Here is a 54,299-nt window from a genome sequence, read left to right as displayed (position 1 = left end):
TCGGCAAGGCCCACCATCTCCAGCAACTCGCGCGCCCGCGCCTCGGCTGCGGGGCGTTTCTCGCCCGTGGTCAGGATCGGCGCCAGCGTAATGTTGTCCAGCACCGACTTGTGCGGGAACAGATTGAAATGCTGAAAGACCATGCCGATGTGGCGGCGCATCTTGTGCAGATGCGCCTCGTCCGCGGCCACTTCGGCGCCGTTCTTTTGCATGTGGAACAGCGGCTCGCCGCAGACTTCGATGCGACCGCCCGACAAAGCCTCCAGCGTCATCAGCATCCGCAGGATGGTGGTCTTGCCCGATCCGGATGGGCCGATCAGCGCCAGCTTCTCGCCCTTGCGGACATCGAAGGACAGGCCGTCGATGACACGCAGGGTGCCGAATGATTTTTGTGCATCGCGGACGCGAATGATCGGTTGATCCAAGGCCGTGCTCACCGTGCTGTTGAGCGCAGGATTGGCCTGCCAGATTGTCATGTCAATCATTATGATCGTATCATGACAATTTAGACGATTACTCAGATCAAAGGCAGCATTGGCTCGGCTGTCTGGTTCAACATTCCTCGCACGAGCAGCAGGCCGCGACGCAGGTCGTCGATGCCCGCCGCCCCCAGCGCGATCCGCACCGCGCCGCCGCCGGGGCGGTCGCATGGCCGGAACGAGCGGCCGGACGCGATGGCGACCCCGCGCTTATGCGCCTGGGTCACGAACTCGTCCTCGGCAAGGTTGGGCGGCAGCTCGACCCACAGATGCAGGGCCTGCGGATGTGTTCGGACCGAGAGGCCGGACATCAGCTCCGCCGCCAGCCGGTGCCGGACCGCCAGCGCCTTGCACTGCCAGTCGATCAGCCCCGAGATCGTGCCATCCAGGATCCAGTGGCTGAGCAACTCGACCATCACCGGAGTCGCGATCCAGTTGGTGACCAGATGCCGGTTCGAGGCGGCGGTCGCCAGCCGCTCGGGCACTACCAGATAGGCCACGCGCAGGCCGGGCAGTGTAGTCTTGGTAAAGCCGTTGATATGCAAAACTCGCTCGGGCGCCAGCGCCGCATAGGGCGGCGGCCGGTCGACGATGATCGAGTTGAGCATGTCATTCTCGATAATCGTCAGATCGTGGCGGCGACAGATCGCGACGATTTCGGCCCGATGATCGGCCCCGGCAACAATCGCGCGCGGGTTGATCCCTGCCGGCTGCAGATAGACGGCGTGAAGGTTTCCACGCCGCGCCAGCTTGTCCAGCCCGGCGGGCGAGATGCCCTCGTCGTCCAGCGGCAGCGATTCGAGGTGCAGGCCCAGGTAGCGGACCAGCGGGAACAGCAGGTGGTGGGTCAGGCTTGGAGCGGCGAGCGTGCCGCCTGGCGGGACCGCTGTCATGATCGCAGTGGTGATCGCCGGTGTCGCGCCGTCGGTGATGACGATCCGTTCGGGCGGCACGTCGATCCCGCCGCGCGCCAGCCAGTTGGCGGCGACCTGGTGGTGCGCCGGCAGGACCGAGTTCACGCGGAACGACAGGGCAGCGGGCGGCGGCAGGTTATCGGCCAGCCAGCCGAGCCCCTCGCGCATCTTGTCCAGGTGCATCTGGTCGGTGACGGGCTTGAGGATCGACAAGTCCACCGCCTCGCGGCTACGCTGCGCCAGATAAGGCGCCCGCGGCTCGGCCCCGGCCGGCAGGACAAAGCTTCCGCGTCCCACCTGCCCCGCGACAAGCCCGCGCCGCCCAAGCTCTTCATAGGCGCGCGATACGGTCTGCAGCGACAGCCCGAGCAGATCGGCAAGCTGGCGCTGCGGCAACAACCGTTCCCCGGTCGCTAAGGCGCCTCGCTGGATTGCCTGGGCAAACTGCTCGGCAAGCGAGAGATAGGCGGGCCGGCTCAGCGCGGCGGCATCGGGCAACCAGGGGTTCATGCACCGGTGCTACCCACTCTGTCGGCAGATGCAAGACAATCCGGTGGATTGTTATGGGTTTTGGCTCAAGCGTCGGACTGCTCCGGTGGACAAACGGGACAGGGACGCTGCGCAGTGACAGGGACGATCCTGCCCAGAAACGAAGGTCCCCCGGACAGCAGCTTCAGGGGCAAACCTCCTCAGCAAGGCGTGATGCGAACGGGATGGGGCCAAAAGCACCGCCTGCGCGTTGGGGACGGTTAGCCTCGGATGACAGGGGTTCTCGCGTGGCGACCAACTTCCTGCAGATGGAAAGAGGCTAATGGGTGTTTTCCTTAATCGCGTGTCCACGGTCGTGCCGCCGAACGATGTGCACAAGACCTTCATCGACTTTGCCATGGGCCAGCTGGACGAAAGGACCGTTCCGGTGTTTCAGCGGCTGGTCCAGCGCAGCCAGATCGAGCATCGCTGGTCAGTCCTGACCCCCGCTGGCAGCGATCAGCCCGATGCGGTCGATTCCGAGGGAATCTACCGGCGCGGCGCGTTTCCTTCCACCGCCACCCGCATGCGCCTGTTCGAGCGGTTCGCCCCTGACCTGGCTGAAAAGGCCGTTGCCGGACTGGAACTGGGCGCAGGTGCGCGCGATGTGACCCATGTCATCGCGGTCTCCTGCACCGGCCTGTCGGCCCCCGGCCTCGATCTGGAACTGGTCGAGCGCTGCGGCCTTAATCCGTCCGTCGAACGCACCGTAGTGGGCTTCATGGGCTGCTATGCCGCAATCAACGCCCTCAAGCTGGCGCGGCATATCGTCCGTTCGGAGCCCGCCTCGCGGGTTCTGGTGGTCTGTGTCGAACTTTGCACCTTGCACCTGCAGCAGACGAACAACCTCGAGCAGGTACTGAGCTTTCTGGTGTTCGGCGACGGCTGCGCGGCGGCCCTGATCTCGGCCGATCCGTCCGGCCTCAATCTTGACAGCTTTCACGCGGCCCTGCTGCCGGAGGCGGGCGAGCAGATCACCTGGACGGTTGGCGATCAGGGCTTTGACATGTTCCTGTCCGGGCAGGTGCCCGCCTCGGTCGGCACGGCCCTGCGGCTGGACCGCGGCCGGATCCTCGACAATGCGGCCATTGATGAGATCGATCTTTGGGCAGTCCATCCCGGCGGCCGCTCGGTGCTGGATGCGGTCCAGACCGCGCTTGCACTGGACGCTTCAGCCCTTGCAGACTCGCGCGAGGTGCTGCGCCGGTTCGGCAACATGTCCTCCGCAACCATCCTTTTCGTGCTGGACCGCATAATGAAGCGCGCTAGGCCCGGTGAGCGTGGCTGCGCCATGGCCTTTGGACCGGGCCTCACAGCCGAGACGATGCTCTTCACTGCAGCCTGAGGACTGTCATGGCACGTGATCTGTCCCGCCGGTCGAACGAACCTGAGTTGATGGATGGGGAGGACGTCGATTACGAAACCCTGCGCGGCTGCCTGCAGGACTTGGCCCGGGTGAATGTGTTGTCGCTCGGGCACCGGCCGACGCTGGCCTTGCTCGATACGCTGAGGCACGGGGGGCGCCTCCCAGCGGACCGGCCGCTCGCAGTGCTGGACGTGGGCAGCGGCTACGGCGATCTGCTGCGCGCGGTGGACCGCTGGGCGGCGCGGCGCGGCGTTCCGGTCCGCCTGACGGGGCTGGACCTCAGTCCGTGGTCCGCCCGCGCGGCCTGCGAGGTGCCGGGCAGCGACACGATCCGCTGGGAAACGGGGGACGTGTTCGACTACGCGGGCCGGGCAGATGTCGTGGTGAGCTCGCTTTTCACCCACCATCTGGACGATGCTCTAGTAACACGCTTCCTTCGCTGGATGGAGGATCGGGCCTCCGTTGGTTGGTTTATCAACGACCTGCACCGCCACCGCCTGTCCCATGCCGCATTCGGGCCGCTGGCGGCCGCCCTGCGCATGCATCCCTTCGTTCGGCACGACGGACCGGTGTCGATTGCCCGCGCCTTTGTACCCGAAGACTGGCGGCGGCTGATCCACGCGGCGGGGATTCCGTCCGGCGAGGTCCGCATCCAGCGGTGGTTTCCGTTCCGCCTCTGCCTCAGCCGCATCAAGGCGGGTTGATGCCTTCGGTGCTGGTCATCGGCGGCGGCCTTGCCGGCGCTGCCGCCGCGACCCACCTGGCCCGCGCCGGATGCGAGGTGCTGCTTCTGGAGCGTGAGCGTGGGCCGCACGACAAGGTCTGCGGCGAGTTCCTCAGCTTCGAGGCGCAGGACGAGTTGCGTGATTTAGGCGTCGATCTGCAGGCGCTGGGCGCGGTGCCGATCAATCGGGTCGCGCTAGCCTACAAGCAGGCCGAGACTGCAACGCCGCTCGATTTCACCGGCCTCAGCCTGTCGCGCCGCGTTCTTGACGAGGCGGTGCTGGCCCGGGCCATCGCAGCAGGTGCGCAGGTCCGGCGGGGCGTTCGCGCGACCACGCTGGAGCGGTCGGGGGGCGGCTGGTCGGTCACAACCGATACAGGCGAAACAATCAAGGCGCAGGCGGTTTTCCTCGCAACCGGCAAGCATGACCTTCGCGGCTGGCGGCGGCCGTCCGGGCCGCAACCGGACCTGTTGGGCTTCAAGATTTACTGGCGCCTGGCCGGGCCCTGCTCGCTGGGCAGTACGGTGGAACTGCACCTCTTTCCCTCCGGCTACGCCGGCCTGCAAATGGTCGAGGGGGGCCGCGCCAACCTGTGCCTCGTGGTGCACAAGGCGGCCTTCGCTGCGCTGGGTGGCAAATGGGAGGCGCTTGTCACCCATCTGCGCGAGACCTGCCCCAGCCTCGCCGCCCGGCTGAGCGGGGCGGCACCCTGCCTGCCCCGGCCCCTGGCAATCGCCGCCATTCCCTACGGCCTTGTCCAGCGGCACAGCGAGGGCGTGTGGCGGCTTGGCGATCAGGCGGCGGTAATTCCGTCCTTTACCGGCGAAGGAATGTCCCTCGCCCTGCACAGCGCCCGACACGCCGTAGAATGGTTTGAGGCCGGGCGCAGCGCAGAGGATTACCAGCGAAAGCTGGCGCGCGATCTGGCCGGACAGGTCCGCCGCAGCACGCTCGCCTCTCGCGCATTGGTGGCGCCGATCCCGCAGGGACTCATCGGGCGCCTGCTGACCCCAATGCTGATGCGCCGGACGCTGCGAACGACGCGCATCCGGCCGTCGGTCAGGGCAGGCTTGGCCGATCTGTCCAGCTAGGCGGCCGTTTCCGGCCGAGCCAGCCGGGCGTCTGCCTTTACCCGTCTGCCAAACCGGAAGGCACTGCGATCCGTCTCGCGGCTGAACACGACGATGTAGGTGGTGGGCACGACGATCCCCATCATCAGCGCGGCAAAGATGACATCGCTGAGGAAGTGGCCGCCAAAGACGACCCGCAGGATCGAGCCGCAGCCCGCATAAAGGAGGGCGGCCACCACCGCCCAGATCCGCTGGTCTCGTCCAAGCCGCGGCCAGGCCAGCAACAGGGCGACCAGCGCGAGTGCGGTCACCGCGCTGCCCTCGCCCGAAACAAAGCTGCAATTCACGCTGCACTGGTCGGACGGCAGCAGCGGCGAGGAATAGAGGTGCTGTCCGCCAAACTCCAGGATGTTGCGCGGGCGCGCCCGGCCCCAGAACGACTTGAAGATGCCATTGGCGACCAACCCAGGCCCGAGGGCGTAGGACAGCAAGGCAAAGCTGATCGCGCGATTTTCCAGCCGCGCCCGGGCGGGGCGCACCAAGTTATGAACCAGTATCAGGAGCAGCGCGATCATCGTGCCGTCGGTCGTCAGGATGAAGCCGTTGCGCATCGCGACCCATAATGGCTGATGCGCGACCGGAAAGCCCTTGACGGTGCCGAAGAGGTTGCTGACCGCCAGATCGGCCTGCGGCATTGCCGCGAAAAAGGCCACGGCAATCAGCAGTCCGATGATCGAGCCGGCGATGAGCCGGCGGGCGAGAATGTCCGGGCCCATGCGCTCAGGCCCGGCGGGATTGTTCAAGGTCGATGCGGCTGATCGCCAGATAGGCGACCAGCCCGAGGATGGCGACCAAGAACGTCTCGCTGGTCAGCACCGTGCCAAGGCCGAGGCCGCCATTCGCGACCGGCTGGGCCAGGAAGTCGCCGAAGCTCGCGCCCAGGGGCCGGGTCAGCACATAAGCGATCCAGAAGGCCAGCACCGGACCGATCGCACCGATGCGCCATGCCGCGAAGACTGCCGCGATGCCTGCGCCAAAGATCCGCGCCGAGGGCAGGTAGCCGAGGCCCAGACGCTCGGCCATCAGATCGCCCGCCGCCGTGCCCAGCGCGAAGGTGAACAGGATCGCCAGCCAGTAGAACCCTTCGCGGGCGGGGGTGTCGATGGCATGTATCGACAGGGTGCGCTCGCGCAGATACCAGATCGCGAAGGTGGCGATCAGCGCCGCCGCAAAGGCGGCGGTCGTGACCGTCAGCGGCACGCCATAGGTGTCGACAAGGCTGTCGGTAATCAGCGTACCGACGATCGAGATCATCGTGACCGCCGGCCAGTAGACCCAGGGGCGGTAGCGGTCGGTCCTGAACTGCAGGGCAAGAACGAGGGCCAGCACGCCCAACATCAGCGCCGAGGTCACCGGCAGGCCGAGCTTCATCTTGAAGATCAGGTAATCGGCCCCGGTCTCGCCGAGGGTCGTCGCCATGATCTTGATGGCCCAGAAGATGGCCGTCACCTCGGGCACCTTGTTGAAAAGGGTGCGCGCGAAGGGCCTGGTTGCCCGCATATTCGACATGATGAACCTCATCCGCAGCAGGATGCCGCCAAGCCGCAGAATGGATGTCCGATGTGACGGGCAGTTCGGGCGAAGATTGTATTTCTGTAATGAAAGGTGAAATTTTTGTGGCCGATCCATCGGTTACGGCGGCCTTCAGGGCGCAGGATGGTCGAAGTTGACTGGGCTACGGAGTTCACGGACGGCCGGCGCCCGGTCCACCGAACGCACCGGCGACCGCCCATCGCGCACTTTTAGAGCCGGGCCCGCCGGCGATATCTGAGGTTACGCACAGATAATGCTCCCGCGATTTGCGCGTCAGTCACGCATCTCATCTTTCCCTCAGCGGCAGGCAGAACGCCGGCCGCCCACTGAGGAGACACAGGAATGAAACGCAGCATCATCACGCTTCTCACCGGAACCATGGTGTCGGCCGCCGCCCTCGGAGTCGGCGCGGCCTGGGCTGGCGGCAAGAATGATCCGGCCGAGGTCGCGCTGTTCCAGAAGGCCACGCAAGACGTCCACGCCGCAATCGCATCTGCCGAAGGTGCAACCGGCGGCAAGGCAGTCGAGGCAGAGTTCGACGACCACGACGGCACCGGATCGTGGGACGTCATGACTCTCACCGCTGCTGGTAGCGCGGAGGTCAAAGTCGACGCCGCGACCGGGCAAGTCGTCAAGGACCAGGATACGGGCGACAAGGACAAGACCGAGGCAGTCACGCCCGAACTCCTGGGGGCGCCCCTGTCCGATCTGGCAACCGCGGCAGAGACCGCTGGCGACGGCAAGGTCATGTCGATCGACTATGAGCGTGAGGACGGCAAGAACCTCGGCATCGCGGTCGAGATTGTCAAAGCCGACGGAACCATCCACGACTTCCTCATGAACCCCGCTGACCACAAGCTGACGCCGGTGGTGGAAGGTCAGGGCGACGACGAGGGTGGCGAAAACGACGCTGAAGGCTGAACGTGACGCGCAAATGACTGCCGGCCCGTTCAGGGCCGGCCCAACTGGAAGGACAGCGATGCGCATTCTGGTTATCGAGGATGATCGCACCACCGCCGATTACCTCGTGCAGGGACTGCGCCAGGAAGGGCATGCAGTTGATCTAAGCCAAAACGGTCGCGAGGGGTTGATCACCGCGCAGACCAATGATTTCGACGTTCTGGTAGTGGACCGGATGTTGCCCGACCTGGACGGGCTGTCGCTGGTGCGGACCTTGAGAGCGGCAAAGAATCTGACGCCCGCGATCTTTCTGACCGCGCTCGGCGGCGTCGATGACCGGATCGAGGGGCTGAACGCCGGTGGCGACGATTACCTGGTCAAGCCCTTCGCCTTTGGCGAGCTTTCGGCCCGGATCAATGCGCTCGCCCGCCGCCCGCAGATGCAGGAGACCGAGGCCATCCTGACCGCAGGCGATCTGCGCATGGACCTGATCCGCCGCAGGGTGACGCGGGCAGGCGAGGGGATCGACCTGCTACCGCGCGAGTTTGCGCTGCTCGAATGCCTGATGCGCCGCAAGGGCCGGGTGCAGACCCGTACCATGCTGCTTGAGGCGGTCTGGGACCTCAACTTCGACCCGCAGACCAATGTCGTGGAAAGCCACATCTCGCGATTGCGGGCCAAGGTGGACAAGCCATTCGCGACCGAGATCATCCAGACGGTGCGCGGTGCCGGCTATCGGATCGACCCGTGAGCCATTGGGGCGCAGTCTGGCGCACCACGCCAATGCGCCTGACGATGCGGCTGGTCGCGCTGTTCGTGCTGGTCAGCCTGCTGGCCTTTGCCGCGGCCTGGTGGCTGACCAACAAGACCCTGCTCGCTGCGATCGAAACCACGCTGGAGCAGGAGATTGGCGAGTTGACTGCCTCGGGTCAGCCCGAGGGCATTGCAGCCGCGGTCCGGGGCGTAGCGGCAACCGCCGATCCCGACCACCTGATCGTTCGGTATGACGGAGCGCAGGGTGCGGTCGGTAATTACCAGGGCCCCCTGCCCGACGGCCGGATCCGCCAGGCAGTGCTGGAGGATGAGGTGCGCGACGTCGACGGCGCCTATGTCCTGCTGAGCGAGCCGGTGCCCGGCGGGACGCTAACTGTGGGCCAGGGAGCCGATGCCTTTGACGAGTTGCGCGAGATCTTCTCGCGGGTGCTGGCCTTTGCCATGCTGCCGACCGCGCTGATCGTGCTGGCCGGCGGCCTGCTGATCGCGCGAAGGGCGGCCAACCGCTCGACCGCCATCGAGGCCACCCTGGCGCGGCTGACGGCGGGCGATCTGGCTGCGCGCCTGCCGCCGATGCCCGGCCCGGCCGACGATCTCAGCCGGGTCGGCGCCGGCATCGACAGACTGGCGGCCGCGCAAGAGGCGTCGAGCGCCGCCCTGCGCCAGGTTTCGGCCGACATCGCCCACGATCTGAAAACACCGATCCAGCGGCTATCGGTATTGTTGGACCGCGCACGGGCCGAGGCTCCGGACCTCGAGTCGCTGGACCGCGCGGCGGACGAGATGCAGGGCATCGTCGCCACCTTCGAGGCGCTGCTCCGTATCGCCCAGATCGAGGGCGGCAGCCCCCGCGCCCGCTTCGCCCCGGTCGCGCTCGGCCCGCTGGTCGCGACGATGGCCGAGCTTTTCGAGCCGGCGGCCGAGGAAAGCGGCCATAGCCTGACACTGTCGCTGGATCGCCCCGCGACAATCCGCGGCGACCGCACCCTTCTGGGGCAACTCGTGACCAACCTGCTCGAAAACGCATTGCGACACAGTGCACCCTGCCCCGTCGCGCTGAGCGTTGAAGGAGCGACGGTTACCGTTGCCGACCGCGGCCCCGGCATCCCGGAGACCGAGCGCCAGGCTGTGCTGCGCCGCCTTTACCGCCTCGACCGCAGCCGCTCGACCCCCGGCAGCGGGCTTGGCCTGTCGCTGGTCGATGCCATCGCCAAGCTGCACGGCGGCCAGCTGGAGTTGGCTGACAATAAACCGGGGCTACGCGTGAGCGTGCAGTTCGACGAAAGCGGAAACCCCTAGGTTCCGGCGTCTGCGGCGAGACAAATGATCGCTTTCGGTGGTGCTGCGGGTAAGGTGTCCCGCTCTAACGACGCGAGGCAAACCGACATGGACCTGTTCGATGCCCTGCGCTTGAGGCGCACCGTTCGCGAGTATTCGGACGCGCCGCTCACCGCCGAAGTAGTGCGCCAAGTCATCTGGGCCGCGCAAGGCGCGACCGGGCAGGAAGGGGGACGCACGGCGCCGTCGGCCCATGCGCTTTACCCCCTCCGCCTGCGCCTCGCTGTGCGCGCCGTCGCGGGGGTCGAGACCGGGATTTACGATCCTTGCGCCGATCCGTGGCAAAAGCTTGCGACCGGCGATCATGGCCCCGCACTCGAGGCGGCGGCGATCGGCCCACAGCCGTGGCTGGCGAACGCCGCCGCCATCCTGACGGTCTGCGTCGACATGATGGCCGCCGCGACCCATTTCGCAGACCAGCCACCCTATGGCGAGCGGGGCCTGCGCTATGGATGGATCGAGGCGGGCGCCGCCGCGCAAAATGCCCTGCTGGCGGCGACGGCGACGGGCCTCGGCGCCGCGCTGATCGCCGGCTTTCATGACGAGGCAACGGTTGCCGCGATCCAGCTGCCGCCGCCCTTGGTGCCCGCCTGTCATATCTGTCTGGGGCACCTTCCCGCCTGACGTCGGGTTTCTGGCGAGAAGAGGGACCCTGTTCAGCCGATTCCGGTCGGTGGGACGCTTATGGCCCCGCGGGGCCAACGACAGAACTGCTCGCTCGCGTCGGATTTGAAAGCAAGCTCCGGAGTGACCGGGTCCAAGCTTCGCCTATATCCAGGCAAGACACCCGACATACGGAGGGACAGCCATGGAACCTACCCAGACCGAGCAAGACCCCCGCTGGCAACGCGTCGTCGACCGCGACGCGACCGCAGACGGCAGCTTCGTTTTTGCCGTGCGAACGACCGGTGTCTACTGCCGCCCCTCCTGCCCGTCGCGTCGGGCCAAACCGGCCAATGTCAACTTCTACGACGGGCCGGCTGCGGCCGAGGGGGCGGGCTATCGCCCCTGCCTGCGTTGCAACCCAAAGGGACAATCTGCAACCGAGGCCAACGCCGCGATCATCGCCGAGGCCTGCCGGATCATCGAGGCGTCGGACGAGATGCCAAAGCTGGACAGGCTCGCCGCAAGGGTCGGTTTCAGCAGCCATTATTTCCACCGCCAGTTCAAGGCCCTCACCGGCCTGACGCCGCGCGCCTGGGCTGCGGCGCATCGCGCCCGCAAGCTGCGCGCCGGACTGCAAGACATGGAGAATACCGTGACCGAAGCGATCTATGAGGCCGGCTACAACGCGAACAGCCGGTTCTATGAGGCCTCCCGCGACGTCCTGGGGATGACACCCACGGCCTTTCGCCAAGGCGGCAAGGACAGCCATATCCGCTTTGCCGTGGGCGAGAGCGTGCTCGGCCCGATCCTCGTCGCCGAAACTGACAAGGGGATCTGCGCGATTGCGCTTGGGGACGACCCCGAGGCATTGGTTCGCGGCCTCCAGGACCGCTTTCCCCACGCCGATCTGATCGGCGGCGATGCCGCGTTCGAATCGCGCGTCGCCCAGATCGTGGGCTTTGTCGAGGCGCCGGGAACTGGACTGGACCTTCCGCTGGACATCCGGGGGACCGCCTTCCAGCAACGGGTGTGGCAGGCGCTGCGGGACATTCCAGCCGGCCAGACGGCCAGTTATGCAGACATCGCCCGAGGGATCGGCGCGCCGAAATCGGTCCGCGCCGTGGCGCAGGCCTGCGCCGCCAACCAGATCGCGGTCGCGATTCCCTGCCACCGCGTGGTGCGCAGCGACGGCGCGCTTTCCGGCTATCGCTGGGGGGTCGAACGCAAACGTGCCCTGCTGGACAAAGAGGCCGCGGCATGAACGCGCCCAGCGATTTCACCCCCGCAGGACCAGCGGTAAAGTCCGCCGAGGAGCGCTTGTCCCGATATGATTGGGACGCCTTTGCCGAGGACCTGGACCGCTTCGGCTGCGCCACCCTCAAGGGTGTCTTGACCCCGCAGGAATGCCGGGATCTGGCGGCCCTCTACCCCGAGGAGGCGCATTTCCGCAGCCATATCCACATGGCGCGGCATGGCTTTGGCAAGGGCGAGTACCGCTATTTCAAGTACCCGCTGCCCGACTTGCTGGGCGGGCTGCGCACGGCGCTGTGGCCGCGGCTGGCGGTCGTCGCCAACAACTGGAATGCGCGCATGGGCATCGATGAGCGCTATCCCGACGCCCATGCGGATTTCCTGCGCCAGTGCCACGAGGCCGGCCAGACGCGTCCGACACCGCTGCTGCTGCAATACGTCGAGGGCGACTTCAACTGCCTGCATCAGGATCTCTACGGCGATCTGGCCTTTCCGCTGCAGGTGGCTTTCCTGCTGTCAGAGCCGGGTCGCGACTTTACAGGCGGCGAATTCGTCCTGACCGAACAGCGCCCGCGCATGCAGAGCCGCGCCGAGGTCGTGCCGCTGATGCAGGGCGACGCCGTAGCGTTCGCCGTCCACAACCGGCCAGTGCAGGGGACCCGCGGCACCTACCGCGTGAACCTGCGCCACGGAGTCAGCCGCCTGCGCAGCGGAAAGCGGCACACGGTCGGGATCATCTTTCACGATGCGAAGTGAAGGTCAGATAGACGGCTGCATTTGAATGCGGGCGGGGCTGACAAGAGCAATATCCGAGCTTTGCCCGGCAGAACTGGAGCGGACGGCGAAGACCCGATCGCCGGGGCAGCGGTCCCCGCTAAGGCCCTGTTCAAGACGTAGAGCCCCGGCGTTACCCGGCAGGCTGGCGCGCTGCGAGAACATCGGTTGACGGGCCGCCCCGGACCTCAGGCTCCAGAACGTCCCTCGTAAAAGGGCCTTCATTGCGCCAATCCGCCGGCAGTTGAAAAGCCGTCGCAAGACCGCTTTCGCCCGCCCGCGACAGCTTGAGGGCGCGGCTCTCAGCTGACCGAGTAACCCATCCTCGGGCCAACACACTGCTTAGGAGCGCCGCACCAAGCTGCCCGGCGATATGGGGCCGGCGCTCGCTCCAGTCGAGGCAGGTCTGGCACAAGGGCCGGCGAGCGCGAAGCGACTTGGTGTCTATCCCGAGGTCCGCGAAAAAGCGGCGCCCCTCGTCGGTGACCATCCCTGCCCCATCCGACAGGACGACATGGCCTTCGCGCACGAGGCTGTCGGCAATCGTCAACGCCAGCCGCCCAGCCATATGGTCGTAGCAGGTCCGGGCCAGCCGTAGTGCTTGATCCCTGGGACCGATCGGGTGATAGCGCGTCGGTCCACTCGCTGCGACCGCCATCAAAGCATGAATGGCCTGAGCCACCTGCGGCGTTGCAAGCCGATAGTAGCGATGCCGCCCCTGCTTTTCGACCGCGATAAGCTTAGCCTCGGTGAGCTTCCCAAGGTGGCCGCTGGTGGTCTGCGCGGTGACACCGGCGTGGCGCGCCAACTCGCCCGCCGTCAACGCCTGCCCGCTCATCAGGGCGGACAGGATGTTGGCGCGCGCCGCATCGCCTATCAGGCTCGCGACCTCGGCAATCGTGTTTCCCGAAGCGAAATTGGACATGCGGCAAGCCTAGCAAACAAATGCCGCGCCGTCAGCCTTCGACAGTTCGGCCGCGACCGAAACATCCGTGTTCCATTTGCGGCTAGTCACAAAGCGAGAGCCACGTCACGAAATGGGACCAACATGCATTCCAAGGCAAATCTCCCAACCGAGCTGGCGTTGCTCCTGCTGCTGTCGACGCTCTGGGGCGCGTCCTATACCTTCATCAAGATCGGCGTCGGAACCATTCCGCCGGTGACATTTATCGCCGCCAGAACCCTGATCGCCGGCGGCATCCTCGTCGTCATTCTTCGCTTGCGCGGGCTGAGGCTGCCCACCGGTCGACGGGTCTGGGGGCGATTTCTGGTCCAGGCCTGCCTCAACAGCGTCATGCCATTCACCCTGATCGCATGGGCCGAGCAGACGACCGGTGCAGGCCTTGCGACGATCCTCAGTTCAACCTCGCCGATCTTCACGTTTCTGCTGACGCTGCTGATCACGCGGCATGAGACGGTCACAAATCGCAAGCTGTTCGGCATCGCTGCCGGGCTGCTGGGGACATGCCTGATCGTCGGGACCGAGGCGCTGGGCGGCCTTGGACGAGAGATGTGGGCGCAACTGGCCATTGTCGCGGCCACGATCTGCTATGCGGGCGCCGCGATCTTTGGCAAAAACTTCAAGGGTCTCGATCCCATGATACCCGCCGCCGGCTCACTGGTCTGCGGGGCGGCCATCCTCATCCCGATCAGCCTGGCTTTCGATCGACCCTGGACCCTCGCGCCCAGCGCTGCCTCGGTGCGCGCCTTGCTTGCACTTTCCGTCTTTTCCACGGCGCTGGCCTTTGTGATCTATTTCCGGCTGCTTCAGACGCTCGGCTCGGTCGGAACGATGGCGCAGGCCTATCTGCGCGTGCCGATCGGCGTCGGCATCGGCGTCATGTTTCTTGGCGAGGCGCTATCGCCAACGGCATGGATCGGCCTCGCATGCGTGGTAGCCGGGGTCATCGTCATGACGTTGCCCGCCCGAGGTATCGGGAGGCAAGCTTTGTCTGTTGACGCTCCCGGTCGGAGTTAGGCGCGACCGCGACGGCTGGGCACAGCGGCACGTGCGGTAGCCCCTCCGCATGCCTGAAGTCTACGCCGCCCCGGTATCATCACAAATCTTTCAACCAGCCTTCGCTCCGTCGTCACGCGGCGTCTTCATGAAACGTCCGAACGATTGCCGGACGACCATGAACAAGCACAACTGGACCAATATCCGCGACCGGGTCGCCGAACGGATCGCCGCGGGCGACTACGCCGATGGGACGCAGCTGCCGACCGAATCGCAGCTTTGCGCCGAATTCGGAAGCGGCCGGCATTCCGTGCGGCGGGCGATGACGGCGCTTGCGGTGGACGGGCTGCTGAGCATCGAGCAGGGGCGCGGCACCTTCGTCCGCTCGGCGCCGCTGATCCGCTATCGCATCAGCAAGCGCACCCGCTTTCGCGAAAACCTGCTGGCGGCAGGCCGCACGCCTTCGGGCGAGCATATCATCGCCGAAACCCTGCCCGCCGCCGCCCGCATCGCCGAGGCACTGGGGCTGGCCGAGGGCGCGCCCGTCCATCACACCCTGCGCCGCGGACTTGCCGATGGCGTTCCGATCAACCTCAACCAAAGCTGGCATGACGCCGCACGCTTTCCCGACCTGGCGGCCGAGCGCGAGGCCGGACGCTCGGTCACTGATGTCTACCGCGCCCACGGCGTCGCCGATTACCTGCGCCGCAACACCACGATCTATGCCCGCCGGCCCGACGAGGCGGAGGCGCGGCTGCTGGACCAGCATCCCGACCAGCCGGTGATGGTGCTGCAAAAGACCGACACCGACCACGCCGGCAAGCCCATCGGCTATTCCGAATCGATCTGGTCCGCGCACCGCATCCAGTTCTCGATCGACATGCTGGACGACAACGAAGGGGCTGCCGGATGACAGGGCACGCCGCTTTGCTTGAGACGCTGGCCCGCGCTGCACCCGGCCCCCTCAAGGCGCTGGCCTCGGAATTGCTGCCTGCACTGGGCGCGGTCGAGGTCATTGCATCGCGCAGCGGGCTGGTCATGGCGCCAATGCGGGACACGGCGCAGGGCACTAACTTTCATCTGGGCGAGGTGCTGGTGGCCGAGGCGCATATCCGCCTGCCCGGAACGGCCACCGAGGGTTATGGCCTGATCATCGGCATGGACCTGGAGCAGGCAATGGCGATGGCAGTGCTGGACGCCGCCTATCAGGCGGGCCGTGGCGCGGATGCCGTCGCCCGCTTTGCGGCGACCGAGGCCCGCGCGCAGGCCGATGCGGACACAGAAACCCTGCGCCGGATCGAGGCGACGCGCGTCGAGATGGAGACGTTCTGATGCAGGCAAGCGCCCTGTCCGAGACCCTTTTGCCCGATGCGGAGGAAGCCCGCGACAACGCCGCTTTCGACGCGATCCTGAGGGCGCTGTCGCTGCCGGGCGATATCTTTGAGCTGCCCGAAGGCGGCGTGATGACCGCGGCCCAGGCGCTGATCGACCGCGAATGTCGGGTCTACGCGCCGGAACATGCCGCGGCGGTACAGGCCACGGGCGCGCGGCTCTCGCCCGTGGGCACGGCTGACCATGCCATCATGCAACTGACGCCTGTCGCACTGGTGGATGTCGCCCAACTATCGGTCGGCAGCGAGCTTCACCCCGAGGGTGGCGCTACCATCATCGCACCCGCGCGCCTCGGCGCAGGCGAGCGGCTGCGCCTGACCGGCCCCGGCATCCGCCAGGCGCAACAGATCGCGCTGGACGGTATCGCGCCCGCCTTCTGGTCACTGCGCGAACTCGCCTGCACCTATCCTCTGGGGTTCGAACTGATCCTCGTCGACGGCGCGCGGGTGCTGGCACTGCCGCGATCGACGCGGGTGGAGGTGCCCTGATGGCCTATGTCGCGACCCGGGGCGGCGAGCGCGCCATCGAGCAGGCCGAGCGGCTGTATCGCGCCGCGCTCGGCCCGATCACGCCCGAGCGGGTGGCGGGAATCCGCGACGGGATGCCCCTGCTGATCGACCGCGTCATGGGTGAGGCCTCGCTCTACGCGCCCGACCTTGCAGCGCTGGCGCTGGCCCAGACCGGCGGCGATCTCTACGAGGCCGTGATGTTGCTGCGGGCCTGGCGCACCACCCAGCCGCGGCTGGCGATCGCGCAGCCGATCCAGACCGGCGAGGGGCTGACCCATCGCCGAGTCTCGGCCGCGTTCAAGGATATCCCCGGCGGCCAGATCCTCGGCCCGACGCTGGATTACAGCCACCGCATGCTCGCGACCGCCGTGCTGTCGGGCGCGACTGTGACGCCTCGGCCGGTGGAACCCGCTGCCCGTCCTGCGCCGGCCAGCCCGCCGCCGCTTGCCGACTGGCAGCGGGCGCAAGGGCTGCTCGCGCCCTTGAACGCCCCCGAAATCGCGCCCGACGCCATCCCCGATGTCACGCGCGAGCCGCTGCTGTTCCCCGCCAGCCGCGCGCACACGCTGCAAAGCCTCGCCCGCGCCGACACCGGCGGGATGCTGGCACTGGGATATTCGGCAATGCGGGGCTACGGGCAGGCGCATCCGACTGTCAACGAGTTACGCCTGACTGAGGCTCCGTTGCGCGTCACCCACCCCTGCGGCACGATCTTCAGCGCGGGCAGAATCCGCGTCGGCCAGGCCGAGGTCGTCAACGCCAAGGGCGCCCAGCTGAAGCTGGGATTCTGCGCCAGCTTCGGCTGGAACGAGGTCAAGACCATCGCCGGGGCGACGCTGGACCTCAACAGCCCGAACGCGGCGCCAAAAAGCCCGACGAACCCGGAATTCTTCCTCTATCACACCGAGCCGGTCGAGGCCTCGGGCTTTTGCATCCACTTCAAGCTGCCCCATTACGTCACCTTCCAATCGGCGCTGGACAACCTGCGCGGCGCAGCCCGCCAGAAGGCAGAGCCCGGCGTCGCACCTGAACTGGAGCCCGCGGAATGACCCTCGCCGCACTGACCCGGAAGCGTGCCGACCACAGCTATGGTTTCCTCGACGCCTCGGCCAAGCGCGAGTTGCGGCGGGCCATGGTCAAGGCCGTCGCCGTGCCCGGCTGCCAGATCCCCTATGCCAGCCGCGAGGTGCCGATGGCGCGGGGCTGGGGCACCGGCGGCCTTCAGGTCACGCTGACGCTGGTGAACCCGCGCTCGTGCGTCAAGGTCATCGATCAGGGCGCGGATGACAGCGTCAACGCCGCCTCGATCCGGCGCTTTGTCACCCGCGTCTCGGGCGCGGCGGGCACGTGCGATACCACTGCTGCCACTCTGATCCAGTCGCGCCACCGCATCCCCGAGGAAGTCTTGCGGGCGGACCAGATGCTGGTCCTGCAGGTGCCCAACCCCGAGCCGTTGCGGCCGGTCGAGCCCGACATGTCCCGCGCCCGCCAGATGCATGCCGACGCCGATTATGCGCGGCTGTGGCTGATCCTGTACGAGCAGGTCGTCCGCGCGGGCCGGATCATGCAGGGGGCGGGCTATCCGGCGCTGGTCAATGGCCGCCATGTCATGACCCCCTCGCCCATTCCGCGCTGGGACCTGCCCAAGCTGCACATGGCCGAGCATCTGACGATCCTGTCGGCGGGACGCGAGAAGCGCCTTTACGCCGTACCGCCCCATACCACGGTCGAGCCACTGGTGTTCGACGACATTCCCTTCCGGGTCGAGGATCACGCCGTCCTTACATGCGGGCGCAGCGGGCTGCGGGGCTATTTCATGAACGAACTGCCTCAGGCGGATGGCGGGGTCATGCACGAGGTCTCGGACAGCGAACTGGGCATCAAGGCGATCCGCGCCGCGGAGGGTTCGGGCCCCGCTCCCGCCCCGACGTGGTACCGCGCAGGGGAGTTTCGTCGTGCTTGATGGCCGCCCCGCTCTAGGACTGGACCCGCCGCGGCTGGTGACCGACCAGCCCCTGATCCGGCTCGACGGGGTGTCGCATCGCTATGGCGAGGTCGTGGCGCTGCAGGATGTCGGACTGACCGTCTGGCCGGGCGAGGTGCTGGGCATCGTTGGCGAAAGCGGTTCCGGCAAGTCGACGCTGCTGCGGATGCTGAATCTGCAGGAGGTGCCGGAAGCGGGCGACTACCGCCTGTCGCTGCCGGGCGTGCCGGGGGCGGACGGCAACCTGTTCAACCTTGGCCGCTTTGCCCGCGCCCAACTCTGTGCCCGGCACATCGGCATCGTCTACCAGCACCCGCATCAGGGCCTGCTGATGCACAACTCCTCCTCGGGCAACGTGGCCGAGCGGCTGCTGATCGCCGGCGAGCGCCGCTTCGCCGCCCTGCGCGAACGGGGCCAGGTTGCGCTCGAGGCGTCCGAGTTCCCGCTGGCCCGCATGGATGCGCCGCCGGTCGAGCTTTCCGGCGGGATGCAGCAGCGTGTACAACTCGCCAAGGCGATTGCGCTGGAGCCGGCCGTCCTGTTGCTGGACGAGCCGACGACCGGGCTTGACGTATCCGTGCAGGCACTGGTGCTGGACACGCTGAAACACCTGCAGCGCGACCGGCGCATCACGATGATCTTGGTCAGCCACGATCTGGGGGTGATCCGCACCATGGCCGACCGGGTGGTTGTCATGCGCCGCGGCCAGGTGGTCGAACAGGGGCTGGCGGACCAGGTATTTCAGGACCCGCAGCACCCCTATTCGCAGCAACTGGTGCAGGCAAAGCTATGACGCGCCGGGTGCTCGAGGTCTCGGACCTTTCCAAATCCTTCACCATGCATCACCTGGGCCGGACCCTGCCGGCCTTTGAGGACCTGGGCTTCACGCTGGACGAGGGAGAGTTCCTGCTGCTGTCCGGGGCAAACGGGGCCGGAAAATCCACCCTGTTGCGGACCATCTGGCGCAGCTACCTGCCGGAGGCCGGGCGCGTGGTGTTTACCCGGGCGGATGGCGGCCGCATCGACCTTGCTCGCGCGGCGGACGTCGACATCGCGCTGTTGCGGCGGCACGAGATCGGCTTTGTCACCCAGTTCCTGACCGCCCGTCCCCGCGTTCCGGCCGAGGACATCGTGGCCGAGCCGCTGCTGTCCGCCGGCCAGCCGCTGGTCAAGGCACGGGCAGCCGCCCGCGCGGCGCTGGCATCCTATGGCATCAAGCCTGACCTCTGGCCCGCCTATCCCGCAACCTTTTCGGGCGGCGAGCAGCAAAAGGTGAACCTTGCCCGGGCTCTGATCCTGCCACCGCGGCTGCTGCTGCTGGACGAGCCCACCGCCTCGCTGGATGCTGGCGCAAGGGCGGCCCTGATCGCGCGCCTATCGGCACTGAAGGCGCAGGGCACGGCGATGATCGGGGTATTCCACCACCCGGGCGATGTGCTTGCGCTGATCGACCGCGAATTTTCCCTGACCGCACGCGAGGATGCCGATGTGGCTGTCTGATTTTCGACTGGTGCTGCCCGACCGGGTGATCGACCTCGGCGCACTGCGCGTCGAGGACGGCCACATCGCCGAGGTCCGCGAAATCCCGGTGCCCGGCGCCGCGGTCGAGGGCCATGGGCTGATCCTCATGCCCGGCTTCATCGACATGCATGGCGACATGATCGAGCGCGAGGTGGAACCCCGCCCCGGGGTGCGGATGCCGCTGGCACTGGGGCTGCGCGATCTGGACCAGCGGCTCAAGGTGGCCGGGGTCACGACCGCCTATGCCGCGGTCAGCTTCAACCCCCATTCGGCCTATGGTCATATCCGCCATTTCGACAACACCAAGGACATGCTGCGCGGCCTCAAGGCCATGCGCCCGCACCTCGGGGTCGATCACCGCGTCCATGCCCGGTTCGAGATCACCTTTCCCGACGCGTTGTCCGTGGTTGAGGAGCTGATCGCCGAGGGCACGGTGGACCTCGTCTCGCTGACGGACCACACCCCGGGCCAAGGCCAGTATCGCGACCTCGAGCGCCACATCCGCAACGTGGCCAAGAACGCCAATCTTTCCGAAGCGGATGCACGCGTCGCGGTTGCCGAGCGGATCGAGCGCAAGTCCGTCGCCCCCGACCAGCTGGAGGCGGTGCTGCGGGCGATGACCACGGCCTGCCGCGCACATGGCCTGCCGCTGGCCAGCCATGACGATGACAGCCCGGAAAAGGTTGCGCTGATGCGCGATCTGGGCGCGACAATCAGCGAATTCCCGGTAACGCTCGATGCCGCGCGCGCCGCACGCGCGGCGGGGATGGCGAATGCTATGGGCGCGCCGAATGCGCTGCGTGGGCTTTCCTATTCAGGCAACTTGTCTGCGCGCGAGGCGCATGCCGCCGGGCTGCTCGATATCCTCGCCGCGGATTACCATCCTTCGGCGATCCTGCCCGCGGTGCTTGCCCTGGCGGCCACCGACCCGGAGGGTCTGGCGGGCGCCGCGCGACTCGCGACAGCCAATCCCGCAGATGCGCTCGGGCTCGTCGACCGCGGCCGGATCGCCCCGGGGCTCGCCGCCGATCTGGTGATCGCCGACGACAACGGCATCGGCCATGTCCGCGCGACGCTGCGCGGCGGACGGCTGATCTTTTCGGACGGAATGATGGGCGGCCGCGCGGCCGCCTGATTACGCGCTTTACCACGAAGCCCTTCCCCGGCCCGCACAGCGTGGCGCGGGAGTTTTACCCTTGAATTACATGTATTTACCTCGCATCTGGATTGTCGTTCAACATTCATCCGAATGAAGTTGCCCTGTCACAGCTTCGGTCGAATGTGCCGCCATGACACAGGAACAACTCTCCCTTTCCGGCCTTACCCGTCAGTTCGGCGTCACCCGTGCCGTCGACGACGTCTCGCTGGACATCCCCGCCGGACAGTTCGTGGGCGTGATCGGTCGCTCCGGCGCCGGGAAATCCACCCTCCTGCGCCTGATCAACCGGATGACCGAGCCGACCTCGGGAAAGATCCATTTCGGCGGGACCGAGGTCAGCGCCCTGCGCGGCCGAGCGCTGCGGCAATGGCGGCGCGACTGCGCGATGATCTTCCAACAGTTCAACCTGTCTGACCGGCTGGACGTGCTGACCAACGTGTTGGTCGGGCGGCTGGCCGAGCATGGCTTTGTCTCGTCGATGCTGATGCATTTTACCGATGCCGAGCGGACGATGGCGATCGAGGCACTGGACCGGCTGTCGCTGGTGCCGCAGGCACTGCAGCGCGCCGGCACCTTGTCGGGCGGCCAGCAGCAGCGCGTCGCCATCGCCCGCGCCTTGGTTCAGCGACCGCGCATCATGCTCGCGGACGAACCGATCGCCTCGCTCGACCCGGCCAACGCGACGCTTGTGATGGACAGCCTTCGCCGCATCAACCGCGAGGACGGCATCACGGTGCTGGTAAACCTGCACACGCTGGACACTGCCCGGGCTTATTCAGACCGCATCATCGCCATGCGCGATGGGCGGGTGTTCTTTGACGGCAAGCCGCGCCAACTGACCGACGACGTGGTCCGAGACATCTATGGCTCGGACGCCTTCGGGGCTTTCGATCACGACGTCACTTCGACCGCCCCGCGCCATGTCGGCGTGGCGGCCTACGCCTGATCCCCCCACAACGGAGATTTCCGATGATTCCCACCCGCAGCCTTGCGATGCTCGCGCTTGCCGCGCTCACGACCACCCCGGCCCTGGGCCAGGACTGGAAGGCCGACTATCAGGTCGTCCGGTTCGGCGTCCTTTCGGGCGAGAACGAAAAGGACCGCGTGCAGCGGTACGACGGCCTGAAGAGCTATCTGGAAAAGACGCTGGGCGTGAAGGTCGAGCTGTTCACGGCAGGCAATTATGACGGGGTCGTGCAGGCGCTCGCGGCCAACCAGATCGAATTCTCGTTCCTCGGCTCGTCCGCCTATGCCGCCGCCTGGTCCGAGACCAAGGGCGGGGTGATCCCCCTGCTGGCGGCGGAGGATGCCGATGGCACGTCGGGCTATTACTCGACGATCGTCACGCGCTGCGCCGACGACTACAAAAATGTCGAGGATCTCAAGGGCAAGGTGCTGGCCTTTGCCGATCCCGACAGCACGTCGGGCTATGCGGTGCCGTTCTACAACCTGGTCCAGCAGGGCTTCGGCGACGGCTTCTTCTCGGCAACGCCGTTCTCGGGCAGCCACGAGGCGGGCGTCCAGGGCGTTGCCAACGGCACCTTCGATGCCGCCGCGACATACGAGAACAGCGACACCCGCGGCATCCCGCAGCGCATGGTTCTGAAGGGCATGCTGAAGGACGGCGTCATCTGCAAGATCTGGGAATCGCCCGAGATCACCAACGGCCCCTTCACCGCGCGCGCCAACCTGCCCGAGGCGCTGATCGACGACATGCGCGACGCGCTCGAGACCTTTCCGACCGCCGACAAGGCGGCGTTCGACGCGATGGTCAGCAACGAGATCGGCGGTGACAATCCGGTCGCGGGCTACACCCGTGTCGATCACGACCACTACCAGTGGATCATCGACATGCGCGACTGGCTGAAAGAGCAGCGTCGCCGCAGCTGACCCTCATCCTCCACGGGCAGGCGACCCCTCGCCTGCCCTTTCGCGCCGGACACGCAATGACCCTCGCCGACATCAATCCACCGCTGCACGGCGCGCCAGCAATGGCGCGATTTCGCACCGACTTCGCCCAGGCGAGGACGCGGGCGCGGCTGCGTTGGTGGACCGGGCTCGGCGTCTTTGCCGCCCTGTGCCTGCTGACCGCGTGGCTGGGCGAATTCTTCAAGGTCACGCAGGTCACGATGCCCGACGGCAGCCGCGACTGGCGCTGGATCATTCCAGCGGGACTGCCGCGTCTTGGCGAATACCTGTCCAAGACCATCCCCGAACTGCGCTGGTCCAGCCTTGGTGCCGATCTGGCGGCGTGGTTCTGGCGCTGGCGGATCTGGCTGGAACTTCTGTGGGAAACCATCCTGATCGCCTGGATGGCGACGGTGGTTGGCGTCACCGGGGGCTTCCTGCTGTCCTTTCCCGCGGCACGCAACCTCTCGCCACATCCGGCCGTCACCTGGTTCATCCGTCGCTGGCTGGAAATCGCCCGTACCGTGCCCGAACTGGTCTGGGCCCTGATCTTTGTCTTTGCCTTTTCGGTCGGGCCGATGGCCGGGGTGCTGGCAATCGGCATCCATAGCTGCGGCTCGCTCGGCAAGCTCTATTCCGAGGTTAACGAGAACATCGACATGCGCCCGCTGGAGGGCGTGAGGGCGGCCGGCGGGACCTGGTTCGACCAGATCCGCTATGGCGCCGTCCCGCAGGTGCTGCCGAACATTATCAGCTACACGCTGCTGCGATTCGAGATCAACGTCCGCTCGTCCTCGATCGTCGGCTATGTTGGCGCCGGCGGCCTCGGGCAGGAAATCCGCACCGCCATGAGCCTGCAGGAATACACCGACCTGTCGGCGCTGTTCGTGATCGTCCTCGTAACGGTCATCGTAATCGACCATCTGTCCGGCAAGCTGCGCCACCGCGTGATCGAGGCCGAAACATGACCGTTGCCCCCTCTGCCCCCGACGCCGCCCGCATCGACGCAGCGAGGGCGCGTGCACCGCTCGCCTTCCGCAAGCCGCTGTGCCACCGCCTTATCCGCGCGCTGTTCTGGGCGGGGTCCGCGGCACTGTTCCTGTGGTGCCTCATCGCCTTCGACATCACCCCGCAGAGGATTGCGACGGGGCTCTCGCGGCTGGGAAACATCTTCAGCTTCATGTTCCCGCCCCATGTCTGGACCACGTGGCGTGAGTTCTCGGAGGTGCTGAAGGGCCTGGGCGAGACGCTTTCGATGGCCTTCCTCGGCACCGTGCTAGGCGCGCTCGCCGCCTTTCCGCTGTCCTTCCTCGGCGCCCGCAACATCAATCGCCTGCCCCTGCTGCGCTTTTCGACCCGCCGCCTTTACGACCTGATCCGCGCGGTCGAGACGCTGATCCTCGCGCTGATCTTCATCCGCGCCTTCGGACTAGGCCCGCTGGCCGGGATCCTGGCGATCGCCGTCAGTGAGGTCGGCACCTTTGCCAAGTTGTTTTCCGAGGCGATCGAGAACACCTCGCGCCGCCCGGTCGAGGGGGTGACAGCTGCGGGCGGCTCCGGGCTGCAGGCAGTGCGCTTTGGCGTAATGCCGCAGGTCATGCCCGTGATCCTTTCGATCCTGCTTTACAATTTCGAATCCAATGTCCGCTCGGGCACCATCCTGGGCATCGTCGGCGCGGGAGGCATCGGCTTCCTGCTGTCGGACCGTATCGCCGCCTATCGCTGGGACGAGGTCTGGTCGATCATCATCCTGATCATTCTCATGGTCTATCTGATCGACTGGTTTTCTGGCCTGATCCGCAGCCGCCTTGTGGGAGCTACCGCATGAAGACCCTGAACGAAGCGCCGAACGTCCATCCCACCGCCAGCGTCGTGGACTGCCAGCTTGGCCGCTGGACCGAGATCTATGCCCATGTGTCGATGCGCGAGGTCGAGTTCGGGGATTATTCCTACATCGTCCAGCATGGCGATGTCATCTGGTCCACCATCGGCAAGTTCTGCTCGATCGCGGAAGGAGCGCGGATCAACCCGGGCAATCACGCGACCTGGCGGGCAAGCCAGCATCATTTCACCTACCGCGCCGCGCAATACGGGCTGGGCGATGACGACGCCGAGTTCTTCGCCTGGCGCAAGCGCCACTGGGTGACGATCGGCAATGATGTCTGGATCGGCCACGGCGTCACCGTGCTGGCGGGCGTCACCATTGGCGACGGGGCGGTGATCGGCGCGGGGGCGGTGGTGTCGAAGGACGTCGCCCCCTACACCATCGTCGGCGGCGTGCCCGCACGCGAAATCAAGCGCCGCTTCACCGAGGCGCAGGGCGCCGCATTGCAGCAGATCGCATGGTGGGACTGGAGCCACGATAGTCTGCGCGCGGCGCTGCCCGACATTCGCGAACTGCCCATCGATGCCTTCATCGAGAAATACAGCGCCTGAGTTTCGCGCTATGGACAGGGCGGATCGTTCGCGGATGTAGCCTCGGCTCAGACCTCGAAAGTGACGGCGAGGGGCTGGTGATCCGAGGCGTCGATCCCGGTCAGCACCTCAGCCGCCGTGACCCGCTTGGCGAGGCCGGGCGTCGCAAGAACATAGTCGATGCGCTCGCCCGTCCTGGCCTGCCAGCCCTCGTCGCCGTGATAGAAAGTCGGTCCGGACGCCTCGTCATGCCCGGCGGCAGTCCAGGTATCGACAAAGCCATCGGGCCGGTGCAGCCGGCCATACATTTCGCTGACCGGTCCGGTGAGCACCGCATAGATGGGACTGTCCGGGGTCAAGTTCAGATCGCCGAGCAGGATCGCCTCGGCGGGCACAGGCGGCGGGCTATCCTCCAGCCAGCTCGGGTCCGCGTGCCCGCCGCTCGCCACTGGACCGTCTGCATGGGCACGCCGGTGAAGCTCCAGCGCGATGCGGGCATGATCCAGCCGCTCCTCCTCGCACAGATGCGAGAAATGGGTGCTGTAGACGCGGACGGGTCCGAGCGGTGTCGCGATGGTCGCCTCGGTGATGCCGCGCTGGATGGCATGCGCGTTGGCGGGGCTGAGCTTGGGAAAGAGGAACGTGCGGCTGGTAAGGATCGGCCAGCGCGACAGCACGGCATTGCCGAACTGGCGGCGCACGTCGCGGGTCCTGCCGTCCGGCAGGGCCAGGCCTTTGTGGATGTCGACGGTCACGCCATAGACGGAATGGAGGCCCAGAAGTTCGGCGATCCGCTCGCACTGGTGAATGTTGCCCGAGCGGTCCCAAAAGGCCTCGACCTCCTGAAGGCCGATGATGTCAGCGCCGTCCAAGGCGGCGGCGGTGCGCTCGATGTCATAGCGCTCGTCGCGGCCCTTGCCGTACTGGATGTTGTAGGTGACGACGCGCATCGGTTTTTCTCCGGGTTCGGGTTGGGTTGGGGGGGCGACCCGCGAAACGGGCAGGGCGGCAGGCTGACCGGCGCTGCGGCCTGCGGCGCGCAGAGCTGCAACGAGGCCCGGCCACATGGCGCCCGAGGGGCAGCTCGGGTGCGAGAGTCCTCCGGGCAGGAGATGCTCAATGCGCCTTGAGCTTCCAGAGGTCCCGCCCGCCGGCCCTTCGCGACGGTAAACGGAGCCTCGCCATCGCAGTGACTGCCCACCGCCCAAGGCTCCATATCTGTTTCCAGCGACTTGGACATTAGTGCCGTTCTATCGCGCTTCCGTGACAGCGAGGGCACGTCCTACCCGGCAACCGGACCTCTCGGCGTCGAGAGGGAACGATACCCGGCCGGTCCCACTGCGGATTTGACTCCTGTACGCCTGCGAGCAGCAACAGGCGCTGCTGAGGCCGATGCTCGCCGATTCACCGAGGGCCGCCGGTTCCATCAAACTGTTACCCTCCGACGCGACAAGCTCGAGCTTTAAGACAAAAAGGTTTGTGGCGATGAGCAAATTCAAGGCGGTCGTGTTCGACTGGGCGGGCACGATGATCGATTTCGGGTCCTTCGCGCCCGTTGACGCGGTGATCACGGCATTCGGCCGCTTCGGGATCGAGGTCTCTGCCGCCGATGCACGCAAGCCAATGGGTGCGCGGAAATGGGATCACATCCGGGAAATGCTGGACGAGCCGCATATCGCGGCGCAATGGCATGCCGGCGGCCGCACTGATGCGGCTGACGCGGATGTCGATTCCATCCATGCCGAGTTCGTGCCGCTTATGGAAACGATGGCCGCTGACCACGCGACGCTGGTTCCGGGCGCGCTGGAAACGGTGAACTGGCTTCGTGCTCGCGGCATCCGGATTGGGTCGACCACGGGCTATCCCCGTTCGATCATGGAGCGGATCCTGCCCGTCGCGGCAGCGCAGGGCTATGCGCCCGACAACCTGGTCTGCTCGGGCGATCTGGCCGAGGGTCGTCCCGGCCCGCTGATGATGTATCGCTGCTTTATCGACCTTGTCGCCCATCCGCCGCAGTCGGTCATCAAGGTGGACGACACGGCCCCCGGTATCGCCGAGGGAATTGCGGCGGGCTGCGTGACCGTCGGACTCTCCCTGTCGGGCAACGAGGCGGCGCTGTCTGCCTCTGAACTCGCCGCCCTTCCGGCCGCCGAGCGGGATGCATTACGGGCGAAAGCGACGGCGGTTTTGCGCGATGCCGGCGCCGATCACGTGATCGACACGGTCGCCGATCTACCCGCGCTGATCGAGCGGATTGAGGCCGGGCGCGCCTGACCGAGCCGCGAGCCGGGTCAGAGACGCGCAATCAGCGTTTCGATCCGGCTCAGCACTTCGTCGATATCCGTATCGCTGACGGTCAAGGGCAGACTCAGCCCGACCGACTGGGGACCCTTGCCGGTAGTGGACAGACCGGCATCCCTGCAGCGCGCGACCAACTCGGCCGTTGCGAGCCCGCATCCCGGCAACTCGAGCGCAAGAAGCGCGGCGGGGCCGCGTAGACCAGCGGGGCGGCCAGTTCGCGCAGCAATCTCGGCGATACCTTCGGCGAGGCGATGTCCAATCTCGACTGCGCGGGTGGGGAGATCGTCGCGCAGGACCATCTGCACGGTCGTCAGCCCCGCGCGCGCCTGCATCGGGTTCTTTTCATGCGTGTAGTGCCCGATGTCGAGGTCCGGGGCGACGTCCAGCCGGCGGTCGGCGATCACGGCGGCCAGCGGCAGAACCCCACCACCGAGCGACTTGCCCAGCACCGCTATGTCTGGCTGGACATCGAACAGTTCGAAGGCGAAAAACCTGCCCGCCCGGCCGAGGCCCGAGGGAATCTCGTCAAAAATCAGCAGCGCGCCATGATCGTCGCAGACGCGCCGGACCTCGGGCCACAGCTGGGGTGGCGGCATATGACAGTTCGAGCGCACCGCTTCGGCGATCACCGCGGAAATACCCGTGGCACTTGTCGCGAAGGCTTGGCGCAGCCCATCCAGCATGCGCTCGGCGCCGCCCTCACCCCAATAGGGCGCGACATGCTGCAGACCAGGCAGGTGCGGGCCGAGGCGGGGGTCCAGCACGGCCTCTGAAAGGCCCAGCGCGCCAAAGCCGCTGCCGTGGAACGAGCCGTCCAGCGACACCGTCTCGAACCTTCCGGTCGCGGCGCGGGCAAGGCGCATGGCGATCTCGATAGCGTCAGAGCCGCTGGGGGCGAACAGCACCCCGGCCTCGCCCCGACCCGACCACCGGGCGGTCAGCGCCTCGGCCAGCTCAACCGCGGGTGCGTTGGTATAGCGGCGCGGGCAAAAGGCCAGCTCGTCGAGTTGCCGGGCCAGCGCAGCGCGAATCTCCGGGTTCGCGTGGCCCAGAAGATGGGCAGTGTTGCCGTGCAGATCAATCAGGCGGCGGCCGTCATTATCCTCGATCCACATGCCCTCGACCGCCCGCAGCCCGCTGCGGACGGGCGAGGATGAACTTTGATGCAAAAACACGCGCGCATCGCGTTCAGCAAGAGTAGTCATGCTTGAACCACTTCCTTGCGAAATCCGGTGCCGGCGCGGCGCTCCATCCGGCGCAGCAGCGCCATCGCTGTCAGCGCAATAACCAGCAGCGCGACACTCTTGGCCGCAGCCGGCCCGAAGGAGGATCCATTCGCAGCGTTGAAGATCGCGATCGACGCCAGCTTGTGATCGCCGGAGACCAGGAAGATGACCGACGAAAGCGTCGTCAGCGCGTCGATAAACACATAAAGCGTCCCGAGGAGGATCGGCACCCGCAGCAGCGGCAGCATGATCAGCCCGATCTGGGCACCGATACCCGCGCCCAGACCCTCCGCCGCTTCGTCCACACTGCGGTCGAGCCGCTGCAGCGCCGCGCGTCCCGCCAGGACGCCGACGAAAAGATTGCCGAACATCACGTTCAGCACGAGGATTGCAAAGGTCCCGCTAAGAGACAGAGCCGGAATGCCGAAGGGCGCGTTGAAGGCGAGGATATAGCCAATGCCGAAGATGATGCCGGGCAGGATTGCCGGCATCAGCGTGATGAAGAAGATCACGCCCGATCCCGGCGGCCGCAGCCTCTCGACGACATAGGCGACCAGCACGGCCAGAAGGCCGCCCAGAGGTGCGGCGACCAGAGCCAGTCGCAGGCTGTCGGCGACTTCGCTCATTCCCGCGACGTTGGTTGGCAGCCCGGTGGGTTGCAGCGCGGGGATGAAATAGCCCAGCGTCAGCCCCCGGTCGACGCCCCAGATCCGCGTGAAGGCGCCGAGGATCATCGTGCCATAGACCAGCAAGATCGCACCTCCGGCCGCAAGGGCAAGGCCGGCGAGCAGCCGACGCGCCGGTGCGGGCACTGGCAGGACGCCTCGCGGGGCGGCGCCCGGCACGAAAAAGCGGCGGCGACGGCCGATCTGCTCCAGCGCCACATAAAGCAGCAGTGGTGGGATCAGCAGGATGATGCAGACCGCGGCGGCGAGCGGCATGTTCCGGTAGGCGGTTATCTGGTCGTAGATCACCTCGGCCAGCACCGGAAACCCGCCCCCCAGCAGCATCGGGTTGGAAAAATCCGTCAGCGCCATGATGAAGACCAGCACGATAGTGCGCTTCAGCGCCGGAAAACTCATCGGCAGGACCACGCTGCGCATCTGCGCCCCGTAGCCCGCCCCCAGCCCTGGCGCCGCCTCGACCAGGCGCGGGTCGCTGTCGCGAAAGCCGTTGTCCAGCACGATCAGCGCAGCCGGCAAGAAGGCGAGCATCTGCACGACGACGATGCCGACCGGGCCGTAGATATTGACCTGGTCGGCGTCGACCAGCCCCAGCGCCCCATCCAGCAGGCCGTTGGTGATCAGCCCCCGCCGCCCGAACAGCATCAGTGTCGCCGTCGCGATCAGGACCGGAGGCGCGACCAGCGGCAACAGCAGCACACCGCGCATGAGGCCCGGACGCGGCAACGCGCCTGAGTTCAGACCATAGGCCAACGCGAAGGCGAGGCTGACGGTCATCAATGTCGTTACCGACGCCAAGGTCAGCGAGTTGATCGCCGCGCGCTGGAAGTGCGGGGTCGCCAGCACCTCGGCATAGTTGGCCAGCCCGAACTGGCGCTCGACCCCGCTGCGCATGCCGTCGAATCGTGCCTTCCCGATCTCCTCGCGGACCATGAAGGCGAGCGCCGTGCGCTTGTGCAGCATCACATGCGCGACGGCGAAGAAATCATCGACCTCGGAGCGCGCGACCGGATCGAGCGCCGCGTGCGCTGCCTGGGCTCGGCGGTCCTGTTCTTCATAGGGACGGCTGCGGTCCCATGGCACGTCGCGATCGGCCAAATGGAACGCTGCGGCCATCGCCTCGACGCGCTCGGATGGGGTGATCTGCCCAGCCCAGCGCGCCAAAGCGACGTCCCGCTCGGCGTCCGGAATCTCGGCGATGGCCTCGCGGGTGATGCGGTCGAGTCGCTGCAACGACATCGGCTGCGAGACGACAACGCTCTCGCGCAGCACCGCCGCGAAGGGAACGGCGATGAAGATGACCAGCAGTGCTGCCACGACCAGCGATAGCAACGCTCCCGCGGCCGTCTGCTTCTGACGGGCTTTCATCAGGCGGCCACGGCCAGCAAGCGGCCACGCTCGGGATCGGGCGCCAGCGACACCGCCATCCCGGCGCGCCATTCCACTTCAACCGAGGGCCGCTCGACCAGCACCAGACGGCCCGCGCGGGTGCGGACCCAGAGCCGTTGCAGTGCGCCCAGCAGGGCGATGCGCTCGATCCGGCCGACAAGGCGGGGGTCACCCCCGCCGCGAAAAGCGGACAGGTCAATCGCTTCGGGCCGATAGACCAGCGTGGCGGCGCCCAGGCGCGCCTCGTTGCTGGGCAGCGGCCAGATCTCGCCGCCCGCATCAAAGCCGCCGGCGTCGGCAATCCCGTCAATGATATTGGAGAGCCCCACGAACTCGGCGACGAAACGCGTGGCGGGGCGATGATAGATCTCGGCTGGGGTGCCGACCTGCTCCAGCCGGCCGCTGTGCATCACGCAGATGCGGTCCGACATCGCCAGCGCTTCCTCCTGATCGTGGGTGACGTAAAGCGCCGTCAGCCCGATGCGCGTGATGAGGGCCTTCAACTCGTCGCGCAGACGGGTACGGATGCGGGCATCCAGCGCCGACATCGGCTCGTCCAGCAGCAGCAGTTGCGGCGACGAGGCGAGCGCCCGGGCCATCGCCACCCGCTGCTGCTGACCCCCCGAAAGCTCGTGCGGAAAGCGGTCCAGCAGGTGCGCGATCTCCAGCATCTCGGCCAGTTCGGCGGTGCGGGATCTGCGCAACGACATCGGCTCGCCCGCCAGCCTCAGCGCGAAGGCGATGTTCGCCCCGACGTCGAGATGCGGGAAGAGCGCGTAGGATTGAAAGACGAATCCCATGCGCCGCCTCGCCGGGGCAAGCGCGGTGATGTCGCGGTCCACCAGCAGCACGCGGCCGCGTTCAGGCGCGACATAGCCCGCGACAATGCGCAGCAGGGTGGTCTTGCCGCAGCCGGAATCGCCCAGCAGTGTCACGAACTCGCCTTGGGCGATCTCCAGCGACACCCCATCGACTGCCTTGGTTTGGCCGAAGGAGCGCGAAATCCCGTCGAGCCGCAGCAGCGGCCCGACGGCGATAGCGGCTTCGGGACGCCGTTCGTGGATCATTCGCCCATGATCCGGGTCGAGAACTCCTTGCGGAACTCGACCATATCCACCGGACGGCGGATCTGCCACAGGTAGACTTCGGACAGATCGACGAGGCCGTAGCCAGGCGCCGCAGTCGCGCCAACCAGATCGTCCAGCGCCTTGGCGGCGTCATCGCTGGCCATGAAGTCGAGGTAAAGCTTGGCTTCCTCGGGGTTCGGGCCGCCGGCGACCAGCCCGCCTCCCTCAGTCACGTTCGGGGTGATGCGGCCATAGACAACCTCGACCGGGCGGCCAGAGTCCTTGATCTGGTGGCAAGTCGTGTCGAAGCTGATGCCGACCGCGACCTCGCCGGTCGAGGCGAGGTTCGCGCCGCCGCTGCCACCCTCGGACCACTGATAGACGTTCTCCTTCAGGTTCTCGACGAAGGGCCAGCCGAATGCGTCCACGAAGGTCGTGAGGACCGCCCCGCCCGTGCCCGACTTCAGCGGCGAGGGCAGCGAGATCTCGTTCTTGTAGACCGGCTTGACCAAGTCTTCCCAGGTGGTCGGCATGGGCAGGTTTTTCTGACCCAGTCGCTCGGTGTTCACGACCATGCACATCGTGGTGGCAAAGTACTTGTTGAAGAAATTGTCGGGATCCCGAAAGTCGGGCGCGATCCTCGAATCCACCGGTTCGTAGGGTTCGAACACGCCCGCCTGCTTCAGCTGCTCCAGCGCGAGGTTGTTGACCAGATAGACGATATCCGCCTGTGGATTGCTCTTTTCGGTGATGGCGCGCTCGGTGATCGGGCCGGTCGAGCCGTCCACGAATTTCACCTCGATATCGGGGTGCTTCTCCTTGAACGCGGCCATCATGACCGTGTTCACCTTGTCCGACGCATTGTAGATCACCAGCTCGCGCGCGCTCGCCGCGCCGGCCGCAGTCAGCGCAAGAGTAACGGCGAGGCCCGACAGGCCGGGACGAAGTTGGATGCGTGTCATGGTCTATCCTTTTGCTGTCAGGCAGATTTCTGGCCATAAGTGATGGCGCGTTTTTCGCCTTCTGCTATAAGGATAGATGAAGTCCGTGTCGGCTTTGTGACGCGGGCCGTTGTTCGCACCGATGGGAGGAACAGGATGAACGCCCAGTTTCTGCGCAGCCTGGACGCCGTCGCGCGGCATGGCTCGCTTTCTGCAGCAGCGCAGTCGCTCGGGATCAGCCAGCCGGCGGTGACCCAGCACATCAAGGCGTTGGAGCGGGACAGCGGGCGTCCCTTGCTGCTGCGACAAGCCAGCGGTGCGGTGCTGACGGCCGAGGGCGAGGCGCTGCTGCCCCGCGTCCGGCAAGCCCTGCTGGTGCTGGACGATCTTGAGATGCGGCTATTCGGCCGCGCTTCGCCCGAGGGAGGCTGCCTGTCCATCGGCCAATGCGCCCCGCACCTCGTCATGCCGGTGCTGGGGCGATTCATGGCCGCCTGCCCTACCGTCCGCCTGGAGGTCTTGTTCGACAACTCGGCCCGCCTGCTGGAGATGGTCGAGCAGTCGCGGATCGACATCGCCATGCTGACGCTGACGGAACCTCTGCCGCATCTCGCTTGCACCCGGCTGGTGGCGCTGCGGCTGATGTTCGTGCTGCCCGCAGGGCATCCTTGGTCGAACCGCGCCGAGATCGACCTGTCCGAGGCTACCGACGAGACCATCATCATGCGCGAGGTCGGCTCGTCCACCCGCCAACTGTTCGAGGGCACCGCGCAACGTCTGGGCGTCGTCTTTCCCCAGCAGTTCGTCATGGGCAGCCGAGAGGCCATGAAGGAAGCCGTGGCCGCTGGGCTGGGCATCGGGGTCGTATTCGACGCCGAACTCGGCGCCGATGAGCGTCTGGTCGGCGTCCCCATCCGCGACTCTTCGCCCGCCTCCGAATACCTCGTCTGCCGCCAGGAGGTGTCCGAGTTGGGCGTCGTTGCGGCATTTATCGCTGCGGCGCGGGCGCAGTATGAGAGCGCATAGGACCGCCGCCGCAGGGGTAACGACATCTGCATCCCAGGCTGCCGGTACCACGACCGGCCTGCCGCGCTCGACGTTAGGACTGAGGAAAAGTGGTGCCCGGAGGCGGATTCGAACCACCGACACGCGGATTTTCAATCCGCTGCTCTACCAACTGAGCTATCCGGGCACTGGGCCGTTTCCGGCCGGGTGCGGGCGTGATTAGCCGCCGCACGCGGCCCTGTCCAGAGCTATTCTGACGCCGGATCCTGTGCTTCGGGATCCACCGGCTCGGCCGGGATGCGATAGTCGCCGCGCAGCCAGTGGGCCAGGTCCACGTCCGCACAGCGGGCGGAACAGAACGGGCGGAAGGCGCGCACCGTGGCCTTGCCGCAGATTGGACAATTGCCACCTTGCGGGGCCGCTGTACGCGCGGCGCTCATAGCTGCCATCCGGCGGCGGCGGCGAGGCGCGCCAATGGGACGCGGTCGCGCTTGCGGCTCATCTCGAACAGGCCCATGGCAGTCCAGCCGGCCAGCACGGTCTCGGCCGCCTCGCCCTTGAAAGCGGCGCGCAGCACCTGCTCCAACGTCCCGCGGTCGCGCTTGGGGATCGGCGCAAAATCGACGACCACCTGGCCGCCGAACCCGCGCAGGCGCAACTGGCGCGGCAGATCCCGCGCGAGGGCAATGTTCGCCTTCAGGCCGGCGGCGGGCGAGCTGTCGCGACCAGTGTTCACATCGATCGCAACCAACGCGCGGTTCTGCTCGATCACCGCAGAGCCGCCGCCCGGCAACGAAACCTCGGGCGAGAGCAGCGCGGCGATCGCGGCCTCGGCACCGCTGTCGGCGAGGGCAGTCTCGCCCTGCAACACGCTGTCCTCGGGTTCGGACCAGTCGCGCCACGCGGCCTCCCACGGGGTGGGAGCATCGAGCAGCAACTCCTCTTTCCCGTCCACATCATCGGCGATGGCAGCCGCCAGTTGGGCGAGTTGGGTCAACTCGTCCGAAACCTCGGCCGGATCGGCAACCTCGGCCGCGCTACGGATAACCATGCCGGTGCGGGGATCGCAACCGGACAGCGCGGCCTCTCCCATCGCCGTCAGGGCGACGCGCGCCTCTTCGTCGCGGATGCGGCGCGAGACGTTCACGCCCGGCGCATCGGGGGTCACGATACCGGCGCGGCCGCGGAACAAGAGGCGCGCGGTCACCGGAATCGCCTTGCCGGACTCGGGGATGCCGGCGATCTGCACCAGCACCGGCTGGCCCGGCGCGATGCCGCTGCGATCGCGCAGGAACCCGCTGGCCCCGCCCGGCAGGCGCAGAAACAGACCGCCCTGCCCCTTCATCGGCCTGTCGGCGATGCCGCGGCAGATTGCTCCGGGCGCCAACGGGACCAGAGCCGATGAATCGACCAGAAGGTCCTCCAGTTGGCCGTCGACCATCAGCGCCGCGGCCTCGGCCCCGAACAACTGGCCCAGAACGACTTGTCTGCCCTTCATGCGTCCCCCCGCGGTCGAATGCCGGCCGCCCTCAACATGGCCGCCGTTTCGGCCAGCGGCAAACCGACCACGCCGGTAAACGATCCCTGCAGCCATGGCGCAAAGGCCGCAGCACGGCCCTGGATTGCGTAGCCGCCGGCCTTCCCCTGCCACTCGCCGCAGGCGATGTAATCCTCGATTTCGGTCCGCGTCAGGGGCCGAAAGCGCACCGTCGTCTCCACGAGGCGCAGCGATTCCCGCGCGCCGCGCCGCACGGCAACGGCGGTCGCGACGCGGTGCCGACGGCCCGACAACAGACGCAAAAAGGCCTCGGCCTCGGCCGCGTCCTCGGGTTTTCCCAGGATGCGGCGTCCCGCAGAGACGATAGTATCGGCAGCAAGGACAACGTCGTCCGGGCCCGCATCGACGACCGCCGCCTTTCCGGCCGCAAGCCGCAGCGCGCAGTCGCGCGCAGGCTCGCCGGGGCGGGGGGCCTCGTCGATGTCAGTGGCAATCACAAGGTCGGGGACAAGTCCGATCTGCGCCAGCAGCGCAAGGCGCCGGGGGCTGGCCGAGGCGAGAATCAGGCGCGGCACGGGGGTCGGACGATCACTTGAAGCGATAGTTGATCCGTCCCTTGGTCAGATCATAGGTGTTCATTTCGACCTGCACCTTGTCGCCGGCCAGAACGCGGATGCGGTTCTTGCGCATCTTTCCCGCCATATGCGCGATGATCTCATGGCCGTTCTCAAGCTCGACCCGGAATGTCGCATTCGGCAAGAGTTCCTTCACGACGCCTGGGAATTCGAGCATTTCTTCCTTGGCCATGGTCACTCCGTTTAATCCGCCCCGCCAAACTGCGGGGCCGGTGACAGATGCGCCGAGCGCGCACAAGTTTCAAGAACCAAGAGCAGCAAATGCTGCCGGATTAGGGTTTCGTCAACCTGATCCAGGTATGAGAGCGAGGTAGAGACGGTCGAATCGGTGTCAAAAGGGGCGGACGACGGCAGATGGACGCCAGTGCAGATACGGCGCAGCCTGCCGACACCGCAATGCCGGAGGGACGCAAGGCGGACGCGGCGCATGGGCGCGTCGGGGGCGTTCTGCGGGCCCGGTTGATCGCGGCTGGCGTTTTGCCTGGGGCGGTCGTCCAGCCCGCGCCGTTGGCGCCCGCCCTGCCGCCCTCGCTGGAACGCGTCGTAGCCCTCGCGAGCGGCCGCGCCGCCGCGCGGGCCAGCGGCCTTCAGGCGAGCGCAGAGACGGTGACCGTCAGAAGCATTACACTCGCGGAACTGTCGGAATTGCTGCCCGAGGGCGCGCTGATCGCGGTGATCGAGGGTCCAGCCGAGCGGCTCGGCGTGATCGCGCTCTGCCCGGCGATGATCGCATCGCTGATCGAGATGCAGGCAATTGGCCGGATCTCTGCCCGCGCCGCCGCGCCCCGCCGGGCAACGCGCACCGACGCCGCCATTGCGGCGGATTTCGTGAACGCTTTGCTGGCGGAACTGGGCGCTTCCCTCGCCAGCCGGCCGCTGGGCGAGGCGTTGTGCGACTTTCGCTATGCAAGCTACCTCGACGATCCCCGGCCCCTCGCCCTCATGCTGGAGGACGGAGGTTTTCATGCGCTGGACATAACCCTGCGCCTCGGCGCCGGGGGCGAGCGGACAGGCCAGATCTTTCTGGCCGTGCCGGGCGCTCCTATCGTGGAAAACGCGCGAGTTGCCGACAACGCGCCCGCGCTGTCCCCTCCCGCCGGCAGTGGGGCGGTCAGCCTGCCCACGCCACGCCAGAACCTGGCCAGCGCAGTGGCGCAGGCACCTGTACCCCTGGCAGCGATCCTGTGCCGGAGATCCATCACTCTGCGCGAGTTGCGGGCGCTGCGGCCGGGCGCAATCCTCAACCTGCCGCGTGCCGCGTTGGATGCCGTCCAGATCGAGACCGCAACAGGACAGGCCCTCAGCAGCGGGCGGCTGGGCGAGGCAGACGGGTTCTATGCCGTCCGGCTAAGAAGCGATTCCGTGGCGGCGGGCGCGATAGGTGCGCTGCCCGACGCCGCGGCTGTAGGGGCCAGCGCCGGCTCGGGCGTTTCCGCCGATCCGAGTGATGCCTTTGACGCGGTCGCCTTTGGCAGCTTCACCGCCGATGTCACGCTGCAAGCCACGGCGCCTCAGGTGAACCATTCCATCTCGTCCGAACCGCCGATTGCCGACTTGGGCACACCGGATACCTTTCGACTTGACCCCAGTCCCCCGTCGGGCTTGGGCGAGGTCGTGCCGCTGCCGATGTCATTCCCCGGCAAATGATGGCGCACTACCTCTGGCGTGGCGGCCTTGGACGGTAGACGAGCAGTTGCCAGCCCCAGCGCATGCTGCCGGCGCGCAGCACGAAGGCCACGGTGCCGCACAGGACCAAGGCCTCGGTGCGCGGCAATCCCACGGCGATCGCCAGCACCGCGGCAACCGCGCCGCCCAGCGCGGCGGTGACGTAGAGCTCGCCCTGCTTCAGCACCAGCGGCACCTCGTTGCACACAACGTCGCGCATCAGCCCCCCCATGCAGCCTGTCACGACGCCGGCAATCATGATGATCACAGGCCCGAACCCGCCGCCGAGCGCGACGCCCACCCCGGCCGGCACCGCGACGGCCAGTGCCGCGGCGTCGAGCCACAGAAGGACCCGGTAGCGACTTTCCAGTCTGTGCGCGGTCCAGAACACCACAAAGGCGCCCGCCGCGGCCAGCAGCACCAGACCGGGCTGCGCGACCCAGAATACCGGGTCGCGGGCCAGCACCAGATCGCGCACGGTGCCACCGCCGACCGCGGTCAGCGCGGCGATAAAGACGAAGCCGACCAGATCCAGCTGCGCCCGGCTGGCGGCCAGCGCGCCGCTGAGCGCGAACACCAGCACCGAGGCATAGTCCAGCGTCCACACCAGCGCCGAGAGTTGCGTTCCGGCAATCACCGGGCAGCCTTGAACGGCGCCATCCCGGCGCGGGCAAGCTCGTCAGCGCGCTCGTTTTCGGGGTGGCCGGCGTGACCCTTGATCCAGGTCCAAGTGACCTGATGCCGGGCGGCGGCCTCGTCCAGCCGCCGCCACAGGTCGTCATTCTTGACCGGCTTGCGGTCGGCGGTCCGCCAGCCGTTGCGCTTCCAGCCGTGAATCCAGGCTGTCACGCCATTCTTCACGTAGATGCTGTCGGTGGTGACAGTAATTGCCGAGGGCCGGCTCAGCGCCTCCAGCGCCGCGATGGCGGCCATCAACTCCATCCGGTTGTTTGTGGTCATGGCCTCGCCGCCCGACAACTCCCGCGCGCGAACCACCCGGGCGCCGTCCATGGCGCGCATAAGCACGCCCCAGCCGCCCGGCCCCGGGTTGCCGCTGCAGGCGCCATCGGTCCACGCGTGCAGCGTCGTGCCAGCCGTGACGTCGGCGGCGGCTGTCATGCGTCAATCCCGATATAGCCGGGCAATCCGGCGATCCGGTCCAACCAACGGGTGATGCCAGGGTAGCGGGCCATGTCAAAGCCGCCGCGGCTGTCTGCGCTGTCCGTGTAGGCGTAAAGGCAAATGTCCGCGAGGCTCACGCTGCTGCCCACCAGCCATTCATGTTCGGCGAGGCGCTTTTCCATCACCGCGAGCGCGGCGTGGCCCCGGTCCAGCAGTTCCGCCATCCGTTCTGGCGTCGCAAGGTGGCGCCGGTCGGGGTAGTGGCGCAGCGCGCCGCGTACGGCGATCGTGCCCTCGTGCTGGTTCTGCTCCCAGAACATCCAGGCCAGCATCATGGCACGGTCATCCGGATCCGATGGCACCAACGCGCTGCCCTCGCCCAGCCACTTCAGGATGGCGTTGGATTCGGGTAGGATGTCACCGCCCGGCAATTCCGGTACGGGTGCCTTGCCAAAGGGCAGCCGCCCGGTCGCGTGCGCAACCACGATCTCGGGCGAGCCGGCCTCGATATCCACAAGCTCCGCCTCCCGTCCCAGCAACGCCAGCGCCAGCCGCACCTTGTAGCTGTTGCCCGACGAGGGCATCGACCAGAGTTTCATGTCCGTCCCCGATATGAAGCCAATTTCCGGCCGTAGTGACGCGACGAGCGCCCCCACCGCGACCTTCAGTCTGTCTCGCCCCAGCGCGGGCGCCGGGTCATGCAGGCTCGCGCAGTGCGCGCGGCACCTTGAATTCCACGGCTTCCTGCGCTGTCTCGACCAGCTCGACGCTGACTGCGTAGCGCTCGCGAAATGCGTCGACGACCTCGTTAACCAGCACCTCGGGGGCGCTCGCCCCCGCGGTCACGCCGACGGCTTGAATACCCTGCAGGGCGCGCCAGTCGATGTCCGTCGCCCGCTGGACCAGTTGCGCGTAGTTGCAGCCGGCTGCGCGCCCGACCTCGACCAGCCGGCGCGAGTTGCTGCTGTTCGGCGCGCCGATCACCAGTAGCGCATCGATCCGGCCGGCGATGGCCTTGACCGCCGCCTGGCGGTTGGTGGTGGCGTAGCAGATGTCATCCTTGCCCGGCCCGACGATCCCGGGAAACCGCGTCTGAAGCGCGGCGACGATCTCGGCCGTGTCGTCCACCGACAATGTGGTCTGCGTGATCCACGCGAGGCGCGTCGGGTCGGTCGGCGCCAGGTTGGCAACATCCTCGACGGTCTCGACCAGCAGGACCTCGCCGGGGGGCAACTGGCCCATGGTCCCGATCACCTCGGGGTGTCCCGCGTGGCCGACCATGACCATCTGGAGGCCCGCCTCGGCATGGCGCGCGGCCTCCATATGGACCTTGCTGACCAGCGGGCAGGTGGCGTCGACGTGGACCAGGTTGCGGCGCCGCGCCTCGGCCGGCACTGACTTGGGCACGCCATGGGCCGAAAAGATCACCGGCCTGTCGTCCGGGGCCTCTCCCAGCTCCTCGATGAAGACCGCGCCCAGATCGCGCAGGCGGTCGACGACAAAGCGGTTGTGCACGATCTCGTGACGCACATAGACCGGCGCGCCCCATTTCTCGAGCGCCAGCTCGACAATGCGAATCGCACGGTCAACGCCGGCGCAGAACCCGCGCGGCGCGGCCAGGAACAGGGTCAGGGGCGGCTTGTCACTCATGTCCCTGCCCTACCCCGACGCAGGCGCGGCGTCCAGAATGCCGGACCTCAGGCCTCGACGGGGGCAGAGTCGGCACGGTCACCCTCGCGCGGCTCACGCGCCGGCCGGCCGATGACCTCGCGCAATGCATCCAACTCGATGAAGTTGTCGGCCTGGCGGCGCATTTCGTCAGCAATCATCGATGGTTGGCTGCGGGTGGTCGAGACGACCGAGACGCGGACCCCGCGCCGTTGCAGCGCCGTGACCAGCGGCAGCAGCGCGCCGTCGCCTGACAGCAGCACCGCATGGTCGATCCGTGGCGCCAGATCGATGGCGTCGACCACCAGGTCGACATCCATGTTGCCCTTGATGCGCTTGCGGCCAGCCGCGTCGGTGAATTCGCGCGCCGTCTTGGTCACCACGTTGAAGCCGTTGTACGCCAGCCAGTCGACCAACGGCCGGACCGGCGAATAATCCTCGGTCTCCATCAGCACGGTGTAATAGTTGGCGCGCACCAGCCGCCCGCGCCGCTCGAACTCCTGCCGGACGAGGCGAAAGTCGATCTCGAATCCCAGCGCCCTGGAGGCGGAATGAAGGCTGGCACCGTCGATGAACAACGCCAGCCTGTCGTCCTTATAGAACATGGCTTCCCTTTCAGGGGTAGCTTGCCGATAGCGAACGGGCGGGATTGGCGCGGGCCGCAAGGTCGGCGTGAAAGGCACAGGCGAATGGGGAAATCACTAACCAATCCATACGTCAAGCATCCGCGCGCCCTGCTGGCGCTGGGGGCTAACCTCCCCTCAGCGCTCGGATTCCCGCGACAGGCCTTGATTGCTGCACTCACGGCCCTCGCGAGCGATGCCGAGATGACGCTGACGGCGGTCAGTCGATTTTTCGTGAGCCCTGCTTATCCCGCCGGCAGCGGCCCGGATTACGTCAATGCAGCCGCCGAAATCGCCACGCCGCTGCCCCCCGAGGCGCTGCTGGCGCGGCTACATGGAATCGAGGCCACGCTAGGCCGCGTGCGCGACGCGGCAAGCGGCCGTTGGGGGCCGCGGGTGATCGATATCGACCTACTGGCGAAGGAAACGCAAGTCCTGCCCGACGGCGCCACGCAGGACGCCTGGCGCGCCCTGCCCGACGCAGTCCAGCGCGTGCAGGTGCCTGACCGGCTGATCCTGCCCCACCCGCGCCTGCAGGACCGCGCGTTTGTGCTGCGCCCGCTGGCCGACATCGCGCCGGGTTGGCGGCATCCTCGCCTCGGGGCAGACGTGGCCCAGATGCTGGCCGACCTACCACCCGCCGCGACGGACGGTCTGCACCCGATTGGCCGCGAAAACGCTTGACAAGCGCAGGCGATACTCCTTGACAACCGCCGCTGCGCGGCCCATCTGCCGTGTTTCCCTGTGTCCGATCCCCTTTGAAAGGTGACCCATGGCCCGCGTTACGGTCGAAGATTGCGTTGACAAGGTGCCGAACCGCTTTGATCTGGTGATGCTTGCCGCCCATCGCGCGCGTGAGATCGCTGCCGGCTCGCCGCTGACGGTTGCGCGCGACGACGACAAGAACGCGGTCGTGGCCCTGCGCGAAATCGCGGACGAGGCCCAGCCGGTCGATGACCTGCGCGAGCGGATGATCGTCACCACCCAGACCCAGATCGAGGTCGACGAGCCTGAGGAAGACGCGATGGCGCTGATCATCGGCGCCGAGGTCGATCGTCCCAAGCCCCTCGACGACGAAAACGAAGAGCGGATGTTGCGCATGATGCTCGACGCGCAGGAACGCGGCTGAGTCCGCCATCCCGAACGCAACCGGCATCAGCGCCATGGGGCAGACAGGTTCGATCGACGCCGACGACCTCGTTGCGCTGATCCGCAACTACAATCCACGCACCAACGAGGCGCTGATCCGGCAGGCTTGGGCCTACGGCCAGCGCATGCACGAGGGTCAGTTCCGCCACTCGGGCGAGCCCTACTTCACCCATCCTGCCGCCGTCGCCGCCATCCTGACCGAGATGCAGCTTGACGACGCGACCATCATCACGGCCCTGTTGCACGACACGATCGAGGATACGCGCTCGACCTGGGCCGATGTCGCGGCGCTGTTCGGACGCGACATCGCCGAGCTGGTCGACGGCGTCACCAAGCTGACCAACCTGCAACTGTCCGGCGCGCAGTCCAAGCAGGCCGAGAATTTCCGCAAACTATTCATGGCTATGTCGCGCGATCTTCGCGTGATTCTGGTCAAGCTGGCGGACCGTCTGCACAACATGCGCACCATTCGCTCGATGCGGCCTGAAAAGCAGGTCCAGAAGGCGCGCGAGACGATGGACATCTTTGCCCCGCTGGCCGGGCGGATGGGCATGCAATGGATGCGTGAGGAGCTTGAGGACCTGGCCTTCAAGGTCATCAATCCCGAGGCCCGTAACAGCATCATCCGGCGCTTCGTGACGCTGCAAAAGGAAACCGGCGACGTCATCCCGACCATCACCGCCGACATTCGTGGCGAACTGGAAAAGGCGGGGATCGAGGCTGACGTCTTTGGTCGCGCGAAAAAGCCGTTCAGCATCTGGCGCAAGATGCAGGAAAAGCAGCTCGCCTTCTCGCGTCTGTCGGACATCTACGGCTTTCGCATAATCACCCACAGCGAGGCCGACTGCTATCGCGCGCTGGGCGTCATCCACCAGCGGTGGCGGACGGTCCCCGGGCGGTTCAAGGACTACATCAGCCAGCCCAAGGCGAACGGCTATCGCTCGATCCACACGACCGTTTCGGGCCGCGACGGCACCCGCATCGAGGTACAGATCCGCACCCGCCAGATGCACGAGGTCGCCGAGGCCGGGGTCGCGGCGCACTGGGCCTATCGCGACGGCGTGCGCACCCGCAATCCGTTCGCGGTCGATCCGGGCGAGTGGCTGGAGCAGCTGAATGAGCGGCTGGGCGAGGAGGATCACGACGCCTTCCTCGAGCATGTGAAGCTCGAGATGTATTCCGATCAGGTGTTCTGCTTCTCGCCCAAGGGCGACGTCATCCAGTTGCCCAAGGGGGCGACCCCGATTGATTTTGCCTATGCAATCCATACGCGTATCGGCAACTCCTCAGTCGGGGCCAAGGTCGACGGCATCCGTGTTCCGCTGTGGACCAGGCTCAAGAACGGGCAGTCGGTCGAGATCATCACCGCCGCCGGACAGCGTCCGCAGACCGCCTGGCTGGACATCGTCGAAACCGGCCGCGCCAAGGCCGCCATCCGCCGCAGCCTGCGCGAGGAGGACCGCTCGCGCTTCGTGCGGCTGGGGCAGGAACTGGCCCGCGTTGCGTTCGAGCATGTCGGCCGCAAGCTGACCGACAAGGCCCTGCGCACCGCCGCGCGCACGCTGGCCATGCCCGATACCGACGAGCTGCTGGCCCGCATCGGGAGCGCCGAGATCAGCACCCGCGAGGTGCTGCGCGCGCTTTATCCCGAGCTTGTCCAGACCTCGGAGGAGATCCCGGCCGATCACGCGGTCGCCGGTTTGGAGGCCGACCAGAGCTTTTCCCGCGCCCCCTGCTGCCAGCCTCTTCCGGGCGAGCGCATCGTCGGCATCACCTACCGCGGCAAGGGCGTGGTCATCCACGCCATCGACTGCCCGGTGCTGGCCGATTTCGAGGAATATCCTGACCGCTGGGTCGACCTTCGCTGGCGCGAGGGACGCCATCCCGCGGTGTATTCCGCCACGCTGACGCTGACGATCCGCAACGATGCCGGCGTTCTCGGCCGGATTTGCACGCTGATCGGCACGCAAGGCGCCAACATCGCGGATCTGGAGTTCCTTGAGCGCAAGCCGGACTTCTACCGCCTGCGGATCGAGGTCTCGCTGCGCGACAGCGAGCATCTGCACGCGCTGCTGACCGCGCTCGAGGCGGAAAGCGATGTCGCGCAGGTGGCCCGCACCCGGGACCCCGCGCTGCAGCCCTGAGCCGCGGGCGCCTCGTCATTTCCCACGTTTCGGCCGCCGGGTTGCCCCCACGGGCGTTACGCCGCAGGGTGCCAGGGCCGTCGCAACCTTGGTATCGCCGATGTTCAAGCGCCGCACCCCGCGCAGCTATACCCAGATTGCCCAGGAGGCGGTCTATCCCCGCGGGGGCTGGACCCGAGCGGGACGCTATGTGCTGCACCGCCTGCGCCGCCTGCCGGACGCGCCGCACCGCATCGGCCGGGGGTGGGGGCGGGCGTGTTCGTCTCGTTCACCCCGCTTTTCGGCCTGCACTTCGTCGCCGCCGGGCTGCTCGCCTGGGCGGTCAGCGGCAACGTGCTGGCGGCGCTGATCGGCACGCTGGTCGGCAACCCGCTGACGTTTCCCTTCATCGCCGTGCTCTCCGTCGATCTGGGTCGCCGCATGTTGGGCATCGACGGTCATGTCGGGCCGCAGGTGATCCTGTCCGAGGTCGGCCGCGCCATCGGCGAGGTGGCGACCAACCTTCTGACGCTCACTTCGGACCGCGCGCCCCAATGGGGACATCTGGGGGCCGTGTTCGAGCAGATCATCTGGCCCTATTTCATCGGCGGCCTACTGCCGGGCTTTGCCGCGGCAATCGTGGCGCACGCGCTGACCGTCAGCATCGTCCAGACCTACCAGCGCCGCCGCGCCCTGCGCCGTGCGCGCAAGCGTCCCGAGCCCACCGAACCGCCGTCGCCCGACCAAAGGCCACCCACTGCATGACCCCCCTTTCCAAGCCCCGGACGCTTTGCCATAACTTCGATATGTCGATGGTCCAGACCCAGACCTGCCCGCTTTTTGCCGCCTCCTGCGGCATTCTGCTTCTTACGCTTCGCTGAGCGGGTCTCCGGGCCGCCGCTCAGCAGGGACGCGCCCGGCACGTTTTTCCGAACCCCAAGCGTAAGAGCATTCCATGTCCGACATGACCCGTGACCCCAGCCGCGTGCTGATCTTTGACACCACTCTGCGCGATGGCGAGCAATCGCCGGGCGCCACCATGTCCCATGCCGAAAAGCTGGAAATCGCCCAAATGCTGGACGAGATGGGCGTCGACATCATCGAAGCCGGCTTTCCCATCGCCTCCGAAGGCGATTTCGCCGCCGTATCCGAAATCTCGAGGGCCGCCCAGAACGCCGTGATCTGCGGGCTGGCCCGCGCCCAGATCCCCGACATCGACCGCTGCTGGGAGGCGGTGCGTCACGCCCGCCGGCCGCGCATCCACACCTTCATCGGCACCTCGCCGCTGCACCGGGCGATCCCGAACCTCGACCAGGACCAGATGGCCGACCGCATCCATCAGACGGTCAGCCACGCGCGCAACCTGTGCGACAATGTCCAGTGGTCGCCCATGGATGCCACCCGGACCGAGCATGACTACCTGTGCCGCGTGGTCGAGATCGCGATCAAGGCCGGGGCCACCACGATCAACATTCCCGACACCGTCGGCTACACCGCGCCCCGCGAATCGGCCGAACTGATCCGCATGCTGCTGGAGCGCGTGCCCGGGGCCGACGAGATCGTCTTTGCCACCCATTGCCACAACGACCTGGGCATGGCGACTGCCAACAGCCTGGCCGCGGTCGAGGCCGGCGCGCGGCAGGTCGAATGCACCATCAATGGCCTCGGCGAGAGGGCCGGCAACACTGCCCTGGAAGAAGTCGTGATGGCGCTGAAGGTGCGCCACGACATCATGCCTTTCGAAACTGGCATCGACACCCGCAAGATCATGGGCCTGTCTCGCCGCGTGGCCCAGGTCAGCGGCTTTCCGGTGCAGTTCAACAAGGCGATTGTCGGCAAGAACGCCTTCCTGCACGAGAGCGGCATTCATCAGGACGGCGTGCTGAAGAACGTCGAGACGTTCGAGATCATGCGCCCGGCCGACATTGGACTGAACGACGCCAATATCGTGCTGGGCAAGCACTCGGGCCGCGCCGCCCTGCGTTCGAAACTGAGCGATCTGGGCTACGAGGTTGGTGACAACCAGCTGAAGGATGTGTTCGTCCGCTTCAAGGCGTTGGCCGATCGCAAGAAAGAGGTCTACGACGACGACCTGGTGGCGCTGATGCAGGACAGCGCGGCCAACACCGACAGCGACTTCCTGCAGGTGCGCGAGCTGCGCGTGGTCTGCGGCGGCGGCGAGCCCGCCTGGGCGACGCTGACCCTGATCGTGGATAATGCCGAAAAGACCATCGAGGCGCAGGGCGACGGTCCGGTGGATGCCGCCTTCAACGCGGTGGACGCGCTGTTCCCCCACCAGTCGCGCCTGCAACTCTACCAGGTTCATGCCGTGACCGAGGGTACGGACGCGCAGGCCACCGTCAGCGTCCGGCTGGAGGAGGATGGTCGCATCGCCACCGGCCAGGCCGCGGACACCGACACCATCCTGGCGAGCGTCAAGGCCTATGTCGGGGCGCTCAACCGCCTGCGGGTGCGGCGTGAAAAAACCGCGCCCGATTCCGATTCGCGCCAGATCGGCATGTATTCGGTCTGACCGCCGGGCGGGACCGGGCCGGCATCACGCCGGCTCGGTCTTGGCCCCCGCTTCGGTCGCGTCCTTGAAGCCGCCCAGATTATAGACCCGCGTATAACCAAGGTCGGTCAGGGCCTTGCCCGCCAGTGCCGCCCGGCCACCAGAGGCGCAGTAGAGGACCACCGGACGCGAGGGATCGAAGTCCGCGTCGTGGTAGGGGCTGGTCGGGTCGGCCTTAAACTCCAGCATGCCGCGCGATACATGGGTCGCGCCCTTCAATTTGCCCGCGCTCGCCAGCTCGGGTGCGTCCCGAACATCGACCAGTAGCGCCCCCTCCTCTGCGACAAGGCGTTGCGCCTCCTCCGCCGAGACCTTCCGGATCGCCGCGTTTGCCGCCGCGACCATGTCCTTTGCCGTCTGGGCCATGAGGTGATCCTCCATCCGCCTGTCGTGCGAGCGCGCACCTTCCTGAAACGGCAGGATGCGCCTTCCCCGGCAGGCGGGCAAGTCCGCCACATGTCGGCAGGGATGGTCCGGCGGCCTCCGGGTGGGGCGGAATCAGGCTTTCCCCATGTGCGCCTGCGGCCTATATGAGGCACCGGCCGCGGGCAGCGGCCCAAGAAGCAACGGGCAGTACATCATGGCATTCTGGGGTCTTTTCTCGACCGACATCGCAATCGATCTCGGGACGGCCAACACGCTCATCTACGTCAAGGGCAAGGGCATCATCCTGAACGAGCCCTCGGTCGTCGCCTATCACGTCAAGGACGGCAAAAAGCAGGTTCTGGCGGTGGGCGAGGATGCCAAGCTGATGCTGGGTCGTACGCCGGGCAGCATCTCGGCCATCCGGCCGATGCGCGACGGCGTGATCGCCGATTTCGACAGCGCCGAAGAAATGATCAAGCATTTCATCAAGAAGGTGTTCCGGCGCACAACCTTCAGCAAGCCCAAGATCATCGTCTGCGTGCCGCATGGGGCGACCCCGGTTGAAAAGCGCGCGATCCGCCAGTCGGTGCTGTCCGCCGGTGCCCGCAAGGCGGGCCTGATCGCCGAGCCGATCGCCGCGGCTATCGGTGCGGGCATGCCCATCACAGATCCCACCGGCAGCATGGTGGTCGACATCGGCGGCGGCACGACCGAAGTCGCGGTCCTCTCGCTCGGCGATATCGTCTACGCCCGCAGCGTGCGGATCGGCGGCGACCGGATGGACGATGCCGTCGTGAACTACCTGCGCCGCCACCACAACCTGCTGATCGGCGAGCAGACAGCAGAGCGCGTCAAGACCAACATCGGCACGGCGCGGATGCCCGACGACGGTCGGGGCGCTACCATGATGGTGCGCGGGCGCGATCTGCTGAACGGCGTGCCCAAGGAAATCGAGATCACCCAGGCCATGATCGCCGAGGCCCTTGCCGAGCCTGTCCAGCAGATCTGCGAGGCCGTGATGACCGCTCTCGAGGCGACGCCCCCCGATCTGGGCGCCGACATCGTCGACCGGGGCGTCATGCTGACCGGCGGCGGGGCGATGCTGGGCGAACTGGACCTGGCGCTGCGCGAGCAGACCGGCCTGATGATCAGCCTGGCTGACCAGCCGATGTCCTGTGTCGCACTCGGGACCGGCAAGGCGCTGGAATATGAAAAACAGCTGCGACACGTCATCGACTACGAAAGCTGAGGCAGGCTGAATGGCGCGGGCCAGCCACGATTTCGCGACGCCCGTGCGTCGGGTGCTGGTCGCGCTGCTGGTCCTGATCCTGCTGGGACTGTTCCTGGTCTGGCGCATCGACAGCCCGCGCGCAGAGCAGTTGCGCGCCGCATTCATCGACCGCTTCGTCCCTTCGTTCGAATGGGCGCTGCTGCCCGCGGCAAAACTGTCGACCATGGTCGAGGGCTTTCAGTCCTATTCCCGCCTTTACGAGCAGAATCAGGAGCTTCGCCGCGAGTTGCAGAAAATGTCGGCCTGGAAAGAGGCCGCCGTCCAACTGGAGCAGGAGAACGCCAAGCTGCTGGCCCAGAACAACGTGCGGCTGGACCCGGCCCTGACTTCGGTCTCGGGCGTGGTGCTGACAGATTCGGGCACGGCCTTCCGCCAGTCGGTCCTGCTGAACGTCGGCGCCCGCGATGGCGTGCTGGACGGCTGGGCGACTATGGACGGTCTGGGACTGGTGGGCCGCATCAGCGGCGTCGGCCAGCGCACCAGCCGCGTGATGCTACTGACCGACCCCTCTTCGCGCCTTCCCGTGCGGATTCTGCCGTCGGGCCAGCACGCCCTGCTGGCGGGTGACAACACCCAGTTTCCCGTCCTGGACTTCATCGAGCGTCCCGAGGATGTCCGCCCAGGCGACCGGGTCATCAGCAGCGGCGACGGGGGCGTCTTCCCGGCGGGCCTGGTGGTCGGCCAGGTGGCGCAGGCCAGCGACGGGCGGTTGCGGGTGCGCATGGCAGCTGATTACGGCCGGTTGGAATTCCTGCGCGTGCTGCGCTCGCACCCCTCCGAGGCGATCTCGGATCAGGCATCGGTCATCGCTCCGCCCCAGCAGCAGATCGGCCCGCAGCTCCCGGCGGCGCCAGCCGCTGCGGCCAACCCTGCTCCTCCGGCGCCCCGACCATGATCGAGGCTCCGACCCGGCGGCGGCTGATTGGTCAGTCGATCTATGTGTGCACTGCCCTGCTGCTGTTGTTCCTGCGCCTGCTGCCGCTGCATCCCGGCGCCGTCACCTGGCCCGGCCCCGACCTGCTGTTGTGCCTGACCCTCGCCTGGGTGCTACGGCGTCCTGAACAAGTGCCAGTGGTGCTGATCGCCGCCGTGTTCCTGATCGAGGATGTGCTGCTGCAGCGTCCCATCGGCCTCTGGGCCGCCATCGCCGTCTTGGGGACTGAGGCCGCCCGTCATCGCGAAGTGCGTTGGCGCGAGCATGCCTTCATGGTTGAATGGCTGCGCGTCGGCGTGCTGATCGCCGTCATGATCCTTGCCCAGCGCATTGCCATGGCGCTGTTCGTGCTGCCGCTGCCGGCATTGGGTCAGACGATGCTGCAATTGCTGGCGACTGTCGCCGCCTACCCGCCGGTGGTTCTAGCGGGACATCTGTTGTTCGGCCTGCGCCGCGGCACGCCAGGCGATTCCGACGCCATGGGATATCGATGAGACGCTCGCCCAAGGATATCATCGACAGCAACCGCGTCATCTCGCGCCGGGCGATGATGATGGGCGGTTTGCAACTGGGTGTGGTCGGCATTCTCGCGGCACGCCTGCGCTCGCTTCAGGTGCGCCGGGCGGACGAGTTCCGCATGCTGTCGGACGGCAACTCGATCAAGATCCGGCTGCTGCCGCCAGCCCGCGGGCTGATCCTTGATCGCGCGGGATTGGTGATTGCCGGCAACGAAGCGAACTACCGGGTGACCATTACCCGCGAGGAAGCCGGCGACGTTCCCGCGGTTCTGGACCGGCTGGCACGCCTGATCCCGATCTCGCAAGCCGAGCGCGACAAGCTGCTGGAGGAGATCGCCAAACGCAGCCCATCGACCCCGATCGCTGTGCGTGACCGCCTCAGCTGGGAGGAGTTCTCGGCCATCGCGGTCAATGCCCCCGCGCTGCCCGGCGTCGCGACCGAGGCTGGCCTCAGCCGTGTCTACCCTCGTGGCAGCGATTTCGCGCACGCCATGGGCTATGTCGGCCCGGTTTCGGACTACGACCTGTCCAAGATGACCGCGCCCGACCCCGTCCTGATGCTGCCCGAGTTCCAGTTCGGCAAAGTCGGTATCGAAGCCAAACTGGAGGAAACGCTGCGCGGCAAGGCTGGCGCCCGCCGCGTCGAGGTCAACAGCGCCGGCCGCGAGATGCGCGAGTTGTCGCGCCAGGAGGGGCAGCAGGGCGCGACAGTCCAGCTGACCATCGACGCCGCGTTGCAGAACTACGCTATGGCCCGCCTTGGCGAGGAAAGCGGTGCAGCGGTGGCGATGGACATCGTCACCGGCGATATCCTCGCCATCGCGTCGTCGCCCGGCTTTGACCCGAACCTGTTCGTGCGTGGCATTTCTTCGCGAGATTACAAGGCGTTGATCGAGCACGACCATCGCCCCCTGACGGACAAGACGGTGCAGGGTGTCTATCCCCCCGGCTCGACATTCAAACCGGTGACGCTGCTGGCCGGGCTCGACGCCGGGGTGATCGGGCCGAACGATCACTTTTACTGCCCCGGTCACCTGGAGGTCGGCGGCCGCAAGTTCCACTGCTGGCGTCGCGGCGGGCATGGCAGCGTCAATGCCGTCGGCAGCCTCGAGCACTCCTGCGACGTCTACTACTACGAACTGGCCCAGCGGGTCGGCATTGACCGCATCGGTGCCATGGCCAAGCGCCTCGGGATCGGCGTGCGCCATGATCTGCCGATGTCCGCCGTGGCCGAGGGGATCGCCCCCGACCGCGCCTGGAAACGGGCGCGCTACGATCAGGAATGGCAGGTCGGCGATTCGCTGAACGCCTCGATCGGTCAGGGTTATGTGCTGGCATCGCCCCTGCAACTGGCGGTGATGACGGCACGTGTCGCCAGCGGCCGCGCGATCGAGCCGCGGCTGATCCGCGCCAAGGACGGCGTACCGGTGCCTGTGCCCGATTTCCCCGACCTCGGGATCAACCCGCGCCACCTCGCCGTCGCCCGCGGCGGCATGGACGCGGTGATGAACGGCAAGCACGGCACTGCCGCGGGGGCAAAGATCGTGCTCGACGACTGGCGCATGGCGGGCAAGACCGGCACCTCGCAGGTGCGCAACATCACCGCGGCCGAGCGTGCCCGCGGCGTCATCCGCAACGAGCAACTGCCCTGGGGACGGCGCGACCACGCTTTGTTCGTCTGTTACGCCCCGGTCCAGGCGCCGCGCATCGCCGTGTCGCTGATCATCGAGCATGGCGGCGGCGGCAGCGCTGTCGCGGCCCCCGTTGCGCGTGACATCCTGCTGTTCGCCCTCGCGGGCGGCCTGCCCCCGTTGGCCGCATACCCGCCGGGGCAGCGGGGCAAGATCGATGAACAGCGCAAGCAGATGCGCCTTGCCCCCGCGACCGTCGCAGCCGAGCCGCCCGCCGGCCCCAGCCGCGCCTGAAAGGCCTCGCGATGAGCTATCTGAACTATCAGGTCACAACGACGCCTACCGGCTGGCGCAAGATCCTGTATCTGAACTGGCCGCTGGTCCTGCTGATCACGGCGGTCGCATGCACCGGCTTTCTGATGCTGTATTCAGTCGGCGGCGGCCGCCTCGAGGCCTGGGCCGAGCCCCAGATGGAACGCTTTGCGGTCGGCATGGTCGCGATGGTGGGTCTGTCCTTCGTGCCGATATGGTTCTGGCGCTCGATCGCGGTGCCGGCCTATGTGATCTGCGTCCTCATGCTCTTCGCGGTCGATATGTTCGGGCACACCACCATGGGCGCCCAACGCTGGCTGGACCTCGGCCCGATCCGGCTGCAGCCGTCAGAGCTGATGAAGATCGCGCTCGTGCTGATGCTGGCCGCCTATTACGACTGGCTGCCGCTGGAAAAGGTCTCGCGCCCGCTGTGGGTGCTGATCCCGATCTTCCTGATCCTGCTGCCGACCGGGCTGGTGATGATCCAGCCCGACCTCGGCACCTCGATCATGTTGACGCTGGGTGGCGCGCTTACCGCCTTCGTCGCCGGGGTAAGCCTGTGGTATTTCGCCTTCGTCATCGCCCTGATCGTCGGCGCGGTGTTCACCGTCCTCGAAAGCCGCGGCACGCCTTGGCAGTTGCTGCACGACTATCAGTTCAAACGTATCGACACCTTCCTTGATCCGACCTCGGACCCGCTCGGGGCAGGCTACAACATCACCCAGGCGCAGATCGCTCTCGGCTCGGGTGGCTGGTCGGGCCGCGGCTTCATGCAGGGGACGCAGTCGAGGCTGAATTTCCTGCCCGAAAAGCATACCGACTTCATCTTCACTACTCTGGCCGAAGAGTTCGGCTTTATCGGCAGCCTGTCGCTGCTGGCCCTTTACGCGCTGATCGTCGGGTTCTGCCTGCACTCGGCGCTGACCAACCGCGACCGCTTCGCCAGCCTGATGACGGTCGGCATCGCCGCGACCTTCTTCCTGTATTTCGGTGTCAACATGGGCATGGTCATGGGCCTGATGCCGGTTGTCGGAGTCCCGTTGCCAATGGTCAGCTATGGCGGCACCCAATTGATGATCCTACTGATGGCCTTTGGCATGGTGCAGTCCGCCCATGTCCATCGGCCGCGCTGAGCAAGAGGTGAGCGTGATGATGAACGTCCTGTGGAACGCCCGCGCGGACCTTTGGCCAAAATGGGAAGGGCCCTTGCTGCGCGAGACGGCAGGATTCGCCAATATCGTTCATGACGCCCCTGATCCCGCCGCCATCGACGCGATCCTGCATGCGCCGACCGGCCAGATCAGCGACTTCAGCCCCTTCACCAATGTTCGGCTGGTCCAGTCCCTCTGGGCCGGGGTCGAGCGCATCGTCGGCAACCCGACCTTGACCCAGCCGCTGGCGCGGATGGTCGATCCCGGGCTGACCGCGGGGATGGTGGAATACTGCCTCGGCTGGACACTGCGGCTGCATCTGCGGATGGACCGCTACGCCCAGGACGGCGTCTGGCGCAACACCTGCATCCCCCCGCTGGCGGCAGAGCGCAAGGTGACGGTTCTCGGCACAGGCGCGCTGGGATCAGAGGTCATGCGCGCCCTGGCCCGTGTCGGATTCGACGTCGTCGGCTGGTCGGGCAGTGGCCGCCCGGTCGAGGGGCTGCGCATCCTCGGCGGCGCCGATGCCCTGCCCGAGGCGCTGGGCCGGGCCGAGATACTGATCGCCCTGCTGCCCGACACGCCTGACACTCAGAACCTGCTGGACGCGACCCGCCTGGCGCTGCTGCCGCAAGGCGCCGCGCTCATCAATCCCGGCCGCGGCACACTGATCGACGACGACGCCCTGCTCGCCGTACTGGATGCCGAGCGGATGGGCCACGCCGTCCTCGACGTTTTCCGGACCGAGCCGCTGCCTCCGGGCAATCCCTTCTGGCGCAACCGCCGTGTCACCGTCACGCCGCATGTCGCCGCCGACACCCGCCCCACCACCGGCGCGCAGGTCGTGGCTGAAAACCTGCGCCGCGTGCAAGCGGGCGAGCCGCCGCTGCATCTGGTCGACCGCACGCGCGGCTATTGACGCGGGGCTTTATCCGCGCCGGGCGATCGCCTATCACGCGGGTGATGCAAAATTTTCGGGGACGGTCCGGCCATGATGACACGCAGCATTGCGATCCTGCTGACCGCAACCCTCGGCCTGTCGGCCTGCGGCGATTCCAGCCTCAACCCCTTCAGGTGGTTCGGCGGCGGCCGCAGGGCCGGACCGACGACGCTGGAGCCGGACGGGGGCTATGCCATCGGCGACCGCCGCCAGTCCTTCCCGCACCTGCTGGCGGCCCGCTGGGAGGACGTCCCCGAAGGCCGGATGCTGGTCGTCAGCGGCGTCGCCCCGACCAAGGGCTGGTGGGATGTCGCCTTGGTGACCGA

58 protein-coding genes and 1 tRNA gene (2 of these 59 running past the window's edge) are annotated in these 54,299 nt (G+C 66.9%); 38 read left to right on the top strand and 21 right to left on the bottom strand.

All coding sequences use genetic code 11. From position 1 onward, the window contains the following. Positions 1-425, bottom strand: partial view of an ectoine/hydroxyectoine ABC transporter ATP-binding protein EhuA gene (gene ehuA / locus DRW48_RS07080; RefSeq protein ID WP_114077424.1) — the 5' portion only. The gene continues 361 nt to the left of window position 1, outside the view; the window shows 425 of its 786 coding nt (coding positions 1-425); the start codon lies at positions 423-425; the stop codon falls past the left edge of the window. Between the two features lie 92 nt (positions 426-517). Further along, positions 518-1,903 carry a MocR-like ectoine utilization transcription factor EhuR gene (ehuR, locus tag DRW48_RS07075; RefSeq protein WP_114075796.1) on the bottom strand — a complete coding sequence of 462 codons (1,386 nt, stop codon included), beginning with the start codon at positions 1,901-1,903 and terminating at the stop codon, positions 518-520. 301 nt (positions 1,904-2,204) lie between these two features. Between ehuR and DRW48_RS07070 the strand changes: the two genes are divergently transcribed. Genes DRW48_RS07070 through DRW48_RS07060 form a run of 3 tightly spaced genes read left to right on the top strand, consistent with a single transcriptional unit; the run spans position 2,205 to position 5,103 of the window. Beyond that, positions 2,205-3,266 carry a type III polyketide synthase gene (locus DRW48_RS07070; protein WP_114075795.1) on the top strand — a complete coding sequence of 354 codons (1,062 nt, stop codon included), beginning with the start codon at positions 2,205-2,207 and terminating at the stop codon, positions 3,264-3,266. A gap of 8 nt (positions 3,267-3,274) precedes the next feature. Continuing rightward, positions 3,275-3,991 carry a methyltransferase domain-containing protein gene (locus DRW48_RS07065; RefSeq protein ID WP_114075794.1) on the top strand — a complete coding sequence of 239 codons (717 nt, stop codon included), beginning with the start codon at positions 3,275-3,277 and terminating at the stop codon, positions 3,989-3,991. Continuing rightward, a complete protein-coding gene (locus tag DRW48_RS07060; protein ID WP_114075793.1) occupies positions 3,991-5,103 on the top strand; it encodes an NAD(P)/FAD-dependent oxidoreductase in 1,113 nt (370 codons plus the stop codon). The genes DRW48_RS07065 and DRW48_RS07060 overlap by 1 nt, the downstream gene beginning before the upstream one ends. Here DRW48_RS07060 and DRW48_RS07055 read toward each other — a convergent pair. Both DRW48_RS07055 and DRW48_RS07050 read right to left on the bottom strand, forming a co-directional pair. Next, positions 5,100-5,858, bottom strand: coding sequence for a phosphatase PAP2 family protein (locus DRW48_RS07055; protein WP_114075792.1), 759 nt, complete (start codon positions 5,856-5,858; stop codon positions 5,100-5,102). The genes DRW48_RS07060 and DRW48_RS07055 overlap by 4 nt on opposite strands. Positions 5,859-5,862: 4 nt before the next feature. Further along, complete coding sequence (locus tag DRW48_RS07050) at positions 5,863-6,651, bottom strand: COG4705 family protein (RefSeq protein WP_199286176.1); 789 nt, start codon at positions 6,649-6,651, stop codon at positions 5,863-5,865. Positions 6,652-7,017: 366 nt separating this feature from the next. On the opposite strand from DRW48_RS07050, the gene DRW48_RS07045 reads away from it, so the two are divergent. From DRW48_RS07045 to DRW48_RS07020, 6 genes are all read left to right on the top strand, one after another. Further along, positions 7,018-7,596, top strand: coding sequence for a PepSY domain-containing protein (locus DRW48_RS07045; RefSeq protein ID WP_114075790.1), 579 nt, complete (start codon positions 7,018-7,020; stop codon positions 7,594-7,596). A gap of 58 nt (positions 7,597-7,654) precedes the next feature. After that, positions 7,655-8,326, top strand: a complete 672-nt coding sequence (locus DRW48_RS07040) for a winged helix-turn-helix domain-containing protein (RefSeq protein WP_114075789.1) — start codon at positions 7,655-7,657, stop codon at positions 8,324-8,326. Further along, entirely contained in the window at positions 8,323-9,648 is a 1,326-nt protein-coding gene (locus DRW48_RS07035; RefSeq protein ID WP_162784697.1) for a sensor histidine kinase, read from the top strand. Before DRW48_RS07040 ends, DRW48_RS07035 begins: the two co-directional genes overlap by 4 nt. 87 nt (positions 9,649-9,735) lie before the next feature. After that, positions 9,736-10,311, top strand: coding sequence for a nitroreductase family protein (locus tag DRW48_RS07030; protein WP_162784696.1), 576 nt, complete (start codon positions 9,736-9,738; stop codon positions 10,309-10,311). Positions 10,312-10,495: 184 nt separating this feature from the next. After that, complete coding sequence (gene ada / locus DRW48_RS07025) at positions 10,496-11,554, top strand: bifunctional DNA-binding transcriptional regulator/O6-methylguanine-DNA methyltransferase Ada (RefSeq protein ID WP_114075786.1); 1,059 nt, start codon at positions 10,496-10,498, stop codon at positions 11,552-11,554. After that, positions 11,551-12,300 (top strand): 2OG-Fe(II) oxygenase, encoded by a 750-nt coding sequence (locus tag DRW48_RS07020; RefSeq protein WP_114075785.1) that lies wholly within the window; start codon positions 11,551-11,553, stop codon positions 12,298-12,300. The genes ada and DRW48_RS07020 overlap by 4 nt, the downstream gene beginning before the upstream one ends. Positions 12,301-12,451: 151 nt before the next feature. On the opposite strand, the gene DRW48_RS07015 is transcribed toward DRW48_RS07020, so the two are convergent. Next, positions 12,452-13,156, bottom strand: coding sequence for an ArsR/SmtB family transcription factor (locus DRW48_RS07015; protein ID WP_241963406.1), 705 nt, complete (start codon positions 13,154-13,156; stop codon positions 12,452-12,454). Between the two features lie 210 nt (positions 13,157-13,366). Here DRW48_RS07015 and DRW48_RS07010 point away from each other — a divergent pair, with 210 nt between their 5' ends. From DRW48_RS07010 to DRW48_RS06945, 14 genes are all read left to right on the top strand, one after another. Beyond that, complete coding sequence (locus tag DRW48_RS07010; protein ID WP_114075783.1) at positions 13,367-14,296, top strand: DMT family transporter; 930 nt, start codon at positions 13,367-13,369, stop codon at positions 14,294-14,296. Positions 14,297-14,423: 127 nt separating this feature from the next. Continuing rightward, a complete protein-coding gene (phnF, locus tag DRW48_RS07005) occupies positions 14,424-15,188 on the top strand; it encodes a phosphonate metabolism transcriptional regulator PhnF (protein WP_241963405.1) in 765 nt (254 codons plus the stop codon). Continuing rightward, the gene (locus DRW48_RS07000) at positions 15,185-15,607 is read left to right on the top strand and encodes a phosphonate C-P lyase system protein PhnG (RefSeq protein WP_114075781.1); all 423 of its coding nucleotides are present in this window, start codon (positions 15,185-15,187) and stop codon (positions 15,605-15,607) included. The genes phnF and DRW48_RS07000 overlap by 4 nt, the downstream gene beginning before the upstream one ends. Next, positions 15,607-16,155 (top strand): phosphonate C-P lyase system protein PhnH, encoded by a 549-nt coding sequence (gene phnH / locus DRW48_RS06995; RefSeq protein WP_114075780.1) that lies wholly within the window; start codon positions 15,607-15,609, stop codon positions 16,153-16,155. The genes DRW48_RS07000 and phnH overlap by 1 nt, the downstream gene beginning before the upstream one ends. After that, on the top strand, positions 16,155-17,225 hold the full coding sequence (locus DRW48_RS06990) for a carbon-phosphorus lyase complex subunit PhnI (protein WP_114075779.1): 1,071 nt from the start codon (positions 16,155-16,157) through the stop codon (positions 17,223-17,225). The genes phnH and DRW48_RS06990 overlap by 1 nt, the downstream gene beginning before the upstream one ends. After that, a complete protein-coding gene (locus DRW48_RS06985) occupies positions 17,222-18,139 on the top strand; it encodes an alpha-D-ribose 1-methylphosphonate 5-phosphate C-P-lyase PhnJ (RefSeq protein ID WP_114075778.1) in 918 nt (305 codons plus the stop codon). Before DRW48_RS06990 ends, DRW48_RS06985 begins: the two co-directional genes overlap by 4 nt. After that, entirely contained in the window at positions 18,132-18,953 is an 822-nt protein-coding gene (locus tag DRW48_RS06980) for an ATP-binding cassette domain-containing protein (protein ID WP_199286232.1), read from the top strand. Before DRW48_RS06985 ends, DRW48_RS06980 begins: the two co-directional genes overlap by 8 nt. After that, positions 18,950-19,660: a phosphonate C-P lyase system protein PhnL gene (locus DRW48_RS06975; RefSeq protein WP_114075777.1), complete on the top strand. Its 711-nt coding sequence runs from the start codon at positions 18,950-18,952 to the stop codon at positions 19,658-19,660. Before DRW48_RS06980 ends, DRW48_RS06975 begins: the two co-directional genes overlap by 4 nt. Beyond that, the gene (locus tag DRW48_RS06970) at positions 19,647-20,816 is read left to right on the top strand and encodes an alpha-D-ribose 1-methylphosphonate 5-triphosphate diphosphatase (RefSeq protein ID WP_114077422.1); all 1,170 of its coding nucleotides are present in this window, start codon (positions 19,647-19,649) and stop codon (positions 20,814-20,816) included. Before DRW48_RS06975 ends, DRW48_RS06970 begins: the two co-directional genes overlap by 14 nt. A gap of 154 nt (positions 20,817-20,970) precedes the next feature. After that, complete coding sequence (gene phnC / locus DRW48_RS06965; protein WP_114075776.1) at positions 20,971-21,786, top strand: phosphonate ABC transporter ATP-binding protein; 816 nt, start codon at positions 20,971-20,973, stop codon at positions 21,784-21,786. Between the two features lie 23 nt (positions 21,787-21,809). Further along, complete coding sequence (phnD, locus tag DRW48_RS06960; protein WP_199286175.1) at positions 21,810-22,730, top strand: phosphate/phosphite/phosphonate ABC transporter substrate-binding protein; 921 nt, start codon at positions 21,810-21,812, stop codon at positions 22,728-22,730. Positions 22,731-22,786: 56 nt separating this feature from the next. After that, the gene (gene phnE, locus DRW48_RS06955; RefSeq protein ID WP_114075775.1) at positions 22,787-23,716 is read left to right on the top strand and encodes a phosphonate ABC transporter, permease protein PhnE; all 930 of its coding nucleotides are present in this window, start codon (positions 22,787-22,789) and stop codon (positions 23,714-23,716) included. Next, the gene (phnE, locus tag DRW48_RS06950; protein ID WP_114075774.1) at positions 23,713-24,576 is read left to right on the top strand and encodes a phosphonate ABC transporter, permease protein PhnE; all 864 of its coding nucleotides are present in this window, start codon (positions 23,713-23,715) and stop codon (positions 24,574-24,576) included. The genes phnE (DRW48_RS06955) and phnE (DRW48_RS06950) overlap by 4 nt, the downstream gene beginning before the upstream one ends. Then, on the top strand, positions 24,573-25,184 hold the full coding sequence (locus DRW48_RS06945; protein ID WP_114075773.1) for a DapH/DapD/GlmU-related protein: 612 nt from the start codon (positions 24,573-24,575) through the stop codon (positions 25,182-25,184). The genes phnE (DRW48_RS06950) and DRW48_RS06945 overlap by 4 nt, the downstream gene beginning before the upstream one ends. Before the next feature lie 47 nt (positions 25,185-25,231). On the opposite strand, the gene DRW48_RS06940 is transcribed toward DRW48_RS06945, so the two are convergent. Further along, positions 25,232-26,113 (bottom strand): endonuclease/exonuclease/phosphatase family protein, encoded by an 882-nt coding sequence (locus DRW48_RS06940; protein ID WP_162784694.1) that lies wholly within the window; start codon positions 26,111-26,113, stop codon positions 25,232-25,234. Positions 26,114-26,648: 535 nt separating this feature from the next. Here DRW48_RS06940 and phnX point away from each other — a divergent pair. Then, positions 26,649-27,437: a phosphonoacetaldehyde hydrolase gene (phnX, locus tag DRW48_RS06935; RefSeq protein ID WP_114075771.1), complete on the top strand. Its 789-nt coding sequence runs from the start codon at positions 26,649-26,651 to the stop codon at positions 27,435-27,437. Between the two features lie 17 nt (positions 27,438-27,454). On the opposite strand, the gene DRW48_RS06930 is transcribed toward phnX, so the two are convergent. Genes DRW48_RS06930 through DRW48_RS06915 form a run of 4 tightly spaced genes read right to left on the bottom strand, consistent with a single transcriptional unit; the run spans position 27,455 to position 32,791 of the window. Continuing rightward, positions 27,455-28,669: an aminotransferase class III-fold pyridoxal phosphate-dependent enzyme gene (locus DRW48_RS06930; RefSeq protein ID WP_114075770.1), complete on the bottom strand. Its 1,215-nt coding sequence runs from the start codon at positions 28,667-28,669 to the stop codon at positions 27,455-27,457. After that, the gene (locus DRW48_RS06925; RefSeq protein WP_162784693.1) at positions 28,666-30,741 is read right to left on the bottom strand and encodes an ABC transporter permease; all 2,076 of its coding nucleotides are present in this window, start codon (positions 30,739-30,741) and stop codon (positions 28,666-28,668) included. The genes DRW48_RS06930 and DRW48_RS06925 overlap by 4 nt, the downstream gene beginning before the upstream one ends. Continuing rightward, positions 30,741-31,829 (bottom strand): ABC transporter ATP-binding protein, encoded by a 1,089-nt coding sequence (locus DRW48_RS06920; RefSeq protein ID WP_114075768.1) that lies wholly within the window; start codon positions 31,827-31,829, stop codon positions 30,741-30,743. Before DRW48_RS06920 ends, DRW48_RS06925 begins: the two co-directional genes overlap by 1 nt. Continuing rightward, a complete protein-coding gene (locus tag DRW48_RS06915) occupies positions 31,826-32,791 on the bottom strand; it encodes an extracellular solute-binding protein (RefSeq protein ID WP_114075767.1) in 966 nt (321 codons plus the stop codon). The genes DRW48_RS06920 and DRW48_RS06915 overlap by 4 nt, the downstream gene beginning before the upstream one ends. A 135-nt stretch (positions 32,792-32,926) precedes the next feature. Here DRW48_RS06915 and DRW48_RS06910 point away from each other — a divergent pair, with 135 nt between their 5' ends. Next, complete coding sequence (locus DRW48_RS06910; protein WP_162784692.1) at positions 32,927-33,796, top strand: LysR substrate-binding domain-containing protein; 870 nt, start codon at positions 32,927-32,929, stop codon at positions 33,794-33,796. Positions 33,797-33,886: 90 nt separating this feature from the next. Here DRW48_RS06910 and DRW48_RS06905 read toward each other — a convergent pair. The 5 genes from DRW48_RS06905 to infA form a co-directional block, all read right to left on the bottom strand. Continuing rightward, a tRNA-Phe gene (locus tag DRW48_RS06905) sits at positions 33,887-33,962 on the bottom strand. 61 nt (positions 33,963-34,023) lie between these two features. Then, on the bottom strand, positions 34,024-34,215 hold the full coding sequence (locus DRW48_RS06900; protein WP_114075765.1) for a DNA gyrase inhibitor YacG: 192 nt from the start codon (positions 34,213-34,215) through the stop codon (positions 34,024-34,026). Further along, entirely contained in the window at positions 34,212-35,273 is a 1,062-nt protein-coding gene (locus DRW48_RS06895) for a ribonuclease E/G (RefSeq protein ID WP_114075764.1), read from the bottom strand. The genes DRW48_RS06900 and DRW48_RS06895 overlap by 4 nt, the downstream gene beginning before the upstream one ends. After that, positions 35,270-35,848, bottom strand: coding sequence for a Maf family protein (locus DRW48_RS06890; RefSeq protein ID WP_114075763.1), 579 nt, complete (start codon positions 35,846-35,848; stop codon positions 35,270-35,272). Before DRW48_RS06890 ends, DRW48_RS06895 begins: the two co-directional genes overlap by 4 nt. Positions 35,849-35,861: 13 nt before the next feature. Next, a complete protein-coding gene (gene infA / locus DRW48_RS06885) occupies positions 35,862-36,080 on the bottom strand; it encodes a translation initiation factor IF-1 (protein WP_010397442.1) in 219 nt (72 codons plus the stop codon). Between the two features lie 182 nt (positions 36,081-36,262). Between infA and DRW48_RS06880 the strand changes: the two genes are divergently transcribed. Further along, positions 36,263-37,555: a FliM/FliN family flagellar motor switch protein gene (locus DRW48_RS06880; RefSeq protein ID WP_114075762.1), complete on the top strand. Its 1,293-nt coding sequence runs from the start codon at positions 36,263-36,265 to the stop codon at positions 37,553-37,555. Positions 37,556-37,562: 7 nt separating this feature from the next. Here DRW48_RS06880 and DRW48_RS06875 read toward each other — a convergent pair whose 3' ends face one another. From DRW48_RS06875 to DRW48_RS06855, 5 genes are all read right to left on the bottom strand, one after another. After that, positions 37,563-38,210 carry a trimeric intracellular cation channel family protein gene (locus DRW48_RS06875; RefSeq protein WP_241963404.1) on the bottom strand — a complete coding sequence of 216 codons (648 nt, stop codon included), beginning with the start codon at positions 38,208-38,210 and terminating at the stop codon, positions 37,563-37,565. Beyond that, positions 38,207-38,692 carry a ribonuclease HI gene (rnhA, locus tag DRW48_RS06870; RefSeq protein ID WP_114075761.1) on the bottom strand — a complete coding sequence of 162 codons (486 nt, stop codon included), beginning with the start codon at positions 38,690-38,692 and terminating at the stop codon, positions 38,207-38,209. Before rnhA ends, DRW48_RS06875 begins: the two co-directional genes overlap by 4 nt. Beyond that, complete coding sequence (locus DRW48_RS06865) at positions 38,689-39,294, bottom strand: glutathione S-transferase family protein (RefSeq protein WP_114075760.1); 606 nt, start codon at positions 39,292-39,294, stop codon at positions 38,689-38,691. Before DRW48_RS06865 ends, rnhA begins: the two co-directional genes overlap by 4 nt. A 97-nt stretch (positions 39,295-39,391) precedes the next feature. Continuing rightward, a complete protein-coding gene (ispH, locus tag DRW48_RS06860) occupies positions 39,392-40,345 on the bottom strand; it encodes a 4-hydroxy-3-methylbut-2-enyl diphosphate reductase (protein WP_114075759.1) in 954 nt (317 codons plus the stop codon). 47 nt (positions 40,346-40,392) lie between these two features. After that, positions 40,393-40,968, bottom strand: coding sequence for a LabA-like NYN domain-containing protein (locus DRW48_RS06855; protein ID WP_114075758.1), 576 nt, complete (start codon positions 40,966-40,968; stop codon positions 40,393-40,395). Positions 40,969-41,052: 84 nt separating this feature from the next. Here DRW48_RS06855 and folK point away from each other — a divergent pair, with 84 nt between their 5' ends. The 5 genes from folK to DRW48_RS06830 all read left to right on the top strand — a co-directional run bounded on the left by folK (position 41,053) and on the right by DRW48_RS06830 (position 46,791). Beyond that, positions 41,053-41,670, top strand: a complete 618-nt coding sequence (folK, locus tag DRW48_RS06850; protein ID WP_114075757.1) for a 2-amino-4-hydroxy-6-hydroxymethyldihydropteridine diphosphokinase — start codon at positions 41,053-41,055, stop codon at positions 41,668-41,670. A gap of 88 nt (positions 41,671-41,758) precedes the next feature. Then, positions 41,759-42,115, top strand: coding sequence for a DNA-directed RNA polymerase subunit omega (gene rpoZ, locus DRW48_RS06845; RefSeq protein WP_114075756.1), 357 nt, complete (start codon positions 41,759-41,761; stop codon positions 42,113-42,115). A gap of 34 nt (positions 42,116-42,149) precedes the next feature. Next, a complete protein-coding gene (locus DRW48_RS06840; RefSeq protein ID WP_114075755.1) occupies positions 42,150-44,279 on the top strand; it encodes a RelA/SpoT family protein in 2,130 nt (709 codons plus the stop codon). Positions 44,280-44,534: 255 nt separating this feature from the next. Next, a complete protein-coding gene (locus DRW48_RS06835) occupies positions 44,535-45,023 on the top strand; it encodes a DUF2062 domain-containing protein (RefSeq protein WP_241963403.1) in 489 nt (162 codons plus the stop codon). Between the two features lie 190 nt (positions 45,024-45,213). Next, a complete protein-coding gene (locus DRW48_RS06830; protein ID WP_114075754.1) occupies positions 45,214-46,791 on the top strand; it encodes a 2-isopropylmalate synthase in 1,578 nt (525 codons plus the stop codon). A 24-nt stretch (positions 46,792-46,815) separates the two neighbouring features. Here the strand turns inward: DRW48_RS06830 and DRW48_RS06825 are convergent, their stop codons facing one another. Continuing rightward, positions 46,816-47,196 carry a rhodanese-like domain-containing protein gene (locus DRW48_RS06825; RefSeq protein ID WP_114077419.1) on the bottom strand — a complete coding sequence of 127 codons (381 nt, stop codon included), beginning with the start codon at positions 47,194-47,196 and terminating at the stop codon, positions 46,816-46,818. 214 nt (positions 47,197-47,410) lie between these two features. On the opposite strand from DRW48_RS06825, the gene DRW48_RS06820 reads away from it, so the two are divergent. From DRW48_RS06820 to DRW48_RS06790, 7 genes are all read left to right on the top strand, one after another. Continuing rightward, positions 47,411-48,445, top strand: a complete 1,035-nt coding sequence (locus DRW48_RS06820; protein WP_114077418.1) for a rod shape-determining protein — start codon at positions 47,411-47,413, stop codon at positions 48,443-48,445. 10 nt (positions 48,446-48,455) lie between these two features. Next, positions 48,456-49,382, top strand: coding sequence for a rod shape-determining protein MreC (mreC, locus tag DRW48_RS06815; RefSeq protein ID WP_114075753.1), 927 nt, complete (start codon positions 48,456-48,458; stop codon positions 49,380-49,382). Continuing rightward, positions 49,379-49,915 (top strand): rod shape-determining protein MreD, encoded by a 537-nt coding sequence (locus tag DRW48_RS06810; protein WP_114075752.1) that lies wholly within the window; start codon positions 49,379-49,381, stop codon positions 49,913-49,915. The genes mreC and DRW48_RS06810 overlap by 4 nt, the downstream gene beginning before the upstream one ends. Next, entirely contained in the window at positions 49,912-51,864 is a 1,953-nt protein-coding gene (gene mrdA, locus DRW48_RS06805; RefSeq protein WP_114075751.1) for a penicillin-binding protein 2, read from the top strand. Before DRW48_RS06810 ends, mrdA begins: the two co-directional genes overlap by 4 nt. Before the next feature lie 11 nt (positions 51,865-51,875). Continuing rightward, a complete protein-coding gene (gene rodA / locus DRW48_RS06800) occupies positions 51,876-53,015 on the top strand; it encodes a rod shape-determining protein RodA (RefSeq protein ID WP_114075750.1) in 1,140 nt (379 codons plus the stop codon). Between the two features lie 16 nt (positions 53,016-53,031). Beyond that, entirely contained in the window at positions 53,032-53,952 is a 921-nt protein-coding gene (locus DRW48_RS06795) for a 2-hydroxyacid dehydrogenase (protein WP_338418435.1), read from the top strand. 72 nt (positions 53,953-54,024) lie between these two features. Beyond that, positions 54,025-54,299, top strand: partial view of a hypothetical protein gene (locus tag DRW48_RS06790; protein WP_114075749.1) — the 5' portion only. 223 nt of this gene lie beyond the right edge of the window; only the first 275 of its 498 coding nucleotides appear in the window; the start codon lies at positions 54,025-54,027; its stop codon lies beyond the right edge, outside the window.

Source organism: Paracoccus suum, assembly GCF_003324675.1.
Lineage (GTDB): Bacteria > Pseudomonadota > Alphaproteobacteria > Rhodobacterales > Rhodobacteraceae > Paracoccus > Paracoccus suum.
This window is presented reverse-complemented; position numbering and strand designations above follow the sequence as displayed.

Bases quoted from the DNA above. Each gene is read 5' to 3' on its own strand.
- ehuR (WP_114075796.1), bottom strand. From the start codon at position 1,903: ATGAACCCCTGGTTGCCCGATGCCGCCGCGCTGAGCCGGCCCGCCTAT.
- DRW48_RS07070 (WP_114075795.1), top strand. From the start codon at position 2,205: ATGGGTGTTTTCCTTAATCGCGTGTCCACGGTCGTGCCGCCGAACGAT.
- DRW48_RS07065 (WP_114075794.1), top strand. From the start codon at position 3,275: ATGGCACGTGATCTGTCCCGCCGGTCGAACGAACCTGAGTTGATGGAT.
- DRW48_RS07060 (WP_114075793.1), top strand. From the start codon at position 3,991: ATGCCTTCGGTGCTGGTCATCGGCGGCGGCCTTGCCGGCGCTGCCGCC.
- DRW48_RS07055 (WP_114075792.1), bottom strand. From the start codon at position 5,858: ATGGGCCCGGACATTCTCGCCCGCCGGCTCATCGCCGGCTCGATCATC.
- DRW48_RS07050 (WP_199286176.1), bottom strand. From the start codon at position 6,651: ATGTCGAATATGCGGGCAACCAGGCCCTTCGCGCGCACCCTTTTCAAC.
- DRW48_RS07045 (WP_114075790.1), top strand. From the start codon at position 7,018: ATGAAACGCAGCATCATCACGCTTCTCACCGGAACCATGGTGTCGGCC.
- DRW48_RS07040 (WP_114075789.1), top strand. From the start codon at position 7,655: ATGCGCATTCTGGTTATCGAGGATGATCGCACCACCGCCGATTACCTC.
- DRW48_RS07030 (WP_162784696.1), top strand. From the start codon at position 9,736: ATGGACCTGTTCGATGCCCTGCGCTTGAGGCGCACCGTTCGCGAGTAT.
- ada (WP_114075786.1), top strand. From the start codon at position 10,496: ATGGAACCTACCCAGACCGAGCAAGACCCCCGCTGGCAACGCGTCGTC.
- DRW48_RS07020 (WP_114075785.1), top strand. From the start codon at position 11,551: ATGAACGCGCCCAGCGATTTCACCCCCGCAGGACCAGCGGTAAAGTCC.
- DRW48_RS07015 (WP_241963406.1), bottom strand. From the start codon at position 13,156: ATGAGCGGGCAGGCGTTGACGGCGGGCGAGTTGGCGCGCCACGCCGGT.
- DRW48_RS07010 (WP_114075783.1), top strand. From the start codon at position 13,367: ATGCATTCCAAGGCAAATCTCCCAACCGAGCTGGCGTTGCTCCTGCTG.
- phnF (WP_241963405.1), top strand. From the start codon at position 14,424: ATGAAACGTCCGAACGATTGCCGGACGACCATGAACAAGCACAACTGG.
- DRW48_RS07000 (WP_114075781.1), top strand. From the start codon at position 15,185: ATGACAGGGCACGCCGCTTTGCTTGAGACGCTGGCCCGCGCTGCACCC.
- phnH (WP_114075780.1), top strand. From the start codon at position 15,607: ATGCAGGCAAGCGCCCTGTCCGAGACCCTTTTGCCCGATGCGGAGGAA.
- DRW48_RS06990 (WP_114075779.1), top strand. From the start codon at position 16,155: ATGGCCTATGTCGCGACCCGGGGCGGCGAGCGCGCCATCGAGCAGGCC.
- DRW48_RS06985 (WP_114075778.1), top strand. From the start codon at position 17,222: ATGACCCTCGCCGCACTGACCCGGAAGCGTGCCGACCACAGCTATGGT.
- DRW48_RS06975 (WP_114075777.1), top strand. From the start codon at position 18,950: ATGACGCGCCGGGTGCTCGAGGTCTCGGACCTTTCCAAATCCTTCACC.
- DRW48_RS06970 (WP_114077422.1), top strand. From the start codon at position 19,647: ATGTGGCTGTCTGATTTTCGACTGGTGCTGCCCGACCGGGTGATCGAC.
- phnC (WP_114075776.1), top strand. From the start codon at position 20,971: ATGACACAGGAACAACTCTCCCTTTCCGGCCTTACCCGTCAGTTCGGC.
- phnD (WP_199286175.1), top strand. From the start codon at position 21,810: ATGATTCCCACCCGCAGCCTTGCGATGCTCGCGCTTGCCGCGCTCACG.
- phnE (WP_114075775.1), top strand. From the start codon at position 22,787: ATGACCCTCGCCGACATCAATCCACCGCTGCACGGCGCGCCAGCAATG.
- phnE (WP_114075774.1), top strand. From the start codon at position 23,713: ATGACCGTTGCCCCCTCTGCCCCCGACGCCGCCCGCATCGACGCAGCG.
- DRW48_RS06945 (WP_114075773.1), top strand. From the start codon at position 24,573: ATGAAGACCCTGAACGAAGCGCCGAACGTCCATCCCACCGCCAGCGTC.
- DRW48_RS06940 (WP_162784694.1), bottom strand. From the start codon at position 26,113: ATGCGCGTCGTCACCTACAACATCCAGTACGGCAAGGGCCGCGACGAG.
- phnX (WP_114075771.1), top strand. From the start codon at position 26,649: ATGAGCAAATTCAAGGCGGTCGTGTTCGACTGGGCGGGCACGATGATC.
- DRW48_RS06930 (WP_114075770.1), bottom strand. From the start codon at position 28,669: ATGACTACTCTTGCTGAACGCGATGCGCGCGTGTTTTTGCATCAAAGT.
- DRW48_RS06925 (WP_162784693.1), bottom strand. From the start codon at position 30,741: ATGAAAGCCCGTCAGAAGCAGACGGCCGCGGGAGCGTTGCTATCGCTG.
- DRW48_RS06920 (WP_114075768.1), bottom strand. From the start codon at position 31,829: ATGATCCACGAACGGCGTCCCGAAGCCGCTATCGCCGTCGGGCCGCTG.
- DRW48_RS06915 (WP_114075767.1), bottom strand. From the start codon at position 32,791: ATGACACGCATCCAACTTCGTCCCGGCCTGTCGGGCCTCGCCGTTACT.
- DRW48_RS06910 (WP_162784692.1), top strand. From the start codon at position 32,927: ATGAACGCCCAGTTTCTGCGCAGCCTGGACGCCGTCGCGCGGCATGGC.
- DRW48_RS06900 (WP_114075765.1), bottom strand. From the start codon at position 34,215: ATGAGCGCCGCGCGTACAGCGGCCCCGCAAGGTGGCAATTGTCCAATC.
- DRW48_RS06895 (WP_114075764.1), bottom strand. From the start codon at position 35,273: ATGAAGGGCAGACAAGTCGTTCTGGGCCAGTTGTTCGGGGCCGAGGCC.
- infA (WP_010397442.1), bottom strand. From the start codon at position 36,080: ATGGCCAAGGAAGAAATGCTCGAATTCCCAGGCGTCGTGAAGGAACTC.
- DRW48_RS06880 (WP_114075762.1), top strand. From the start codon at position 36,263: ATGGACGCCAGTGCAGATACGGCGCAGCCTGCCGACACCGCAATGCCG.
- rnhA (WP_114075761.1), bottom strand. From the start codon at position 38,692: ATGACAGCCGCCGCCGACGTCACGGCTGGCACGACGCTGCACGCGTGG.
- DRW48_RS06865 (WP_114075760.1), bottom strand. From the start codon at position 39,294: ATGAAACTCTGGTCGATGCCCTCGTCGGGCAACAGCTACAAGGTGCGG.
- ispH (WP_114075759.1), bottom strand. From the start codon at position 40,345: ATGAGTGACAAGCCGCCCCTGACCCTGTTCCTGGCCGCGCCGCGCGGG.
- DRW48_RS06855 (WP_114075758.1), bottom strand. From the start codon at position 40,968: ATGTTCTATAAGGACGACAGGCTGGCGTTGTTCATCGACGGTGCCAGC.
- folK (WP_114075757.1), top strand. From the start codon at position 41,053: ATGGGGAAATCACTAACCAATCCATACGTCAAGCATCCGCGCGCCCTG.
- rpoZ (WP_114075756.1), top strand. From the start codon at position 41,759: ATGGCCCGCGTTACGGTCGAAGATTGCGTTGACAAGGTGCCGAACCGC.
- DRW48_RS06840 (WP_114075755.1), top strand. From the start codon at position 42,150: ATGGGGCAGACAGGTTCGATCGACGCCGACGACCTCGTTGCGCTGATC.
- DRW48_RS06830 (WP_114075754.1), top strand. From the start codon at position 45,214: ATGTCCGACATGACCCGTGACCCCAGCCGCGTGCTGATCTTTGACACC.
- DRW48_RS06825 (WP_114077419.1), bottom strand. From the start codon at position 47,196: ATGGCCCAGACGGCAAAGGACATGGTCGCGGCGGCAAACGCGGCGATC.
- DRW48_RS06820 (WP_114077418.1), top strand. From the start codon at position 47,411: ATGGCATTCTGGGGTCTTTTCTCGACCGACATCGCAATCGATCTCGGG.
- mreC (WP_114075753.1), top strand. From the start codon at position 48,456: ATGGCGCGGGCCAGCCACGATTTCGCGACGCCCGTGCGTCGGGTGCTG.
- DRW48_RS06810 (WP_114075752.1), top strand. From the start codon at position 49,379: ATGATCGAGGCTCCGACCCGGCGGCGGCTGATTGGTCAGTCGATCTAT.
- mrdA (WP_114075751.1), top strand. From the start codon at position 49,912: ATGAGACGCTCGCCCAAGGATATCATCGACAGCAACCGCGTCATCTCG.
- rodA (WP_114075750.1), top strand. From the start codon at position 51,876: ATGAGCTATCTGAACTATCAGGTCACAACGACGCCTACCGGCTGGCGC.
- DRW48_RS06795 (WP_338418435.1), top strand. From the start codon at position 53,032: ATGATGAACGTCCTGTGGAACGCCCGCGCGGACCTTTGGCCAAAATGG.